Below are 57,126 nucleotides of genomic sequence, written 5' to 3'. Positions count from 1 at the left end.
GGTCGGGGTGATGGGGGCCTCGCTGGAGCGGATCCTCGGCGCGCTGCGCACGGTGAAGGCGTCGGGCGCCGAGCACCGGGAGGAACGGACGCTGCACGAGGCCGCCGAGGAGTCGTGGCGGCAGAGCGTGCGGGCCGCCAAGTGGTCGGCGGCGGCGGGCAACACGGCCGGACTCTCCATGCAGATCGCCTTCATCACGGTGCTCGCGGTGGGCGGGGCACGGGTGGCGACCGGGGCGATCGACGTCGGCACGCTGGTCGCCTTCCTGCTGTACGTCTTCTATCTGATGTCGCCGATCCAGCAGGTGGTCGGTGCGATCACGCAGTACCAGACGGGCTCGGCGGCGCTCGCCCGCATCCAGGAGGCGCTGCGGCTGCCCGCCGAACCGGCCGCCGCGCCCACGCCGTTGCCCACCGCCGGGGCGGAGCCGGCCGCGGTCGCGTTCGAGGACGTGCGCTTCCGGTACGCCGACGATCTGCCGTACGTCCACCACGGGGTGACGTTCGCCGTGCCGGCCCAGGGCATGACGGCCTTCGTCGGCCCGTCCGGGGCGGGCAAGACGACCGTGTTCTCCCTCATCGAGCGGTTCTACGACCCCGAGGGCGGGACCATCACGCTCGACGGGCGGGACCTCGCCGACTGGGAGCTGCCCCAACTGCGTTCCGCGATCGGCTATGTGGAGCAGGACGCCCCGGTGTTGTCCGGCTCGCTGCGGGACAACCTGCTGCTGGGCAACCCGGACGCGGACGACGACGCCCTCGCGCGCGTGCTGAAGACGACGCGCCTCGACGGCCTGGTCTCCCGGCTGCCCGCCGGTCTCGACACGCTCGTCGGTCACCGGGGCACCAAGCTCTCCGGCGGCGAACGCCAGCGCGTGGCCATCGCCCGCGCCCTGCTGCGCCGCCCCCGCCTGCTGCTCCTCGACGAGGCCACCTCGCAACTCGACGCGGTGAACGAGGCGGCGCTGCGCGACACCGTCGCCGACGTCGCCCGTACGACCACGGTTCTGGTCGTCGCGCACCGGCTGTCCACGGTGACGATGGCCGACCGGATCGTGGTGATGGACGCGGGCCGGGTGCGCGCGGTGGGTACCCACCGGGAACTCGTGGCGGCCGATCCGCTCTACGCGGAGCTCGCGGCGACGCAGTTCCTGGCGACGGCCGGCTGAGCCGCTTTCAGCCCTGCAGACCGCTTTCAGCCCTGCAGTCGGCGCAGCCGTTCCGCGTCGCAGGTGCGGGGGCAGGTGGCGCACGCCTCGTCGGGGCGGATCGTGTAGAACATGCAGCAGCCGGTACGGGTGCGCGTCGGGTGCCGGTGCCCGTCCTCGGTCGTCAGGTGGCGGAAGTCGGCGCCCGCCGGGTACGGGGCCAGGCTCTTCGGCAGCAGTTCGGTGGCCGCCCGTACGGCGTCGTCCTCGCGGCCGAGGGTCCGGCCGAGGTACCAGATGCCGGAGACCAGGTCGTCGGCGACCATGCCCCACAAGGCGCGTGAGCCACGTCGTGCGGTGGGGCCGATCGCGGTCAGGAGCGGCTCCATGTGCTCGGCGACCGCGCCCCTCAACTCGGCGCGCAACGCCTCTTCATGAGGAACCGTCACCACTCCCGGGAGCGCCCCGGCAGGGTCGTCGGCCAGGCAGGTCAGATCGACGCCGGGAACGAGCGTGAACTCGGCCGTGGCGAGGTCCAGCCACAGGTCCTCGGGCCGGATCCGGGGCACCCGGTGCTCCAGGTACCAGGCCCCGCTCATCAACAGCGAGACGGACCAGGCGTAGTCGTGCAGCGCGCGCGAGGCGGCGACGTGCCGGCGCGGCACCGTCCCGTGGCGCTCCTGGATACGGGCCGCCTCGGCCTCGACGAAGGCGTTCAGCAAGGACTGGTCCTTCGTCAGCTCCGCCGCGCTCACCCCCGCCGGGGCCCGCTCGGTGCCGGGCTCCGCGACGCGCACGGACAGGACTTCGCACATGTCCGCCAGGCGCCCGTAGACGTCACCGAGCGTGCGCGCGACGGCGCCGACCGGCGGGGTCTTCAGGGCCACGGGCATCGGCGCTCCTGTGAGAGGTTTCAACGGAAGCCAGCTAGGCAAGGCTTACCTTACATCCATGATCACATGAAAACTGCCAGGAAGGGCAAGGCGCAACGATCATCTATTGCGCATGTCACAGCGGACTCACAGTGGCTTGAAATCTAAAGGAAGGCTAACCTAATCTCACCGCTTGTGACTGCGACCCAACAGGGCGCACCCCCCACAGGTGTGTCCTTCCGTGCCCTGAGGCACATACCGCTCTTCCTCATCGGCATCGGAGCCCTGGCCCTCTGCACCGCCCTGAGTCTCGCCCTCGGCGCCCGTTCGGTGCCCCTGTCCACAGTGACGGACGCGCTGTTCGGCGACGCCCATGGACGCGACGCCCTCGTGGTGACCGGGCTGCGCCTGCCGCGCACCGTCATCGGGCTCGCCGTCGGAGCCGCTCTCGGGGTCGCCGGAGCCGTCGCCCAGGGCATCACCCGCAACCCGCTCGCCTCGCCGACCACGCTCGGCATCAACGCGGGCGCCGGCTTCGCAGTCGTCGTCGCCATCTTCGCGCTGAAGCTCAACAGCCCTGCCCAGTACGTGTGGTTCGCGTTCGCCGGAGCGGCCGGCGCCGCCCTGTTCGCACAGGCCCTCGCCCGCCGCGCCGGAGACATCGACCCCGTACGGCTGGCATTGGGCGGCACCGTGCTCCAACTCGTGCTGCTGTCCTGGACGTCGGCGGTGATGCTGATGAACCAGCGCACGCTGGACGAGGCACGCTTCTGGCTGGCCGGATCGCTGTCCGGCCGCACCCTCGACGTGCTCTGGCCGGTGCTGCCCACCCTGGTGCTCGGGCTGGTGGTGGCTCTGGCCGTCTCCCCCGCCCTCAACGCCCTTGCCCTGGGCGACGATTCGGCCCAGGCGCTCGGCGTTCCGGTGGCCCGGATCCGCCTGGCCGGCGGCATCGCGGTCGTCCTGCTCGCCGGGTCGGCGGTGGCGGTGGCCGGTCCCCTCGCCTTCATCGGACTCGCCGCGCCCCATCTCGTACGGCCGCTGCTCGGCGGCGACCACCGGGTGCTGGTGCCCGGCTGTCTGATCGCGGGGCCCCTGCTGCTGCTCGCGGCCGATGTGCTCGGCCGGATGGTGATCCGCCCCTCGGAGTTGGAGGTCGGCATCGTGACGGCGTTCCTGGGTGCGCCGCTGCTGGCGCTGCTGGCGCGGAGGGTGGCCCGATGAGCGCCGCGGTCGTGTCCGTGCGGACGAAGCCCGCCTCCCGTGCCCGGGTCCGGCGCCGCGTCCTGGCGTTCGCCACGACCGGCCTGGCCCTCCTGTTCGTGCTGCTCACCGTCTCCCTGACGACGGGTGAGATTCCGATGCCCGCCGGCACCGCGCTGCGTGCGCTGGTCGGGCTCGGGGATCCGGGGGACGTGCTGGTGGTGCAGCAGTTCCGGGCGCCCCGGTCGGTCGCGGCGATCGTCGCCGGTGCCGGGCTGGGCGCGGCGGGCCTGGTGCTGCAGCGCCTGTTCCGCAATCCGCTCGCGTCACCCGATGTCATGGGCGTGACCGGCGGCGCGTCGCTGGGCGCGGTCGCGCTGATCGCGGCCGGGGCCTCGCAGGCGCTGATCCCCGTCGGGGCACTGGGCGGTGGGCTGCTCGCCGCGCTGCTGCTCGGCGTGTTCGCCTGGCGTTCCGGGCTCGCGGTCACCCGGCTGGTGCTCACCGGGCTCGCCGTGCAGGCGGGTCTGGCCGCCGCGGTGAACCTGATGGTCGTGCGCTTCCCGGCCGAGCTCGCCGGCTCGGCGCTGCAGTGGATCACCGGCTCGGTGTACGGGCGGACCTGGACGGAGGTGTGGGAGGCAAGCGCCGCCATGGTGCTCGCGTTCGCCACCGCACTCGTGATGCATCGCAGGCTCGCTGTGCTCGACCTCGGCGACGACTCGGCGGGCGCGCTCGGCCTCCGTACGTCCTCGGCTCGGCTCCAACTGCTCTTCATTGCCGTCGCGTTGGCGTCGCTGGCCGCCGCGCTCGCCGGGCCCGTGACCTTCGTGGCGCTCGCCGTGCCGCACATCGTGCGGTTCGTCACCGGGCCGCCGACCGCCGCCTCGCTGGCGCTGGCCGGACTCACCGGGGCGGTGCTGCTGCTCGCCTCCGACCTGGTGGTACAGCACCTGCTGCCGATCGAGGGGCTGCCGGTCGGCGCGGTCACCGCCACGCTCGGCGCGCCCTGGCTGCTGGTGCTGATGCTGCGCCAGAGCTCGCCCGTCCACAGGAGTCACGGATGACCGGCGTACGCAACGAACTCCCCACCGGTCCGCAGGAGCCGCACATGACCACGTCCAACCAGCTCTCCACGCAGGGCCTCGATCTGCGCTACGGCGACCGGGTCGTGGTCGGCGGCCTCGACCTGACCCTGCCCGGAGGTGCGGTCACCGCGATCGTCGGCCCCAACGCCTGTGGGAAGTCGACCCTGTTGAGGGGCCTGAGCCGGCTGCTCGCCCCGGCCGCCGGCACCGTCACACTCGACGGTGCCGACATCCACGGCATGTCCGCGCGGACACTGGCCCGCCGGATGGGTCTGCTCCCGCAGCAGCCGGTGACGCCGGAGGCGATCACGGTGGAGGCGCTGGTCCGCCTGGGCCGTTATCCGCACCAGCGGCTGCTCAGCCCCTGGTCGGCCGCCGACCAGAAGGCCGTCGAGGAGGCCCTGGAGCGCACCGGCACCGCCGCCCTGCGCGACCACCCCGTGGACCAGCTCTCGGGCGGTCAGCGGCAACGCGCCTGGATCGCATTGGCGTTGGCGCAGGACACCGAGCTGCTCCTGCTCGACGAACCGACCACCTTCCTCGATCTGCGGCACCAGCTCGACGTCCTCGACCTGGTCGCCGCCCTGCACGCCGAGGCGGGCCGCACCGTGGTGATGGTGCTGCACGACCTCGGTCAGGCCGCCCGTTACGCGGACCACATGGTGGTCCTCAAGGACGGCCGTCTCGCCGCCGCCGGCGCACCGGCCGACGTCCTCGACGCGGAGCTGGTCAAGTCCGTGTTCGAGGTCGACTGCCGGGTGATTCCCGACCCGGAGACCGGCACCCCGCTGGTCATCCCCAAGAGCAGCGTGGTGCGGCATATCGCCGCGACCGCCTGATCAGTCCCCACTCACAGAAAGACCCCATTGTTCATGCGCTCTCCCCTGCGCGGAATCGGCCGGCTCATCGCCGTGCTGCTCTCCGTCCTGCTCGGCACGGCCGTTCTGGCCGCCTGTGGCAGCGAGGACTCCTCCGACAAGACCGACACGGCCAAGGCCGCGGGCGACAGTTCCGCGTTCCCGCGCACGCTCAAGACCGTGATGGGCGACGTGAAGATCCCGACCCAGCCGAAGCGGGTCGTCGTGCTCGACACCGGTGAGCTGGACGACGTCACCCTGCTCGGCATCGACCCGGTCGGCGCGGTCGCCCCGCACTTCAAGACCGAGGGCGGTTTCCCGACGTACCTGGACGGCGAGCTCAAGAACACCGTCGACGTCGGCCCGCTCCTGGAGCCGAACCTGGAGAAGATCGCCTCGCTGAAGCCCGAGCTGATCCTGTCGTCCAAGGTCCGGCACGAGAAGGTCTACGACAAGCTCAGCGCCATCGCCCCGACCGTCTTCACCGAGACCACCGGCGGTGTCTGGAAGGAGAACCTCAAGGTCCACGCCGAGGCGCTGGGTCTGGAGACTGAGGCCGCGGCCAAGCTGAAGGCGTACGAGACGCAGGCCAAGGCGCTCGGTGCGGCCATCAAGAAGAAGGACGGCGGCAAGATGCCGACCGTGTCCGTGGTCCGCTTCATCGCCGGTCCGACCCGCCTGTACCAGACCAACTCCTACAGCGGTGTCGTCCTGAACGACATCGGCTTCCAGCGGCCCAAGTCGCAGATCTCCAGCGACCCCGAGGTCACGATGAAGGACGTCAGCCCCGAGGAGATCGACCAGGCCGACGCCGACCTGATCTTCGTCACGGCCGCCGACGCCGAGGACAAGACGCAGAAGAAGCAGGTCGTCTCCAACCCGGTGTGGAAGGACCTCCCGGCCGTGAAGGACGGCAAGGTCTTCGAGGTGCCGGACGAGACGTGGATGTCCGGCATCGGCGTCCAGGCCGCCGAGGAGATGCTCAAGGACGTGGCGAAGGCCACCGGCGTGGAGCTCCCGGCGAAGTAACCGCCGCTGTTCACGGGGGCGGGCCGCTCGCCCGGACCGGACCGGCCCGCCCCCACCCCCCACCCGCTAGCGGAAGTTGTTCCTCTGCCATGCGCCTGTACCTGCTCGCGCTCAATCCGACCGACTCCGTCACCGAGGGCTTCCTGCCCGCCGCGGCCCGGCTCGGACTGGACGTCACCGTCCTCACCGACCAGCCCGAGGCCCACCGCCGCGTCTACCCGGACGTCGAGATCCTGCAGTGCGACGTCCGTGACTTCCGAGCCGTGATCACCCGGATCTCGACGCACCACCGGCCCGACGCCGTCCTCACCAACAGCGACCACCTGCAGACCCAGGCCGCCCTGGCCGCCGCCTACTTCGACCTCCCCGGCAAGGACTGGCGGGCCACCCTGCGCTGCAAGGACAAGGCCGAGATGCGCCGCCGGCTCGCCGCGGCCGGCGTGGACACCGTGTGGTCGGCCGAGCTGACCGAACCGGTCGCGCCCGACGGCGCGCCGTACCCCTGTGTGGTCAAGCCGCGTGAGGGCGTGGCCAGCGAGGACGTCGTCCTCGTCGACGGCCCCGAAGAACTGGTGACGCGCACCAAGGAGATCCTGGAGCGCCGCCCGGGTGCCGTCCTGGTCGTCGAGGAGTACCTCCCGGGCGACCTGTTCACCCTGGAGACCCTCGGCGACGGCAGCGTCCGCCATGTGCTGGGCGGCTTCCACACCGAGCTGTCGCCGCCGCCGTACTTCATCGAGGAACGGCTCACCTTCGTCCCCGCCCACCCGCAGCCGGTCGTCGAGCAGGTCCTGGCGCAACTCGACGCGCTGGGCGTCGGGTTCGGGGCCTGTCACACCGAGTTCGTGGTGCACGACGGGCGGGCGCGGATCATCGAGGTCAACTACCGTGCCATCGGCGACCAGTGCGATCTGCTGCTGGCCCGGCTGCTGGAGATCCCGCTCTTCGAGCACATCCTGCACACCCATCTGGGCGAGCGCCTCCCGGCCGACCTGGGCGCCCGCCGCGACGGCGCGGCTCGCCTGGAGTACCCGTGCGCCGACCGCGCCGGCACCCTGATCGGCGCCCCCGAGGCCACGGACCTCGACGTCGACGGCGTGCACCTGACATACCGTCCCCTGCGTGCGGTGGGCGACCGGCACGAGCTGTACGGGACCAACCGTGACTACCTCGGCGTCCTGCGGGCCACCGGCACCGACCAGCCGACCGTGGACCGGGTGGTGGCCGACTTCCTGGCCGAGCGGCACTGGGAGATCCAGCCGTGACGGCGCCGCCCCTGACGGACACCTGCGAGGCGGAGCTGCTGACGCGGGTGCTCAGCGCCCTGCTGCGCGAGGACGTGGTCGGGCTGCGCACGCAGGGCACGCTGACGCAGCGGCCGGACGGCCCCTGGATACGGCTGGCCGCCGGAAGCGACGACGCCCTGCTGCTGCCCGTCGCCGAGGACGGCTACCAGTGCGAGTACGTTGCCCGGCTGCCGCTCCTCCTGCGCGAGTCGGACGGTGCCGAGCTGACGTCGTACGACGCCGTGCTGAGCGCGCTGCGTGCGCTGGCCGAGCCGGAGGACCAGGGCGGCTTCGACGCGTTCGCCGAGGAGTGCCGGCAGACGCTGGAAACGATGCGGCTGCACGCCGCGACGCGGACGGAGGTCGTGGACAAGCTCGGGAACTGGACCGGCCTCGGCGGCACCCTGACGTACGAGACCCTCGCCGCCCGCATCGACCATCCTGTCTATCCGACCGCGCGCAGCCGCTCCGGGCTGACGGAGGAGCAACTGCGCGCGTACGCCCCGGAGTTCCATCCGCGTTTCGCGCTGCGGTGGCTCGCCGTGCCCCGGGAGTCGGTCACCCTGGCCGGTGCCCTCCCGCAGTCCTGGCCCACGCCCGCGACGCTCGGTCTGCCCGAGGTGCGGGACACCCATGTGGCCCTGCCCGTCCATCCGTTGACCGTCGAGGCCCTGACGGCTGCCGGTCTCCCGGACGGCGCGATGCTCGCCGACCGCGCCCACCTGGACGTCGTACCGACCCTGTCGATGCGTACCGTCGCCACCGTCGCGGATCCCTCCCTGCACCTCAAACTCCCCCTGGCGACCGCGACGTTGGGCCTGCGCAACAAGCGGACGATCAAGCCGGGCACGCTGGTCGACGGCGCCGCGGGGCAGCGGCTTGTGGAAGCGGTGATCGCCCGGGAGCCCCGCTTCCGGGACACGATCCTGCACGCCGACGAGACGACGTACGCGCACGCCGGTCACGAGCTGCTGGCGGTGCTGTGCCGCCGCTACCCGGCCGGGCTCGACGACTCGGTGGTCGTACCGCTGGCGGCCCTGCTCGCCGAGGCGCCCGACGGGCAGCCGGTCGTCGGCCACCTCGCCGACCGCTTCTACGGCGGCGACCCGCTCGCCCTGCTGGACGCCCTCCTGACGCTGCTGTTCGACTGGCAGACCACGCTGTTCGGGTACGGCATCGCGCTGGAGTCGCACCAGCAGAACGTCTCTGTGGTGCTGCGCCCGGGGGATCTGCGGCTGCTGTTCAAGGACAACGACGGCCCGCGCATCAACACCGAGCGACTCGACGCCGTGCTCCCCGGGCCCTGGGGCTTCGACGACGCGCGGACCTTCTGTACGGACGACGGGCCGGTCGCCGACGTGTTCGCCACCATCACCGTCCATCTGTGCGCGGGGTCCTACGCGTTCGGGCTCACCGAGCACCGCCTGGCCCTGCTCGACCTCATCCGTGACCGGCTGACGCAGGCGGTGGACCGGCTCGGCGACGACGCCGGGGCCGTCCTGCGCGCCCGTGTGCTGGACGCGGCGCGGCTGCCGGTGAAGGCGATGGTGACGGCCGGGACACTGCTGTCCAAGGAGCGTTCGGGCGCCGCCGACGTCAACAAGCACTACACGACCGGCCCCAACTACCTTCTGCCCGGCGGTGGTTCGGCATGACCGTGCAGACTCTGCGCATGCCGCGCACCGGGTTCGGACGCGGGCACGTGCAAGCGGTGGCCGGCTGCTACTTCGTGGCGTCGTTCGCAGCGCTCGGCCTGCCGCCGTATCTCACCGAGATCCTGCCGGAGCTGGGCGACCACGGCGCCCGCTGGGCGGGCGTGCTCTACATCGTGCCGACCGTGTTCGGTGCGCTCGGCGCCCCGCTGTGGGGACGGCTCGCGGACCGGTTCGGCCGCAAACGGCTGTTGCTGCGCGCCCAGTTGGGACTCGCCGTGTCCTTCCTGCTCGCGGGCTGGGCGGACTCGCTGGCCACGTTCACGGTGGCGCTGGTGCTCCAGGGCATCCTGGGCGGCACGTTCGCCGCGTCCAACGGCTATCTGGGCGCCGCTCTGGAGGGCCCGGCGCTGTCCAGGGCGCTCACGCTGATGCAGGGAAGCGCCCGGGCCGCGCTGGTGGTCGCGCCGATCGTGGTCGGCTCGCTGTCCGGCTGGCTCTCCCCGCACCGGCAGTACGCCCTGCTCGCCGTGCTGCCGCTCACGGCCGCCCTGTTGCTCGCGGCGCTGCCCGAACCCGAGCCCGTCGAGCAGCGTGAAACCAAGCGCGAGACAGCCGGCGACACGCCTCCGGTGGTCTCGCTCAGAACGCTGTACGCGCTGGAGTTCGCCTTCGTGTTCTCCACCGTCATCTCCTTCCCCTATCTGATCGCGCTCGTCGACGACCGGCTCCCGGGAACCTCCCCGGCGCTGTCCGGTGTGCTGTTCGCCCTGCCCCACCTGGTCTATCTGGTGGCGGCGCTGGCGGTGCACGCCGCGTTCCGCAGCCGCCCGCGGGCCGGGATCGCGCTCGGCTTCGCCTGTATCGCGCTCGGGCTCGCCGGGCACGGGGTCGCCGATTCCCTGACCACACTGATCGCCGTACGGCTGCTGCTCGGCGCGGGGCTCACCCTCGGTCTGGTGTGTCTGTCGGTGCTGGCCGCCGACTGCGCCAGGGGCCGTGCGCCGGGCGGGATGTTCGGCACGCTGGAGTTCTTCTCCAAGGCCGGCGCGGTCGCCGCCGGCGTGGCCGCGGCCGCGGGCAGCGCCCGCTTCGGACCGGCCGCACCCGTGCTGATCGGCGGCGCCGCTGCAGCCGTCACCGTCGTCGCGGCTGCCTTGCCCTCCCTGTTCCCCACACTGCACCACCGCACCCGCCGGAGCCGCTGATGCCCTCCCTGACCGACTCCCTCGGGAGCTCTCCCAAGCTCTCGACGCCCCTCGAACAGGGCGGTACTCCCGTCGCCCCCGCCGATTTGCCCACCGCGGACGAAGCGGTGGCCCACACCCTGCTCAACTGTCTGCTGCGCGAGGTGTCCGGCCCCGAACACCAGACGGTCGTCACGGACGGCAATCTGCTGTTGCGCCTGCCCCGCCGCGGGGCCCTCCTGCGTGTCGCCCTGCGCCGGTCCTCACTCCTCGGGGCGCACCGGTTCACCGGCCCGGTGAGCGAACAGCGCGACGGCGACTGGGCGGAGGTGGACTGGCGGCGTCTCGCCGCGTACACGCACGACGAGCTGTCGCTGCGTACGGGCGTGCGCAACGAGGAGTTCCTGGAGCAGATCGCCTCCAGCCACGAGGCCGTGGCGACTTCGCTGGCCGGCAGGCGAGCGGCTTCGCCCTCGGACGCCCGGCTCGCCCCTCTCGCGGCCTATCTCGCCTCCGAGCAGTCCCTCCTGTTCGGCCACCGCTTCCACCCCACGCCCAAGGCCCGCACCGGCGACCCGCGCGCCTGGTCCGCGTACGCCCCCGAGGTCGGGGCCGCCTTCCCGCTGCGCCACCTCGCCGTGCGCGCCGACCTGATCGCCGAGGAGTACGTCGAGCCCTCGGCCGTCGCTCCGCTGGACCGGCAGCGCACGGACGTCCCCGAGGGCTACCGTCTGCTGCCCGCCCACCCCTGGCAGTACGAGACGCTCCGCGAGCACCCGTTGCTGCGCGCGGCCCTCGACCGCGGCGACGTCCTCGACCTCGGCCCGGGCGGACAGCCCTTCGCCGCGACCGCATCGGTGCGCACCTTGTACGACGGCGAGACGTTCCTGAAGTTCAGCCTGAACGTGCGGATCACCAACTGCCTGCGCAAGAACAGCACTTACGAGCTGTCGGGCGCCGTCGCCCTCACCCGCGTCCTGGCCCCGGCGCTGGCCGACCTGGCCGAGCGCTTCCCCGGCAGCGCGGTGCTCCGCGAGCCCGCCTACCGTACGCTCGCCCTGGCCGGCCCGGACGGCACGCCGGACCGCGCACTGTTCGAGGGCTTCGGCGTCATCGTCCGCGAAGGCCTGCCGCAGCGCCTCGCACCGGGCACCACTCCCCTGCTGGCGGCGGCGGTGGCCGACGAGTACCCGACCGGCGCTGCGCACATCTCCCGCCTCCTTCAGGGCGCGGACGCCCGCACCGCCCTCGACTGGTGGTCGGCCTACCTCGACCTGCTCGTCCCGCCGGTCATGTCCGCCTACTTCGACCACGGCCTCGTCCTGGAACCGCACCTGCAGAACGTCCTGATCTGCGTCGACGGCGACGGCATGCCCGCCCAGGTCCTCTTCCGCGACCTGGAGGGCACCAAGCTCGTCCCCGACCACCACGAGGACACCCTCGCCGCGCTGCCGCCCGAGGTCGCGGCTCCGATGACATACGACGCACAGCGCGGCTGGGACCGGGTCGTCTACTGCCTGCTGGTCAACCACATCGCCGAGCTGCTCGCCGCGCTCGCCGACCTGCACCCGCAGGTGGAGGCGGCGCTGTGGGCGCGGGTGCGGGAAACTCTCCGCACATATGCCGACCGGGACGGCTGCCCGCCCCGGCTCGCCGCCCTGCTGGCCGGGGTGCCGCTGCCCGCCAAGGCCAACCTGCTCACCCGCTGGGAGCGCAAGGCCGACCGTGAGGCCGGTTACGTCCGGTTGCCGTCCCCCCTCGCCGAGGACATCCTGCGCGACACGAGCGGAAGTGCTGCCCGATGACCGAGCCCACACCCGCGGTCCGCGACCGCGTCCTGTCCCTGCCGTCCGGCGAACTTCCCGCCTACGTCTACGACTTGACGGCCCTGCGCACGCACGCCGCCGCCGTGCGGGAGGCCCTGCCCGAGCGGGTCGAGCTGTACTACGCCGCCAAGGCCAACCCGGAGCCGGAGATCCTCGCCGCGCTCGGTCCGTACGTCGACGGCTACGAGGTCTCCTCCGGCGGCGAACTCGCCCATGTCGCGGGGGCGGTGCCGGGCCGCCCGCTCGCCTTCGGCGGCCCCGGCAAGACGCCGGACGAGGTGACGGCCGCGCTGGAGACGGGAGTCGAGCGCTTCCACGTCGAGAGCGCGTACGAGCTGCGCATGCTGGCCGAGTTGGCCCGGACGTACGCTCCGGGTCGCCGGGTGGCGGTGCTGCTCCGGGTCAACCTGCCGGTGGCGGACGGGTCGTTGGCGGGCAGCTCGCTGGCCATGGGCGGGCGTCCGACACCGTTCGGTATGGACCCGGCCCAGGCCGTCGAGGCCGTACGTGCCCTCACCGACGGGACGTATCCGAACCTCGAACTGCGCGGCATCCACGCCCACTTGGCCAGCGGCCTGGAGGCGGCCGAGCAGGTCGCGGTCGCGGAGTCGATCGTGACCTGGGCGACCGGCTTGGGCGTGCCGCTCGCCGAGGTGAACGTCGGCGGCGGCATGCACGTCGACTACGCCGACCCGGAGCGCCGCTTCGACTGGGCCGCGTACGGCAAGGGGCTCGCCCGGCTGAGCGAGGAGCACCCGGAGCTGACGCTGCGCATCGAACCGGGCCGGGCGCTGACGGCGTACTGCGGCTGGTACGCCACCGAAGTACTGGACGTGAAGCGCAGTCACGGCGAGGAGTTCGGCGTCGTGCGGGGCGGCACGCATCATCTGCGGACCCCGGCGACCAAGGGACACGACCAGCCCGCTGCCGTACTGCCGGTGGACACCTGGCCGCATCCGTGGCCGCGCCCTGCCGCCGAGGGCGAGCGGGTCACCCTGGCCGGCCAGCTGTGCACACCGAAGGACGTGCTGGCCCGCCATGTGCCCGCGTCCGGGCTCAGGGCCGGGGACCGGGTGGCGTTCTCGCTGGCGGGGGCCTACGCCTGGAACATCTCCCACCACGACTTCCTGATGCACCCCAGGCCGGGCTTCCATTTCCTGAGCGCCGCAGGGTAGTCGGCACGTCACTCTCCGCACGCACGAAGGGCCGCCCGGCGAGATCCGGGCGGCCCTTGCTGTGGGACGGTGACCTGGGACGGTGACCTAGGGGAGCTGCTTCAGGCCGTTGAGGTGGTTGAGGTGGCCCAGGTGCTGAGAGAGCCGCGGGACCCGCTGCTTGTGCTCCTCGGGGATGCCGGTCGTGGCGAGCGAGTCGAGCGTGGCGACCGGGTTCAGCGAGCCGGCCTGGGGGGCGGTCGCCTTGGGGGCGTTCACGTCGGCCGCGTTCGCCATCGGCACGGTGAGTCCGGTGATTCCGGCGGCCAGACCAACGGCGGCGACGATACGTCGTGTTGAGATCATGCTTTCTGCAACGCGGCGACCCGGCGCCGGACACGGCCGCCCGGCGCCGCTCACTCGTCAGGCGCACCGCTTCGGCTGCGCTTGCCGAGTCCGCCGGGGCAGAGGAGCCTCGGAGGAGAGGCTTTCGCGGTCCGCACCTCGCCCTGCCGCGGGCCTCGGAGGAGGTCACCATGGGCACAGCCACAAGCCCCTCGTTCGACACCGAAACACTGCGCCGGGGCATAGAGGGACAGACCCCGGACACGCTGCTGTCGCTGTACACGGACGACGCGGAGCTACGCGTCGTGAACCGCAACACCCAGCCGAGCCACCCCAAGGTTCTGCACGGCCGAGGCGAGATCGCCGACATGCTGAGCGACGTCTACAGCCGCGACATGACGCACAAGCTGGAGGGATGCGTGATCCAGGGTGACCGCGCGGCCTACAGCGAGTCCTGTGAGTACGCGGACGGGGTCCGTGTCCTGTCCGAGTCGATGGTCACGCTGCGCGACGGCAAGATCTCCCAGCAGATCCTGATCGAGGCATGGGACGAGTAGGAGACGAGCAGGAAGGGACGTAAGGTCCAGGTCGGTTCGTGACCGACCCGGACCTTCTCGGCGTGCGGAGACAGTGGTGGTCCCGGGCAGGCCCAACTCCCGCCAGGTGTCCGGCGATTCGGTGTCGGGATCGACGTTGGTCGGCGTCCGGCTGTGTCGCGGCCTTCGTCCGCACCGCCAACGCGGTCTACGACATGCCCGAGGGACGCCCCGTGTGGAAGATCCTCCCGATCCGGCTCACGGTGACCGTCGCGCTGATCGTCGTGTTCACCGGCGCCCTGGCCCGCCAGGTCGGCTCCACGCTGGGCATCGGGGACACGGCCCTGACGGTCTGGGACATCGCCAAGCGGCCCGTCCTGGTGGCCACCATGATCGCGATCCTGTACTGGGCGACTCCCGACGTCAGGGTGCGCGGCTTCAGGTGGATCACTCCGGGCAGCTTCCTCGCCCTGCTGATCTGGATGATCGCCTCCGCGGGCTTCGCGTTCCACGTCGCCGACTTCGCCTCGTACAACTGCGGGTGCCGCGCGGCGGTATGTAGGGCTGACCCAGAGCCAGACCAGGAAGACGATCACGCACGCCATGGTGCCGTAAGTCTTGCTGTGCCGGGGGGCCGCCTCCGTTAGGGTTGGCCGTGGGCCGTGACTGGCGCTGAGGTGGAGCACCACCGGGGAGCGGCCCCTGACGAAGTCGACGCTGAGTCGATGCCGTGCGCCTGGGCGAACCGGACAACAAGCCCAGGAGTGGATCATGTCTCAGGCCCGGCTCATGGACGGCACCGCGCTCGCCCGGCGGATCGTCGACGAGGCCGCGAAGAAGGCGGCCGACCTCACCGAACGCACCGGCACCGCGCCCTGCCTCGCGACCGTGCTGGTCGGCGAGGACCCCGCGTCCGTGACGTACGTCCGCATGAAGCAGAACCGCTGCCGCAAGGCCGGCATCACCTCACGCCACGTGCCGCTGCCCGCCGACACCACCACGGAACAGCTCGTCGGCACCCTGCGCGACCTGTCGGCCGACCCCGCCGTGCACGGCATCCTGCTCCAGCACCCGATGGGCCCGCACATCGACGAGCGGGCGGCGTTCGAGGCGATCGCGCCGGAGAAGGACGTCGACGGTGTCACCTTCGCCTCGTTCGCGACGATGAGCTTCGGGCTGCCGGGGTTCGTGTCGTGCACGCCCGGCGGGATCATGCGGCTGCTCGACGAGTACGGCGTCGACCCGGCCGGCAGGCGTGCCGTGGTCGTCGGCCGCAGCGCGATCCTCGGCAAGCCGGCCGGCATGCTGCTCCTGGCCCGCGATGCGACGGTGACGTACTGCCACTCCCGTACGGCGGATCTGTCCGCGGCCGTCCGTGAGGCGGACATCGTGGTCGCCGCCGTGGGCCGGCCGCGGCTGATCCGCGGCCAGGACATCAAGCCCGGCGCTGTCGTGATCGACGCCGGCTACAACGCGGGGAACGTCGGCGACGTCGACTTCGACTCCGCCGTCGAGCGGGCCTCGCTCATCACTCCGGTGCCGGGCGGCGTCGGTCCGATGACCATCGCCACGCTGCTGGAGCAGACCGTGGACGCGGCCGCCCGGCAGCTCGGGGTGTGATGGCTCCGGATCAGCGCATCCAGGCGCGGTACGACATCACGTCGCCTGCCTTGACGCCGTACTCCGGTTCCGCCTTCGTGTAGGTGGTCTCCAGGCCGAGCACGGCACCGGTGGCCGGGTCCATGATCAGCATGCGGCGGGCGCCGGGCCCCTCGTACACGTACGCCTGTCCGCGCCGCCCGAGCCGGTCCGTCAGCTGACCGACGGGCTTGAGCCCCTCGGTGTCCGCGAGGAGCCGCGCGAGCGTCGCCGACTCGCGGGCGCCGAGGGTCCAGGTGTCGAGGAGCGAGGCGACGGCGTCAAGGAGCTCGCCGGTGTTCAGCGCGGTCCTGCTGTACGCGGCCTCCTGCAGGTAGGCACGCAGACGGGCGGTGCCGGTCGGAGGCGGCGACTGCGGCGGGGCGTCGCTCCAACTGGGCGGGTAGGTCTGCCTGCTGAGGACATGGCCGTCCTCGACGAGTTCCCCTTCGCCGCCGAGGACCGGCCGGCCCGGGTGCCGCGGGTCGGTCGCCACGACGAGTTCCGTGTGGCTGTCGTCGGCGTTCCAGCGCACGATGCGCTCCTCGGGAAGCGTGATCGGCGGCTTGTCGTCGCTCATGCCCATGCTCCACGACTGCACATGCGTGCCCTTGCGGAGCTTCGGCGCACCGTCGGCCGCGGTCTCCTGCGCCCGATCGGCCAGGGTTTTCAGGGATACGGGGGTGGAGTCGGCCTGCACGAGCAGCGGGCGGGGTGCGGCCACCGCGGGGGCGGTCGTCTGGCCGGTGAACAGCAGAGCCGACACGAGCGCGGCGACGACGGCCGCGGCTGCCAGGCCCCAGAGCAGCCGCGGGCGACGGGAGGGCCGCTCCCGCATCAGCCGGTCGAGCTGCCGCTCGGCGTGGTGGTCGAGGGGGCCGTCGCCGAAGTGGGGGGCGTCGACCGGTACCGGGTTGGCACGGCGCAGAAGTTCGAGTTCGTCAGCCATGGCTTCGTTCCTTGGACACGGTCGGCGGGCAGATACGGTCGATCTCGGCGCTCAGCCGGCGCCGGGCCCGGTGCAGCCGCATGGCCGCGGCCCGCCTGCCGCAGCCGAGGGCCACGGCGACCTCCTCGACGCCCAGTTCCTCCCACGCCGTCAGCCGCAGCACCTCCTGGTCGGCCGGGGACAGCCGGTTCAGCGCCTCGTGCACCCAGGCGCCCGGCGCCTCCGTGTCGGGGCTGGCCACGATGTGCCGGCCGTGCGCGGTCTCGTCGTTGCCGAGCCGGTCGACCAGGCGACGGCGTCGCCCGTAGCCGCGTACCGCGTTCGCCAGGCAGTTGCGTGCCACGCCGTACAGCCAGGGCAGCGGCGAGGCCGGGAGGTCGGCCCGGCGTCGCCAGGCGACGGTGAACACCTCCGCCACCACTTCCTCGACCTCAGTCATGCGCCCGTCCAGTCGCCGCGCGACATAGCGGCTGACCGCCCAGTAGTGCTCGCGATAGGCAGCGGCGAAGATCTCGTCGTTGCTCATGTTCCGTTCGTGTCCGGCACTCGCCGGATCGTCACACCCGTTTCCGTGATTCTCGTCGCGTCCCTCGAGTGTGACGTCCGGGCGGGGCGCGGACACAGGCGGGGCGTGAAGAGGATCAGAAACATCAAGAGCGTCAAAGCCGTCCAGTGGCTGACCACCACTGATCACAAAACGATCGGAACGCTCTATTTGGTCACGTCGTTCGCGTTCTTCTGCCTGGGTGGCGTGATGGCGCTGTTCATGCGCGCCGAGCTGGCCCGTCCGGGCCTGCAGATCATGTCGAACGAGCAGTTCAACCAGGCGTTCACGATGCACGGCACGATCATGCTGCTGATGTTCGCGACGCCGCTGTTCGATCATGCCGCTGCAGATCGGCGCGCCGGACGTGGCGTTCCCCCGGCTGAACATGTTCGCCTACTGGCTGTACCTGTTCGGCTCGCTCATCGCGGTCGGCGGCTTCCTCACGCCGGAGGGTGCGGCGGACTTCGGCTGGTTCGCCTACGCTCCGCTGTCCGATGCCGTCCGCAGCCCCGGTGTGGGCGCCGACATGTGGATCATGGGGCTGGCGCTCTCCGGCTTCGGCACGATCCTCGGCTCGGTCAATTTCATCACCACGATCATCTGCATGCGCGCCCCCGGCATGACCATGTTCCGCATGCCGATCTTCACCTGGAACGTGCTGCTGACCGGTGTGTTGGTCCTGCTGGCCTTCCCCGTGCTGGCCGCGGCGCTGTTCGCGCTGGAGGCGGACCGCAAGTTCGGTGCGCACGTCTTCGACGCGGCCAACGGCGGAGCCCTGCTGTGGCAGCACCTCTTCTGGTTCTTCGGTCATCCGGAGGTGTACATCATCGCGCTGCCGTTCTTCGGCATCATTTCCGAAGTGATCCCGGTCTTCTCCCGCAAGCCGATGTTCGGCTACATGGGTCTGATCGCGGCGACCATCGCGATCGCGGGTCTGTCCGTGACGGTGTGGGCGCATCACATGTACGTCACCGGCGGTGTACTGCTGCCGTTCTTCTCCTTCATGACGTTCCTCATCGCCATACCGACAGGCGTGAAGTTCTTCAACTGGATCGGAACGATGTGGAACGGCTCGTTGAGCTTCGAAACACCCATGCTGTGGGCCACGGGATTCCTGGTCACCTTCGTCTTCGGCGGTCTGACCGGCGTCATGCTCGCCTCACCGCCGCTGGACTTCCCCACGTCCGACACCTATTTCGTCGTGGCGCACTTCCACTACGTCATCTTCGGCACGGTGGTGTTCGCGATGTTCGCCGGCTTCCACTTCTGGTGGCCGAAGTTCACCGGCAGGATGCTCGACGAGCGCCTCGGCAAGATGACCTTCTGGACACTGTTCATCGGCTTCCACGGCACCTTCCTGGTCCAGCACTGGCTCGGCGTGAACGGAATGCAGCGCCGCATTCCCGACTATCTGGCGGTGGAAGGACTCACGACACTCAACACCCTGTCGACCGTCTTCTCGTTCGTGCTGGGGGCGTCCCTTCTGCCGTTCTTCTACAACATCTGGAAGACCGCGAAATACGGCGCGAAGGTCGAGGCCGACGACCCGTGGGGCTATGGCCGCTCGCTGGAATGGGCGACTTCATGCCCTCCGCCGCCCCACAACTTCCTGACGCTCCCCCGGATCCGTTCCGAATCCCCGGCGTTCGACCTGCGTCACGCTCCCACACCGGAGAAGGAGTTGACGACTCCGTGAGCATCACGGACAAGTTCCTGAACGACGTAATACCTCGCACTCGCCCACGCCTCCTGGCAGCACACGGCGGCGCGTGCCGGAAGGCTGCGGGACGAGTACGAGGCGAGATACCGCGATCTGCGGCGCCGTCTGCTGGCCGGCTGGCTGCTGACCTGCGCCTTGGCCTTCGGTCTCCTTGTCGTGTGCCTCGCTTAGGACTGCGCTAGCTCACCGTCCACTTCTGGTTGCTCTGGCCGTTGCAGGACCAGAGCACCAGCTTCGTGCCGTTGGCCGTGGCCGCGCCGTACGCGTCGAGGCAGAGCCCCGCGTTGACGTTGGTGACAGTGCCGTCGCTGTTGATGTTCCACTTCTGGTTGTTCTGGCCGTTGCAGTCCCAGATGACGACCCGGGTGCCGTTGGTGGTGCCGCGGTTGTAGGCGTCGAGGCACTTGTTGCCGTAGACCACGAGTTCCTTGCGGGTGCTGTGGTACTGCCAGACCTGGTTCTGGCCGCCGCTGCAGTCCCACAGCTGGGCGTCGGTGCCGTTGGCGATGGTGTTGTCGTTGATGTCGGCGCAACGGCCGGACTGGGCGCCGGTGACGAGGGTGCCGTTCTTGCCCGGCAGCGGCCGTACGACGATGCCGTCGAGGGTCGGGGCGCCGGAGAAGGAGATCGTGTTGGTGCTGCCCTTGACGAGGGAGACGTTGACGGAGATGTTGCCGGCGCTCGAACCGGTCGGCGGGAAGGAGACCTTGGTGGGGGTCTGGCCGTTGACGGTGAGGGTGGCGGTCCGGGCGGTGGAGGTGTTGTTGGTGTAGGAGACGTCGACCGTCTTCAGACCGGCGCTTCCGGCGACCACCGAGGAGAAGCTCGACGTGCCGTCGTACGTGCTCGCGGACTGCTCGGTGCCGCCGGTGACCGTGAGCATCACGGAGCCGTTCGCCGGCACGCTGGTGGTGTAGCTCGTGCCGGTCGTGGCGACGTTCTGGCGGGCCCACAGGTCACGGACGGTCGCTGAGGCGGTCGTGAGGCCCAGGTCGGACCAGCGGACGGTCATGTTCTGCGTGGTCGACGTGCGGTTGAGGAGCACGACGGCACGGTTGCCGGTGCCGGCGAGGACCTTGCCGTACACCTGGAGACCGGAGGCGTCCTCGGCGACCTTCACGCCCTGGAGGCCACGCGGGTCCTGGTCGACGGCGATGACCTCGGGGTTGGTGAGGATGCTCGTCGACTCGGTGGTGAGGGTGGTGAGGTCGAGGCCGGCGAGCAGCGGGGCGCCGGAGATCGCCCACAGGTTCATGTGGGAGCGGCTCTGGGCGGCACTCAGGCTGTTCATCCCGACGACCATCATGTCGGGGTCGTTGTAGTAGCCGGTGTGCTGGGCCGTGGGGTGGATGTTGCGGTCGAAGGCAGTCAGGACGTTGCTGTATGACGGTGTGCCGCCGTGGAAGAAGATGTCCGTGTTCGTCCGCCACATCGGGCCCATGCCCGGGGCCCAGTTCCAGGGGTTGGAGTAGCCCCAGTTGCACAGGGAGAGGGCGAGCGGGCGGCCGGTCGTCGCGGTCGCCTTCGTCACGGCGTCGCTGATCGCCTGGTAGGTCGTCTTCGGGTCGAGGCCCTCGGCGTCACCGCCGCACCAGTCGACCTTCACGAAGTCGAAGCCCCACCGGGAGAAGGCCAGCATGTCCTGCTCGTAGTGGCCCTCGCTGCCGGATCCGGGCGCGGCGGGGCGGCCGGTCGGGAAGTAGTAGCCGCAGCCGTCCTTGCCGGCATCGGTGTAGATGCCGGCCTTCAGGCCCTTGCTGTGGATGTAGTCGGCGATGGCCTTCATGCCGCCCGGCCACTCGGCCTCGTCGACGGTGATGTTGCCGGAGCTGTCGCGGGTGCCCTGCCACCAGCCCTCGTCGATGTTGATGTACTCGTAGCCGGCCTCGGGCAGACCCGCGGCCACGAACGCGTCGACCTGCCGCTTGATGACGTTGTAGTCGACCTTCGCGGCGAAGGCGTTCCAGGACGCCCAGCCCATGGGGGCGGCGGACACCGGTATCTGACGAGTCGTCGCCGCTTGGGCCGGGGCGACCCCGGCGAACAGGAGCGCGGCCGTCGCGGTGAGCGCCAGGACGAGGGCGCGCGCGACGGTGGATCTGCAGCGGCGGACGAGACGAGGTCGGGGCGGGGGGTACATGCGGCTCCTTAGTGCGGGAGGTCACCAGTGCGGGAGGTCACCCAGCTTGTTCGATATCCCAAACAACAGTCGGAAAATCGAACACGTGGCGCTGAAAGTAGAGCCACGCGAGGGCGAAGTCAACGGATGGGACGGAGCTGAAGTGCCCCTCCCTCACGGCCCGTTCGCACTGCGCAGGGGACGCCGCCATACTGACCGACGTGCGCGTAGCCATCATGACGGCGGGCTCCCGGGGCGATGTGGCCCCCTACACCGGACTCGGGCACGCCCTGTCCCGGGCCGGACACGAGGTCACCCTGGTCACGCACGGCTGCTTCGAGCGGCTGGTCGCCGGGTCGGGCGTGCGCTTCCATCCGATGCCGCTGGATCCCCGGGCGGAACTGGAGTCGGCGCGCGGACGGAGTCTGCACCGGAGTGCGACCGGCATCGGCAAGCTGGTGCGCGTGGTGGGGATGGCACGGACCCTGGCCGGTCGGATGACGGACGACATGCTGGCCGCCGCCCGGTCCAGTGACCTCCTGCTCCTGGCGGGCTCCACCGCACCACTGGGGCAGGCCATCGCCGAGGGCCTGTCGCTGCCGAGCATCGAGGTCCCGCTGCAACCCCTCGCCCCCACCCGGGAGTTCGGTCCGCCGATGCTCGGGGGCCGCTCCTGGGGAGCCGTCGGGAACCGGGTCGCCGGGCACGGCGTGAGCCTGGCCATCGAGCGGGTCTTCTCGGCAGCCGTACCGGACGTGCGGGCGCGTCTGGGGCTCTCTCGCAGCAGGGCACGCGGCACGCGCAGGGGCCGTGTACTGCACGGTTTCAGCCCTCTGGTGGTGTCCCGGCCGCGCGACTGGCGGCCGGACCTGGAGGTGGCGGGTTACTGGTGGCCGTACGACGGTGAGGGCCAACTCCCGCCCGAGCTGCGGGACTTCCTGGACAGCGGTCCGCCGCCGGTCTTCGTGGGCCTGGGCAGCGCGACCGTGCCGGATCCGGCGCGGCTGAGTGCCGAGGTCGTGGGCGCCCTGCGCCGGGCCGGGCTGCGCGGGGTGATCCAGCGGGGCTGGGGTGGCCTCGAGGCCGCCGGGGACGACGTACTGACCATCGGTGAGGTGCCGCACTCCGCGCTGTTCCCGCGGTTGGCCGCCGTGGTCCACCACTGCGGGGCGGGCACGACCGCCGCCGGGCTGCGCGCCGGGGTGCCGGCCGTACCGGTGCCGATCCAGTTCGACGAGGGCTTCTGGGCCGGCCGTCTGGTCACCCTCGGCGTGGCACCCCGCGCTGTGCCGCTGCGGAACTTCACGGCCGAGGCGCTGGCAGCCGCCCTACGACAGGCGACCGGCGATCCGTCCTACGGCCGTCGCGCCCGGGCCCTGGCCGAGGCACTGCGCGCCGAGGACGGTGTGGCTCCTGTCCTCGATGCGGTGAACCGGCTCCAGGGCTGAGTCGAAGCGGAGCTGAATCGCTGTTCAGCTTCGTTCAGCAGGCGTTCAGCGACGGCATCGCATCCTGGAACCGCAGGTCGGACCACCCGAGAGGGCGGTCACGGCACAGGGAGTGGACATGAAGCACAAGGGCAAGTGGATCGCCGCAGGCGTGATCTCTGCCGCACTCATCGGCGGCGGCACCGGGCTCGCCGTGGCCACCGCCGGCGGGGACGACTCCGAGAAGCCCATCACGGGAAGCGCGCTCGAGAGGGCGAGCGCCGCCGCGCTGGAGCACACCGGCGGCGGCAAGGTCACGGACACCGAGGTCGGCGACGAGGACGGGTACTACGAGGTCGAGGTCACTCTCGGCAACGGCAGGCAGACGGACATCCACCTCGACAAGGACTTCAAGGTCATCAGCAGCTCGGCGGACAGCGAGAGCGAGAAGAACGACCAGGACTGACCGCCGAGGTCCAGCACCACCGTCGATCCCCTGCGTCAGGGCCCGGCAAGCGGTGGGCCGGGCGGCTGGAGGATGCCGAGGAGGAGGCGGACGAGTTCGTCGACGACCTCGTCGAGGGTCGCGTCCACCCACCCCGCGCTCCAGTCGTGCAGCAGTCCGTTGACGCTGCCGATGAACGCGGTCGCGGCGAGGCGGTAGTCGCGGGGCACCGCCTCGCCGCGGGTGACGGCGGACGCCGCCTCGGCGCAGACGAGGTCGACCCAGCGGGCGCGCCGGGCGAGGCGCTGTTCCTCCAGGCGGGAGCTGACGCCGATGATCTCGACGAAGGTGATGCGGATACGGCGCGGGTCGGAGGTGACGTTCGCGGCGTACGCGCGGAAGATCTTGGTGGCGCGTTCCGCGAGCGGCAGGCTCTCCGCGCCGGCCACCGCCGTCAGGACGGCCTCCTCCGCCCATGCGTTGACCTGCAGATGGAGGGCGGCCAGGACGTCCTCCAGGGTGCGGAACTCCTCGTAGAACTGACGCGTCGACAGGCCCGCGGCCTCGCTCAGTGCCGCGACCGTCGTGCCCCGGTAACCGGGGCTGTCGCCGAACAGCTGGAGCGCGGCGTCGAGGAAGCGGCGGCGCCGCTCGGCCTGTCGCTCCTCGGCCGACTTGCCGCCGTAGCGGCCGGTGGGCGCCTTGAGCCTGCCCGTCACGCTGTCCTCCCACCGCCTCGCCGGACCCGACGGCCAATTTTGTCGTGTCCGCGGTCTTGTGGAGAAGGGCACCCCCTCCTTACTTTTCAGTAAGTTGATTCTGAAAGCACTGGTGTTCAGATTCGGCGCGCCTCAAGTTCGTTCTGTCTCAGATCCATTGGCCCGTTCCTGCCTGCCCCGCCCACACCCACCTCAGAGGAAGAGAGCAGTCATGGCTGCCATCAGACCCAGGCACCTGTGCTCCGTAGCCGCCGCCCTCGCCCTGACCGTGACCGCTCCCGCGACCGCCGCCACGGCCGCCGCCCCTTCCGCAGCCGCCCTGCGTGAGGTGCTGTTCGTCGGCAACAACTGGGACGGCACCGCCGATGTCATCAAATCGTCCGGCGACTTCGCGAAGATCGGCCGTATCGACGTCGTCCCCGACAAGGACGAGCGGATGGCGGAGATCAACGCCGATCCGATCAAGTGGATCTACTTCATGGCGATCCGCAACAGCGTCGGTGAGGGCCACGACCAGTTCGTCGACGACATGTACTCCACGCCGGACGGCACGTCGATGGTCGTCTCCCGGCCGAGCTTCGCCGATGTGGTCTCCCTCGACCTGGCCACCGGTGACATCAACTGGCGCTTCCCCGTGTCCGGTTACCGCGCCGACCACATGGCGGTCTCCCCCGACGGCAAACGGGTCGCGGTGTCCGCCTCGACCTCCAACACCGTGCATGTGCTGGACATCGACACGGGCAAGGAGCTGGGCAAGTTCGCCACCGGCGACAAGCCGCACGAGAACATCTTCACCCGGGACGGCAAGTACATCTACAACATGGCGATCGGCGACGTGAACACGCAGACCGACGCCCCGTGGCTGGACTGGACGAAGGGCGACCGGCGTATCACCGTCGTCGACGCGACGACGTTCCAGCAGGTCAAGGTCATCGACATGCGTCCGGCTCTGGACGCGATCGGTCTGACAGACCACTCCGACGCGGTCCGGCCCGCCGTGCTCTCGCCGGACGAGTCGAAGCTGTACTTCCAGGTGTCGTTCTTCAACGGCTTCTTCGAGTACGACCTGGCCACCGACAAGATCACCCGCACGAAGACCCTGCCGAAGAACCCGGCGACCGGCGACGACCGCACCACCTTCGTCAACGACTCGCGCCACCACGGCCTTTCGATGAGCCCCGACGGCAGCAAGCTGTGCGTCGCGGGCACGATGGACGACTACGCGACCGTCGTCAACCGCACCACGCTCCAGGAAGGCCCGCTCGTCACCGCCTCCAAGCCCTACTGGGCCACGGTCAGCGGTGACGGCAAGTCCTGCGTGGTCTCCGAGAGCGGCACCGACCAGGTCACGGCCATCGACTTCGCCACCGGCAAGAAGCAGGTGTCCGTCCCCGTCGGTGACCACCCGCAGCGGGTCCGGCTGGCCCATGTGCCGGCGAACTGGACCAGCCCGACGGCCGACTGATCAGCCCAGGGACCAAGGCCTCTGCGCTCAGCCCAGGGCCTTGAGCACCGCACCCACCCCGTCCTCGGTCGCCATGTGCCGCGCGGCGACCGAGGCGGCACGGGTGTACGTCTGCTGCCGTACGGCCCGACCGAGTGCGTCGGCCAGCCGTTCGGCGGTGAGGGACGCGAAGGGGATCGGGTCGGTGGCCGCACCGATCGTGGCCAGTCGCCCGGCCCAGAACGGCTGGTCCGCCGTCACCGGCACCGGGACGGCGGGGATCCCGGCGCGCAGCGCTGCCGCCGCGGTGCCCGCCCCGGCGTGATGGACCGCCGCGGCCACCCTCGGGAACAGCAGCTCGTGCGGTACGTCGCCGATCGTCAGGACGTCGTCGCCGGCGGCCCCGAGTCCGGCGCTGCCCGCCTGGAGGATCCCACGCAGCCCGGCGCGGCGCAGCGCCTCGACGGCGATCTCGCTCAACCGCTCGCCGTGACCGGCCGCCATGCTGCCGAAGCCGATGAACACCGGGCGCGCCCCGGCCGCGAGGAAGTCCTCCAGATCCGCGGGCAGTCGCCGTTCCGGGTCGACGTACGGCCACCATGTGCCGACGACGTCCAGTCCCGCGCGCCAGTCGGACGGGCGTGGCAGCAGCGCCGCACTGAAGCCGTGCAGGACGACGCCGTTCGCCCGCTCCTGTCGTCGGCGCATCTCGGAGGGACCGAGCGCTGGCAGGTCGAGGCGGCGGCGCAGCTCGGTGACGGCGTCACGGTAGATGCGGTCGGCCATGCGCAGGGCGAAGCGTCCGGCGGTGCGGTTGCCGAGGCGGCCGAGGGAGCGGGTTCCCATGACGGTGGGTGGGAAGTCGCCGGTCGGGGCGGTGGGTTGGAGGTAGGCGCCGACCGTCGGGGTGCCCGTGGCCTCGGCCAGGTGCCAACCGAGCGGTGCGGTGGTGGCTGACAGCAGGAGCAGGTCCGTGCCCGGCTCCACCGCGTCGGCGAATCCCCGGCCGAGCTCGGTGACGAACGCGGCGGCTGTGCGCATCAGTTCACGTCTGCTCTCGACCCCGCCCCGGTCCTGCGGGCGGGTGGGCAGACTCCTGAACTCCAGGCCCGCCTCCCGTAACAGGGGTGCGAAGGCGTCGGTCGTGGCGAGGGTGACGTCGTGCCCGGCCTCGCGCAGGCCTGCGCCGAGCCCCGCGTAGGGCGCGACGTCGCCGCGTGATCCGGCGGCGGCGATCAGGATCCTCATCTGTCCTCCTCACGGTCCGCCCGTCGGGCCCCGTTCGCGTGGACGGCCTTGCACAGATAGGCGGCGAGGCCGGGCCGCTGCTGCGACGGCGGGACGACGAGCGCGAAGGCGCGCGGGTCGGCGGCGAAGTCGTCCGCGATGCGCCGGTGCATGTCGGGCGGACAGGTGGTGAACCAGCGGGCGATGTGCAGCCGGTGCTCCTCGGCGAGATCCATGGCGCGCTCGCCGTCGACGGGCTCCCCGTCGTCGAAGGCGGCGAGCAGTTCGGCGCGCCAGGCCGCGGCCTCGCCCATGAGCTGCCGCCAGTCCTCCTTGGTGTGGGTGGCGGCCCGCGCCATCGACTCCTTCTGCCCCGGCGAGTCCCGCCACTTGAGCTGTGCCTCGGTGGCGTAGCTGAGGTCGAAGCCGATCTCGCCGAAGACCTCGAAGCGTTCTGCGGGGGTCAGTTCCACGCCCGTCTGCTGGACCTCGATGGCCTGCTCGGCCACCTCGGCCAGACGCTGAAGCCGACCGATCTCCTCGCTCAACTGCCGCAGGCGGCCCTGGAGATGCTCCAGGGCGTTCGCCTGCGGGTCCTTGAGAATCTCGGCGATCTCGTCGAGGGAGAAGCCGAGTTCGCGGTAGAAGAGGATCTGCTGGAGCCGGGCCAGGTCGGCTTCGCTGTACAGCCGGTAACCGGCGCCGCTGCGGCCACTGGGCGAGAGCAGTCCCGCCCGGTCGTAGTGGTGCAGCGTGCGCACGGTCACCCCGGCGAAGGCCGAGACCTGTCCCACGGAGTAGCTCATTCACCTGCCCTTTCGTCGGGGTACAGCGTGCAGCCTGACGTAAGGGGAGGGTCAAACGACGTTTCTTGTCCGGCTCTTATCCGATGGTCCGCGCGGCCCACGCGGAGAGCTCGGACCGTGCGGCGTTCAGCAGCGCGGTCGAGGGAGCGCTCGCCCCGTTCGTCACCAGCGCGTAGTGCAGGGCGCCGGAATCCGAGTCGGTGAGCAGCAGGCGTCGGCTTCCCGTGCCGCCGGGTTCCGCGGCCACGCCGATGGGGGTGGTCGAGGTGTACGACGGCGGCGCGTACGCCGTGCCCAGGTCGGAGACCACCGTGGTGGACCCGGTCGGGAAGGACGCCGGAAGGTGCAGCTCGGTCGGTGCCGTGCCGCTGCTGGAGCGCCACACCAGCAGCCCGTACTGTCCCGATCCCACCAGCTGCGCCACGTTCGGCAGCGAGCTCGGCACCGGGTTCCAGGTCAGGGTCGTGTCGCCGTCCCGTGAGCGGTCCTCGTAGGTGAAGGCGACCGTCGTCCCGGAGGTGGCGCTCGGGTAGATCCGGTCGAGCAGCCGGGCGTCCTGCCGCAGCACCGGCGTACCCGAGTCGCTGAGCCGTACGGCGGACAGGTCCTCGTCGTTCCAGGCGTCACCGGTGGTGAGGACCTTGTCGGGGTTGCCGTTCATCAGCTCGTGGTGGCGTCCGTTGTAGATGTCCCACTGCCACTGCGAACCGGAGAGCACCGGGCCGGAGCCGGCCGGCTTCGACCACCAACTCGCGCCCGGCACACGGGAGTCCAGGGCCTGGTACATCGCCTTGAGCACGGTCGGTGCCTTGTCGGAGACCGATCCGGCCAGCGGGTGGCCGAACTCGCTGATGATCGCGGGCGTCCGGGTGGCCGATGCGCGGTCGCGGACGGTTCCGAAGTCACCTGCGTACTGGCCGTCCGCTGCCTTGCCCCACATGAAGACGCCGGAGATGGCCTTCTGGTCGTAGAAGTGGGTGTTGAAGACGTACCGCGGCCCGAGCGTGCCCGCGTCCAGGAGTCCGCCCTCCTGCTTCTGGAAGTCGATGTTGGCGTTCCAGAAGAGGTTCGGCTCGGCGAAGAGCGGCTTGTCCTGCCAGCCGGCCGCGTCCATGCGGGACCGGAACTTCTCGTAGAACGGCCACAGGACGTCGCGTTCCCAGGTGCGGCTGGTCTGGCCGGAGTCGTAGGTGCCGGCGTGCGGTTCGTTGTAGGGGTCGAAGCCGACGACGCCCGCGAACTCGGCGGCGGAGACGTTCTGTTTGACGTACGCCATCGTCTTCTGGGCGGTGGCCAGGAAGGCGTCCTGGAGGCCGTACTCGTTGTGCCAGAAGTCGTGCGACGCCTGCTTCACGGCCTCGTTCTGGGTGATGTTCTGGCCCCAGAAGAGGCAGATCCCGCACGACTCGTCCGGGTAGTTCCCGGCGTCGACGGCCCACTTGGGGGCGCCGTCGCCCGTGTACCAGCTGTCGGGGTCGAACAGGTGGCGGGAGTAGAGGTCCTGGTGGAAGTCGGGGTAGACGCGGATGCCCGCGTCGAGGAAGGCGCGCATCTGGGCGGTGGCGGCGGCCAGATAGGTGGTGTCCACCTGGCCGCGTACGGGTTCCGCGTAGGCCCAGGACAGCAGGAAGCGGACCGAGTTGCCGCCGCCGAGGGCGCGCAGGGCGGTCGCGGACTTCTTCGCGTCGGCGACCGAGGCGAAGGGCAGGCCCTTGTTCTCGGCCAGCTTGGTCTCGCCGGAGACGTTGTAGCCGCGCAGCACGACCTCGCGGCCGTGTCCGTCGGTGAAGCGGCCGTTCTGGACGGTGAGGGGCGTTTCGTCGAACCAGAGGGAGTCGGGGAGGGTGGCGGCGGTGGCGGGAGTGGGGCCCGCCACCGTCAGGGATCCGAAGAGGACGACCAGGACAACGAGCAGACGCGTCCGGATGTTCGGCATGTCCACTACAGTCCGGTGATATCAGGACACAGTCAACACCCCTGACTCTGGAGTAAGTTCCGTCTCGGCCCTCACGCCGGTCTCATCCCTGCCCGGGCAGATCGAGTTCCTCACGAGCCGCCGCCACCCACCGCAGGACACCCTCCGCCCCGGCCTTCTCGGCCGACTCCACCGCTTCCCGGAGGAGTTCCGCGGCTTCCTCCCTCCGGTCCTGCTGGGCCGCGACGTAGGCGAGCCCGATCAGGTTGGCCGCCACCCCCGGCAGGAATCCGAGCTCACGGCGCAGCCGGGTGGACTCCTCGAATCGGTCTCGCGCCGCATCGAGCCGTCCGGCCATGTGGTCCGCGAAGCCGAGGTGCCGCAGGGCGTAGGACATGGTCAGCCGGTCGTCGGCCCGGGTGGCGAGGTCGAGGGCGCGGGTGAAGGCGGGCAGGGCCGCCTCGGTGTCGTCACGGACCACCTGGTGGAAGGTGCCGACCCAGAACAGCGCCTCTCCCTCGCCCCGCACGTCGCCGAGCTGTTCGTACAGCCGTACCGCGCGCTCGAAGAGCTTCAGCTCCCGTGCGTCCTCGACCCGCTCCTCGAGGAACCGGGCATGGACGACCTTGCCACGGGTCAGGGCGAGATCCGCCTCGACCGCGTCGAGCCCTCGCTCCGCCGGCGCCAGTGCGCTGCTGTCACCTCCGAACACCGCGCGCTCGTAGAGGACTTGGGCCTGCTCTATGCGTGTGTCCACAGTCATCCGGCGATCGTACGAAAGCCGTCCCGCACCCTCCCAACGACTTTTCAGCTGCCGATCCTGCGCGTCAGGTTCAACAGGTACTCCTTCCGCTTCAGCGGGTTGAAGTCGGTGCGCCGGCGCTCCGGCACCGCGCCGCGTGCGGCGGGGGCGTAGTGGTCGAAGGCGCTCTCCAACTCGCCCTCGCCGCGCGTCAGCCCTGGCAGCTGCTGCTCCAACTCGTGCACGTGGGCCGCGGGCACCGATCCCTCCAGCGAGCAGGAGGCCCCGCGGGTCTGTGTGGTCTGCGGCACCGCGCGCAGCCTGGTCAGCACCGGCAGCAGGGCGGCCAGGGTGTCGGTCGGGGTCTCGATGCGGAAGCGGTGCATCGGCTCGTGCACCCGGGTGCCGGCCCGGCGCAGGGCCTGGGTCAGGACCAGCGGGGTGAGGCCGCGGAAGTCGTAGCCCGTGCTGGACATGCTCTTGTCGAAGCCCTGGTGGGCGTGGCTCTGCCGGGGCGAGTAGCCGGAGTGGGTCATGGTGACGGTGCAGTCGGGGATCTGCCAGCCGTGCAGGCCCTGGCCGAGGGTCTCGCGGACGGTGTCCTCGACGGCCTTGAAGAAGGCGTACGGCATGGAACCCAGCTCCACTTCCAGCCGGAAGGCCACGCCGGATCCGACCGGGGCGGGGTCGACGCGCAGGCCGATCGTCGCAAGGAAGGGATTGCCGTCCTTCTTGTTGAACTCGACGGCCGCACCCGAGCCGACCGGCCGCTCGACGCACAGCGGCGTCGTCTCACGGAAGGTGACGTCGAGGCCGAACTCGTCGGCGAGCGTGGCCTGGATGACCTCCTTCTGTACTTCGCCGTAGAGGGAGACGAAGGTCTCCTGCCGCACCTCGTCGTGGCGCAGGTCGATCAGCGGGTCCTGTTCGGCGAGCCGGGTGAGCGCGCGATGCAGGGCCCGCCGGTCCGCTCCGTCGCCGGGGACGACGACGGTTTCGAGGGTGGGCGGGGCGAAGAAGTGCCCGTGCGTCTTGCGGGGTTCGCCGATGACGTCGCCGATTTTGATGTCGGCCAGGCCCCAGAGCTTGGCGATCCGGCCCGCCGCCACCAAGTCGTCCCGGACGTCCATGCCCTGGTCGAAGACGCTGATCGCGGTGATCCGGCCCTCGGTGCGCGGGGTGCCGAGGTCGCCGGCGTCGCTCGATCCGTCGGCCGCGCCGAAGCGGATCCGGTCACGGGTGCGCAGCGTTCCCGAGAAGATCCGCGCGTACGCGACCTTCTCCCCCGCCGGGCCCCGCTCCACCTTGAAGACGGTCCCCGAGACCGGCCCGTCGGGGTCGTCGCCGGCGGCGGGCAGCAACTGCCTGATGCCGTCGATCAGCGCGTCGACGCCCGCGCCGGTGACGGCGGAGCCGAAGTACACGGGATGGACGAGGGCCTGCCGGGTCCGGTCGACGAGGGCGGCGTGGAGGCGGTCGTAGGAGACCGTGTCCTCGACATAGGCGGTCAGCAGGTCGTCGTCGAGGTCGGCGAGGACGTCGAGCGCGGACGGGCCGAGGCCGGGCAGGAAGCGCGCGTCGCGCGTGCCCAGTGCAGCGGCCGTTCCCATGGGTACGACGGCTGCCGTCAGCCGTTGCGCGATGGCCCGCAGGACGGCGTCGTACCGTGCACCGCGTCGGTCGATCTTGTTGACGAAGACGAGGGTGGGAATGCGCAGCCGTTGCAGCGTGCGCATCAGCACGCGGGTCTGCGGCTGGACACCCTCGACGGCGGAGACGACCAGCACGGCGCCGTCGAGGACGCCGAGCACCCGCTCCACCTCGGCGATGAAGTCCGGGTGGCCGGGGGTGTCGATGAGGTTGACCGTCACGTCGTCCAGCGCGAAGGAGACGACGGCGGACTTGATGGTGATGCCACGCTGTCGCTCCAGCGCGAGGGAATCGGTCTGTGTGTTCCCGGCGTCGACGCTGCCGATCTCGTCGATCACGCCTGCCGTGTGCAGCAGGCGCTCGGTCAGGCTGGTCTTACCTGCGTCGACATGGGCGAGGATCCCGAGGTTGAGCAAGTGCACGAAGCGTCATGTCCTTCGATGAGGGGGTCGTTCCTTCCTGGGGGGACATGAACGCAGTGCGCATGGCTGCTCCTCTGTGCGTGACGACGGGACCCGTGCAGTCCAGCAGGACCGGCCCCGCACAGGCAATGGATTAACGCTCAACGACCCCTGTCGCAGCACTCGCCGCCTCACCGCGGCAGCCATAGAGTGACGTACATCACACCCGGCCAATGTTTCCGCCTCTCCCCGATCGGCCTCTGGAGGGCACATGACTCACATCTCGGTGAAGGTGGACGGCACGACGTACGAGGATGACGTGGAGCCCCGTCTCCTCCTGACCCACTACCTGCGCGACCGCCTCGGCCTGACCGGCACCCCCATCGGCTGTGACACCTCGAACTGCGGGGCCTGCACGGTCGAGCTGGACGGCACCGCCGTCAAGAGCTGCACCGTCCTCGCCGTCCAGGCGGACGGGTGCGAAGTGACCACCATCCAGGGGCTGGCCCATGACGGCGAGTGGACGGCCCTTCAGCGGGCGTTCCACGAGCGGCACGCGCTGCAGTGCGGCTACTGCACCCCGGGCATGATCATGGCGGCCCGTGATCTGCTGCGCGAGCATCCGCACCCCACGCCGGACGAGGTACGGCACGGCCTGGAGGGCAACCTCTGCCGCTGCACCGGCTACCAGAACATCGTGCGAGCGGTGCTGGACGTCTCCGAAGAGGAGGAGGTCACGGCATGAGCGAGACCGTCGCACGCGAGGTCGGCCGTGCCCGGCTCCGCAAGGAGGACGCCCACCTGATCACCGGGCAGACCAACTGGACCGACAACATCAGCGTCAACGGCCTGCTCCACCTGGCGATCCTGCGCAGCCCGATGGCCCACGCCCGCATCGACCGCGTCGATGTGTCGGCCGCCCTCGAACTCCCCGGCGTCATCGCCGCGTTCAGCGGACGCGACGTCGCGGAGTCGATGGGGTCGCTGCCGTGCGCCTGGCCCGTCGCCGAGGACACCGTGGTGCCGGACCACCCGCCGATCGCGGTCGACGAGGTGCGCTACGCCGGCGACCCGGTGGCGGTCGTGGTGGCCCGCGACCGGTACACGGCCGCCGACGCGCTGGAGGCGATCGAGGTCGACTACACCCCGCTGCCCGCCGTCCTGGACATCGAGGGGGCGCTGGCCGAGGGCACCGCACTGGTCCACTCCGACAAGGGCACCAACCGTTGCTACGACTACCACTCCGCGAGCGGCGACTACGAGGCCGCCAAGGCGCGGGCCGATGTCGTCGTGACCCGCCGCTACCACCAGCAGCGCCTCATCCCGACCGCGATGGAACCACGCGCCGTCGTGGTCACCCCGCTCGCCGCGTCCGGCGAGTTCACCCTCTACTCCTCCACCCAGATCCCGCACGTCCTGCGGGTCCTGCTCGCCGTCACCACCGGCATCCCGGAGCACAAGATCCGCGTCGTCGCCCCCGACGTGGGCGGCGGATTCGGCTCGAAACTCCAGGTGTACGGCGAGGAAGTGATCGCCCTCGTCCTGGCCAGGCGCCTGGGCCGGCCACTGAAGTGGACCGAGTCCCGCTCCGAGGCCAACGTCGCCACCCACCACGGCCGCAGCCAGGTCCAGGACATCGAGGTCGCCGCGCGCCGCGACGGCACCGTGCTCGGCCTGAAGGTCTCGCTGCTGGCCGACATGGGCGCCTACCTGATGCTGCTCTGCCCGGGCATCCCGATCCTCGGCGCCTCCATGTACCCGGCGATCTACAAGATGGGGGCCTACGAGTTCTCCTGCACCGGCGTCTTCACCAACCGCACCCCGATCGACGCCTACCGCGGAGCGGGCCGCCCGGAGGCGACGTACGCGATCGAACGGATCATGGACGACCTGGCCGCCGAACTCGGCATGGACCCGGTCGACCTGCGGCGCCACAACTGGATCCGGCACGAGGAGTTCCCGTACACGACGATCGCTGGGCTCACCTACGACAGCGGGAACTACGAGGCCGCCACCGACAAGGCTCTCTCCCTGTTCGACTACGACAAGCTGCGCGTCGAGCAGGCGGACCGCGTCGACCACGCGGACACCGTGCGCCTCGGCATCGGCGTCTCCACGTACACCGAGATGTGCGGCCTCGCGCCGAGCCGCTGGCTGAGCGAGATGCGCTACGCCGCGGGCGGCTGGGAGGCGGCGAGCATCCGGGTGCTGCCCACCGGCAAGGTCGAGGTCGTCACCGGGACCAGCCCGCACGGCCAGGGCCATGTGACGTCCTGGAGCCAGATCGCCGCCGACGCCCTGGGGGTGCCGTTCGAGGACGTCGAGGTGATGCACGGCGACACCAGGCTGGCGACCCACGGCATGGACACCTACGGCTCACGCTCGCTCGTCGTCGGGGGCGTCGCCGTCCACGAGGCGGCACGCAAGGTGGTGGACAAGGCCCGCAAGGTCGCCGCGCATCTGCTGGAGGCCAACGAGGCGGACCTCGACTTCGCGGACGGCGCCTTCACCGTCAAGGGCTCTCCCGAGGCGCGCAAGACCATCCAGGAGGTGGCCTTCGCGACCTTCGCCTCGCACGACCTGCCCGACGGCATGGAACCGTCGATCAACGCCGAGCACGTCCTCGACCCCGACACCTTCTCGTACCCGCACGGCACCCACCTGTGCGCGGCCGAGGTCGACACCGAGACAGGTGCCGTGCACATCCGGTCGTACGTGTGCGTCGACGACGTCGGCAAGGTGATCAACCCGATGATCGTCGAGGGCCAGCTGCACGGCGGGATCGCCCAGGGGATCGCCCAGGCGTTGTACGAGGAGGCCGTGTACGACGAGGAGGGCAACCTGCTCACCGGCACGCTGGCCGACTACCTGGTGCCGGGCGCCCCTGACCTGCCCGAGCTCGTCACCGACCGCACCGAGACACCGGCGACCTCCAACCCGCTGGGCGTCAAGGGGGTCGGCGAGGCGGGCACGATCGCCTCGACGCCCGCCGTGGTGAACGCGGTCGTAGACGCGCTGCGTCCCTTCGGCGTGCAGGACATCCGCATGCCCTGCACACCGGAACGGGTCTGGCAGGCCGTTCGCTCCGGTAAGTCCGGTAAGGAGGCGCCGGCATGATTCCCCCCACATTCGACTACGCCCGCCCCGGCAGCGTCGACGAGGCGGTGCGCACGCTCGCCGACGCCGGCGAGGACGCCAAGGTGCTGGCCGGCGGCCAGAGCCTGCTGCCGCTGATGAGGCTGCGGCTGGCCTTCCCCGACCTCGTCGTGGACGTCAACCGGATCCCCGAGCTGCGCGGCGTCCGGGAGGACGGCGACACGCTGGTCATCGGCGCGATGACCACGCACCACGACGTCATCGCGGATCCGCTGGTCCGGCGGCACGCGGGCCTGCTGGCGGCCGCCACCTCCACGGTCGCGGACCCGGCCGTACGGCATCGCGGCACCCTCGGCGGCTCGCTCGCGCACGCCGACCCCGCCGGGGACCTGCCCGCGGTGGTGCTGGTGATGGACGGTGAGCTGGTGGCCCAAGGACCGCGCGGGCGGCGCACCATCCCGGCTCGGGAGTTCTTCGTCGACTATCTGCAGTCCGCGCTGGCGGCCGACGAGCTGCTGGTCGAGATCCGGCTCCCGAAGGCGGACGGCTGGGGATTCCGCTACGAGAAGTTCCACCGGGTCGCCCAGGCCTGGCCCATCGTCGGCGTGGCCGCACTGGTGCGACGCGGCGACGGGCACATCGCCGAGGCACGGGTCGGGCTGACCAACATGGGCACCACGCCCTTGCGGGCCTCGGCCACCGAGGAAGCACTGTCCGGCGCCGGCGATCCGGACGCCGTGACGCAGGCCGCTCAGCAGGCGGCGCAGGGCACGCGGCCGACCCAGGACACCTCGGCCTCACCCGAGTACCGGGCCCATCTGGCGCGGGTACTCACCGAGCGGGCGGTGCTGGCGGCCGCCGGGATGGGGTGAGCGACAATCACCGGCGTGGGCGGCCCGATCACCGGCATGGACGGCCCGGAGCAGGTGCGGGCCCGCCTCGATGCGACGGGGTACCTCGTCGACGACGGCCTCGCCGTCGCCTGCTTCCTGGCCCTGCGCCTCGGCCGGCCGCTCTTCTGCGAGGGCGACGCGGGCGTCGGCAAGACCGCGCTCGCCTCCGCCCTCGCCGAGGCGCTCGACGCCCCGCTGATCCGGTTGCAGTGCCACGAGGGCATCAACGCCTCGCAGGCCCTGTACGACTGGGACTTCCCACGTCAGCTGCGTGGTGGTGCTGTCCGACGGCTGGGAGCGCGGCGACCCGGAGCTCCTCGCGGCGCAGATGCGACGCCTGCACCGGCTGGGACACCGCGTCATCTGGGCCAATCCCCGCAAGGCGCGCCCCGGTTACGGCACCCCTGGCGGCCGGGATGGCGGCAGTACTGCCCAGCGTGGACGCCTTCGTCGAGGGGCACAGCCTGGCCGCCCTGGAGCGGCTGGCGGCGGTGGTGCGAGGAGCGGACGATGCGTGGATGGGGCCTCTCCGGCGGCCTCCGCGGTCCGGCCACGGCAGTGCGGGCAGGGCCGTTCTTCGGCGAACGGCCCGGCGCGCGTAGCACCATGTGCGCCGCCTATTCGGGTGCTTGTGTGCATATCAGAGCTACTCCCATGGAGGCCGGCGGCATACCTCTGGCGAGCACCCACCAACCGAAGGAGACGCTTATGCGTGCACCTACCGTGCTGGCCGCCATCGCTCTCGCCGGGACTGTTCTGTTCGGAGGCGCGGGCCAGGCCCTTGCCGACGAGGACGACATGAGTAGCGCGGGAGCTGATTTCGGTAACAGCTCTCCGGCTATGCCCGATTTCGGCCAGGGTACGTCCGGTGCCGAACCGGGCGGGTCCGGTTTCGGCCAGAGCGCGCCTGGTTCCGACCAGGGCGCGTCCGGATCCGACCAGGACGAATCTGGTTTCGGGCAAGACGAATCTGGTTTCGACGAGGCCCTCGGCCTCTGACGGCTGGGCCACGCTTCCCACCCCACCCCCGCCCCGGGATGCTCTCGGTGCGGGGGTGGGCTTTTCCCTGTTGATCGCGACGTCGATCCGTGCCCGGGAGCCGCATCCGCATCGACCCCGAAACGTGATCCACCGCCTACTTACAGACATCCCAACCAGTCGGTATGGTGCGCCGCTGAACCAATTCTCCCCGTTCACCTCCACGGGTCCGAGCCGTAGTGGAAGGCCAGGCGATGACATACCCCGACGAGAACCGGTATCCGCCATCAGCGTCGCCGGGATGGCACCAGCCGCACACCGAGCCCCAGTGGTACGGGTACGAGGCCCCTCGGTACTACCCGTACGGGCAGGCCCCTTGGGACGAGCCGTACGCTCAGGAGACTCCCCGGCACGACGCCGACCTCGCCGCCCTCCGCTCGGCCTACCGCCTGCTCCGCCGGACCTCCACGCTCACCGCGCTCGGCTCCTTCGTGCTGTATGTCGTGCTGTCCTGCGGCGCCCCGGGCCTGATGGGGTCCAAGATCGCAGGAGAGCTGAGCCTGGGCATGGCCCTGGGGGTTCTCCAACTCGTCGTCACCTTCGGCGCGGTCTTCTGGTACGGGCGCAGCGCGCAACGCTCGGTGGATCCGTTGGCCCGCGTCGTCAGGGAACAGGCAGTCACCGCCGGCAGAAACGCCGGGGTGGCGAGATGAACGACTTCAGCTCCGGGACTCAGGCCACCGTCCTTCTCCTGTTCACCGTCCTGGTCACCCTCACGCTGCTCATGTGCGTGATGGCAGGGCCGGACCGCGACGACCTGACGAACTTCTACACCGGCTACCTCTCGCTCACCCCGTTCAAGAACGGCCTGGCCATCGCGGGCGACTACATCTCCGCGGCCACGGTGCTGAGCACCACCGGAATCGTCGCGCTCACCGGGTACGACGGCTATGTCCTCGCGGTCAGTACCGCCTTGTCCCTGGTGCTGCTGATGTTCCTGCTGGCCGAACCCCTGCGCAACGCCGGCCAGTTCACCATGGGTGACGTGCTGGCCCGGAACATGCCCGGGCGGGCCGTGCGTGTCGCCGCCTGTGTGGTGACGCTTTCGGCGACCGTGCCCTTTCTGATCGTCCAGCTCTCCGGGGCCGGGTCGTTGCTCACCTTCATCCTGGACCTCCCGCATGTGGCGGGCGCCAGGACGGGCAGCATCGTCATGGTCGGCAGCCTGATGATCATTTACGCGGCGCTGGGCGGTATGCGAGGCACCGCGCTCGTTCAGATGGTCAAGATCGTGTTCCTGCTCGCCACCAGCGCTGTCGTCGCCGTCCTGGTGCTGAACCACTTCGACTGGAGCTTCGGCGACGTGCTCAGGGCCGCCCAGCAGGGCAGCGGCGCGGGCCCGGCCTACCTCGAGCAGGGTCTTCAGCTGGGCACCTCGGCCGGTGAGCGGCTGGACTTCATCGGCTTCCAGATCACCGTGGTCCTCGGCGTGGCCTGCCTGCCCCACATCACGATGCGTCTGTTCTCGGCGCAGGACGCGCCGACCGTGCGTCGCTCCATGTCGTGGGCGGTCGGCACGGTCACCACGTTCTGCCTGCTCGTGATCATCATGGGTACGGGCGCGGCGGCCCTGGTCGGCTCGCGGTCCATCATCGCGGCCGACCCGCACGGCAGGACGTCGGTGCTCATGCTGTCGCAGGCACTCGGCGGGTCACCCGGCTCCACGGGCACGACGGTTCTCTACTCGGCCGTGGCGGGCATGGTGTTCATCACCCTGCTGTCGTCGGTCGCGGGGATGACCCTGGCCGCGGCCTCGTCGCTCGCCCACGACCTGTTCGCCCATGCGGCACGGCGGGGGCAGGCGGAGCCGCGTACGGAGATGACGGTGGCCGTGTGGACGAGCGTGGTCGTGGGAACCGTTGCCATCGGGCTCGCCACCCTCGTCCAGAACTGGAATGTAGGCGTGCTGACCACGCTGGCCATCTGCACCGGGGCATCGGCGGTGGCCCCCGCACTCACCTACTCCCTGTTCTGGCGGGGATTCACCCGCACCGGCCTGCTCGCCACCCTCTACGGCGGCGCGGCCTGCGCGCTGGTGCTGCTGGTCTTCTCCAAGGCCGTTTCGGGCACGCCGTCCGCCCTCTTCCCCGACGCCGACTTCGCCCTGTTCCCCATGCAGTCCACGGGACTGGTCTCCGTCCCGTTCGGCTACCTGGCGGGCTGGCTGGGCAGCCGTCTGGACCACCGGCGCCGCGCCGCCGACAGCCTCGAGAACCGGCGGCTGTACGAGGAGAGCGAGGCACGGCTGCTCGCCGCGGCCAAATGACCACGGCCGCGTGACCACGGCCATCCCGCAAGGCCCCTGACGGTCAGGTGAACATGCCGGCCAATGGCTGTTCGGTCCACACGGTCTTGCCCTCGCGGGTGTATCGGGTGCCCCAGCGCTCGGTCATCTGGGCCACCAGGAACAGGCCGCGCCCGCCCTCGTCGGTGGTACGGGCGTGGCGTAGGTGGGGTGAGGTGTGGCTGGTGTCGCTGACCTCGCACACCAGGCACCGTTCGCGGATCAGCCGCAGGGTCGCGGGGCCGCAGGCATAGCGGTAGACGTTGGTGACCAGTTCGCTGGCGATCAGCTCGGTGCTGAACGCCAGGTGCTCCAGCCCCCATTCGGTCAGCTTGGCGGAGGTCAGGGCCCGGGCCCGGGCGGCGCTGGCGGGCTCCAGCGGCAGCTGCCAGGAGGCGACACTGTCCGGTGGCAGCATGCGCGTGCGGGCGATCAGCAGAGCGACGTCGTCGCTGGGGCGCGAGGGTACGAGCGAGTCGACCACCGCTTGGCAGGTGCGTTCCAGTGCGTCGGCGGGGCGGGTGAGCGCCGCGCGCAGCTTGGCCAGGCCGACGTCGGCGTCGACGTGGCCTTCGCCGATGAGTCCGTTGGTGTACAGGCACAGCAGGCTTCCCTCGGCCAGTTCGACGTCCCGCGCCTCGAACGGCAGGCCGCCCAAGCCGAGGGGTGGGCCGGCGGGCAGGTCCAGCAGAGCCACCTGTCCGTCCGGAGCGGTCACCGCGGGCGGCGGGTGGCCGGCGCGGGCCATGGAGCACCGCCCGGAGACCGGGTCGTACACGGCGTACAGGCAGGTGGCGCCGATGACCTGCTCGCCCACGGGCCGTTCGCCGACTGCTTCCTGTTCGGCAGCCAGCAGGTTGACCAGGTCGTCCAGGCGGGAGAGGACCTCGTCCGGTTCCAGGTCGAGGCTGGCCAGTGTGTGTACGGCGGTCCGCAACCGGCCCATGGTGGCGGCGGCGTGGATGCCACGCCCCACCACGTCGCCGACGACGAGGGCGACCCGGGCCCCGGACAGAGGAATGACGTCGAACCAGTCGCCGCCCAGGCCCGGGGCCGCGCTGGCCGGCAGGTACCGCAGGGCCACCTCGACGGCCGACTGGTCCGGGACCGCGTGGAGCAGAAGGCTGCTCTGCAGGGTGAACGCGGTTTGCTGCTGCTGGGTGAAGCGCCGGGCGTTGTCGATGGCGACGGCGGCGCGCGAAGCGAGTTCCTGGGCGAGGGTGAGGTCGTCCGCCTCGAAGGGATCGGGGCGGCGCGAGCGCCACAGTGTCATCACTCCCAGCACCAGGCCACGGGCGGCCACAGGGACCACGATCAACGAGTGGACGCCCAGGTCCGGAGCGCGGGCTCCCTGGCGGCCCTCCGTCGAGAACCAGTCGGGCGGGAGAACCGGTTCCAGAACGGGCCGCCCTTCGGCCAGGCATCTGGCCTGGGGTGTGTCCGGCGCGAACTCCACCGGCTCGCCTTCGGGGTGGGGCGGACCGGCTTGCTGGGCACCGACGCCGCTGACCCCCACGCGTACCACCGGCCCTGCCAGGGGGCGCGCCAGTTCCTCACCGCGTGTCACGGGCTGAAACAGGTCGACCGACGCATGGTCGGCGAGGTGGGGCACCATCACCTCGGCGAGTTCCCGGGCCGTCTCCGCCACGTCGAGGGTGGTTCCGATACGGCCGCCGGCCTGGTCGAGGAGTGCGAGCCGACGCTGGGCGCGATGGCGTTCGGTGATGTCCTCGATCATCTCGGCCACACCCAGGATGCGGCCGGAGGGATCCTCCATCGGGAAGGACGAGACCATCGCGACCTGCTCGCGTGCCGGATCCTGCTCCAGGCGAACGAACTGCTCGGAGTAGACCGCCGGACTTCGGGTGTCCATCACCTGGCGCACCCGGTCCACGGCCCTGCGTGCATCGTCGGGGAGGAGGAAACAGCCGGTGGGCAGCCCACGAAAGTCCGCTGCCGGAATGCCGCTGAAGCGTTCAATGGCCCGGTTGACCCGGAGAAGCCGCAGGTCGGGGCCGTGGATGACCAGGCCGATCGGGCACCGACGGTACAACCCGTCGAGCACCGCGCGGTCCCGCTGCCACTCCAGGACGTCAGCCGCGAGTGCCCCGGTGAGGAACCACTCACGAGCACGGCCGTCGCGCGAGACCGCATGGGCCCTGAGCCCCATCTCCACGAGCCGCCCGTCGCGGTGCCGCACGTGGAGCACCCCGAACCAGCCACCGGCCCTCCTGCAGCTCGCCGTGGCCTCTCTGAAAGCCGGCAGATCACCAGGATCGACAAGGACGTCGTATGCCGGACGACCGATCACAGCCGTGTCCGGATGGCCGAGCAGTTCCTCGGCCCGCCGGTTCCATCCGACCACGGTGCCCCGGTCGTCGAGCACCGCCACGGCGGCGAGGTGCAGGGCGAACGGATCGTCGTGGCTTTCGCTGAGCTCCGTCATCCGCTTCTCCACCGCTGGACCTGGTTGTCCTGCTGATGCCATGTAAGCCCATGGAACTGGGCCTGGCATCCGCTGATCGTCGGTGACAGCGGTGACAGAGCGGTGGGGGCGGTCCCCAGGGGTCAGGGCATCGACCGGGACCGCCCCCACCGGCTCACTTGGCGACCGGGCCGAACTCCTTACGGGTGTCCACCGGCTTGCCGAACAGCTGCCACCGCTCGCCCTTGAACCGCATCAGCTGCATCGACTCGATCGGGAAGGCGTCGTCGGGCCCGGTGGCGAGGGTAACTCCGGGCAGCAGCATGTCCACCTTCACGTCCTTCAGGCTGCGCACCGCGTCCCGCAGCCCCTCCCTGGTCGGGCACTTCATCGCGTCCAGCGCCTTGTGCAGGCTGGAGGCGGCGGCCCAGCCGTAGGCGTTGAACTGGTTGGCCGGGTCCGAGTCGGGCGCGTACTTGTGCAGCGCTTCCGTGTACGTCTTCATCTCCGGGTCGTCGGCCCACTGCGGGTCGGCGGGGTCCTTGAAGTAGGTCGCCGAGACGACGCCCTGGACGTTCTTGAACCCGACGGGCTGGAGCACCGCGGCGGACGAGGACACGTTGTTCACGATGTGCAGCGGGTTCCACTTGGTGTTCTTGGCGTCGGCGGCGAGGGCCTGGCTGCCGAACTTGGGCGTGGTGATGTTGAGCAGTACGTCCGCCTTGGACCGGGCGAGGCTCGTCATCTGCGCCGAGACGGAGGGGTCGGTGACCTCGTAGCTCTCCTCGGCGACCACCTTGACGCCGCTGCCGGCGACGGCCTCCTTGAACCCGCCGAGCAGGTCCTTGCCGAAGTCGTCGTTCTGGAAGAGGACCGCGACCTCGGCCTTCGGCTTCTCGTCCTTGAGGTACTTGGCGTACACCCGTGCCTCGGACACGTAGTTGGGCTGCCAGCCGATGGTCCAGGGGTGCTTGTCGTCCGTGCCCCAGACGGAGGCGCCCGTGGCGACGAAGGGCTGCGGCACCTTCTGCTTGTCGAGGTAGTCCCAGACGGCTGCCGTGGACGGGGTGCCAAGGCTCTGGAACACGGCGAAGACCTTCTCCCGCTCGACCAGTCTGCGGGCCTCCTCGACCGCCTTGGGCGGCTGGTAGCCGTCGTCGCGGACGACGAACTCCACCTTGCGGCCGTCTATGCCGCCCTCGTCGTTGACGTGGTCGAAGTAGGCGGCCACGCCCTTGCTGATCGTGCCGTAGGCGGAGGCGGGTCCCGACAACGGGTAGATCCCGCCCAGCTTGATGCTCTTGTCGGTGATGCCGGTGGTCTGCTGGCCCTTGCAGGCACCGTCGGCGGCGGTGTCCTGGGCGTCCTGCCCTCGCTGGCTGCTGCAGGCGGTCGCGGTGAGCAGGGCGGCGGTGGCGGCCGCGGCCGCCCGCAGAGCGGTGGTCTTGCGCATGTGGTTCATTCCTTTTCCGTGCGGGGCGGTGCGCCCACGGGTTCGGCATCGGCAACTGCGAGGTCCGCGGGGGTGTCCGTCGCGGAGGGGTCGGAGGCGGCCGGGGACTTCGGCGACACATCGGGGGCGGATGCGGCCGCGGATTCCTCTGCATCAGGCGCGGACTCGGCCAGGGACTCCGGATCCCCGCCCGGCCCGGACTCGGCCAGGGATTCCGGCCCGGACTCGGCGTCGGGCTCCGGCTCCCCATCCGGTGCGGACTCGGCCTCGGGCGTCCGGGCGGAGGTGGGTGCGCGGCGGGGCAGGCGGCGGGCGACAGCTGCCCGGACTCGGCCCGGCAGACCCGCCAGTCCCGTCGGCGCCACGAACATCACCGTGATGATCAGCAGGCCGAAGACCACTCCCGGTGCCGCCTCGCTGACGTCCTGGGACACGCTCGGCACGTACATCACGAACGCCGCCCCCAGCAGCGGCCCATACAGCGAGGCGAGCCCCCCGACCACCAGGCCGGCGAGCAGCGTGATGGACAGCACGAAGCTGAAGGAGTCGGGCGAGACGAAGCCGATCACCCAGGTGTACAGGCACCCGGCGACACCCGCGAACATCGCGCTCCACGCGAAGGCGAGGGTCTTGTGCAGCGACAGCCGTACGCCCATGACCTCGGCGGCACTCTCGTTGTCCCGTACGGCGAGCAGGGCCCGGCCGACCCGGGAGCGCAGCAGGTTGCGGGCGAGCAGCAGGGCGACCGCGGTGACGGCGAGGACGACGAGGTACAGCCACTGGTCCTCCGCCAGGCCGCTCCACGCGGGCGGCTGCAGCTTGTCCACGGTCAGGCCCATGGAGCCGCCCGTCACCGGTTCGAGCCGCTTGAGCAGGGGCGGCAGGAACACCGCGAACGCCAGGGTGACCAGCGCCAGGTACAGGCCGCGCAGCCGCAGCGCGGGCACCCCGAACCCGAGGCCGAGCAGGAAGCATCCGGCGGCCGCGACCGGCAGCGTGGCCAGGTGGCCGGTGTCGTACCGGTCGAGCATGACCGCCGCCGTGTAGGCGCCCGCCGCGAAGAACGCGCCGTGCCCGAGCGAGATCTGCCCGCCGAAGCCGACCAGCAGATTCAGTCCCGCCAGCGCCACGGCGTACAGGAGCACCATGGTCAGCTGGAAGACCTGGAAGGGGGCGAAGTAGAACGGTGCGCCGACGGCGACTGCCGCCGCGAGCAGGACGGTGAGCGCCGCCCGCAGGCGTCGGGCGCGGCCCGTGCCGAGTGTGGCGATGATCGTGCTCATGCGCGTTCCACCGCCGCTCGTCCGAACAGGCCCTGGGGCCGCACCAGCAGCACCGCCAGGATGATCACCAGGGGGACGCCCACCTTCAGATCGGCGCCGACCACATCGACGTACGCCCCGGTGAGCGTCTCGGCGACCCCGACGAACAGGCCGCCCACGACCGCGCCGACCGGGCTGTCGAAGCCTCCGAGGGTGGCCGCGGCGAACGCGTAGATCAGCACTCCGCCCATCATGTTGGGCTCCAGGAACAGCAGCGGGGCGACGAGTACGCCCGACACGGCGCCGACCGTGGCGGCCAGCCCCCAGCCGAGCATCAGCACCCGGCCCACCCGGATGCCCGACAGCCGGGCGGAGGCCGGGTTGCAGGCGACCGCCCGCATCGTCAGGCCGATGGCGGTGTGCTGGAACAGCAGATACAGCAGGCCCATCACGACGGCCACCACGCCGATGATCCCGAGCGTCGACCAGTCCACGCGCACCCCGGCCAGGTCGAGCCCGCCGTCGGGGAACGGCTGCGGGAAGTCCTTCACGGTGAACGACCAGATCAGGCCGGCCAGCGCGTTGACGAAGATGAACAGGCCGACCGTGACGATGACGACCGTCAGCTCGGGTGCGCCCTGCACGGGGCGGATGACGATCCGCTCGACCAGCATGCCGCCGGCGAAGGACACCGCGAGGGTGACCGGCAGCGCCAGCCAGAACGGCATCCCGGACGCCACCAACTGCCAGGCGACGTAAGTGGAGAGCATGGCCAGCTCACCCTGTGCGAAGTTGACGATCCCCGTGAACCGGTAGATCAGTACGAGGGCCAGTGCCAGGCTGGCGTACACCGCGCCGGAGCCCAGGCCTTCCACCACTTGCTGGAGAAACTCGGTCACGGCGCTCACCCGGTCTTCCGGGCGCTGACGGAGACACCGAGGTAGACCTCGGCGACCTGCCCGTCCTCGCGGATCTGTGCGGCCGGTCCGGACAGCACCAGGCGGCCGGCCTCCAGTACGTGCGCCCGGTGCGCGATGTCCAGCGCGAGCTGGGCGTTCTGCTCGACGACGACCACGGTGGTGCGTTCCTCCTCGTTGACGGCACGGACGATCTCGAACAGTTCGCGGGTGACCAGCGGGGCGAGCCCCAGGGACGGCTCGTCCAGGAGAAGCAGGGAGGGCCGCAGCATGAGCGCCCTGCCGATGGCGAGCATCTGCTGCTCCCCGCCGCTGAGGCTGCCGGCGGCCTGACGCGAGCGCTGGCGCAGCTTGGGGAAGTAGCCGTAGATCCGCTCCAGGTCGGCCGCCACGGCCGCGCGCTCGGCACGGCGCCGCCGCCCGACACCGGTGCGCAGGTGGGCGCCGACGCGCAGGTTCTCCTCGACGCTCAGCTCGTTGAAGGTCCCCCGGCCCTCGGGGACGTGCGCCACACCGAGCCGGGCGGCCTGCTCGGGCGAGCGGCCCAGCAGCTGCGTACCGTTCAGGGTGATCGAGCCTCGGCCGCGGACCATGCCGCACAGTGCCCGCAGTGTCGTGGTCTTGCCCGCGCCGTTGGGCCCGAGGATCGCGCACACTTCGCCGCGTGCGACCCAGAAGTCGAGGCCCTGGAGCACGCGGGCCTGGCCGTATCCGGCGTGCAGGTCGGTGACCTGCAGGAAGTCCCGCTGCTCCGCGGACTCAGCGCGGTCGGTGGTGGGCTCGCTCATGCGGCCACCCCCAGGTACGCCTCGATGACCGACGCGTCGCGCTGGATCTCCTCGGGAGAGCCCTCGGCGATCTTGCGGCCGAAGTCGAGGCAGACCACCTTGTCGCAGAGGCCCATCACGAAGCCCATGTGGTGTTCGACCACCACGAGGGTGAGGTCGAAGTCCTGGCGGACCGATCGGACCAGATCTGCGAATTGGTCGACCTCGCCGTGGCTGAGTCCGTTGACGGGTTCGTCGAGCAGCAGCAGCCGTGGCCGTACCGCGAGCGCCCGGGCGAGTTCGACGCGTTTGAGCGTGCCGAACGGCAGCCCGGAGGCGGGGTGGTCTGCGACGTCCGCCAGGCCGAGTCGCCGTAGCAGATCGTCTGCCTGTTCACGCAGTTCCCTCTCCTCTCGCCGGACGCGGGGCAGCCGGAGCGCCGCGGCGAGGTGTCCGGTGCGCCCCCGGCTGTGGGCGCCGACCATGACGTTCTCCCGGACCGTGAGGCGCGGGAACAGGCCGAGGTTCTGGAAGGTGCGGGCGATACCGCGCCCGGCCACGGCGTGCGGCGGAAGGGCGAGCAGGTCCTCACCCTCGAACCGCACCGTCCCCGCATCGGGGGTGCAGCGCCTGGTGAGGCAGTTGAACAAGGTGGTCTTGCCGGCTCCGTTGGGCCCGATGAGCCCTACGGCGGTGCCCGGCTCGACGGTGAACCCGACACCGTCCAGTGCCGTGATCCCGCCGAAACGCACGCTGATACCGTCGACCGCGAGCATGAGTGACGCCCTTTCCGACGTGCTGGGGGGTGGGCGAGCGTCACAGTAGGTGGGGGTGTTCGGGGCGCACATTGGGTGCGAGCACCCAACTTCCGGGTCGCCGGACTGTGCGCCGCGCACAGGTCCCCGCGGATGTCTCACCCCGAGGCTGTTGACGGAGCACGAGGCGGGCGGCGACGATCGGCGCCATGGCTCGCGGTCCCGTTCTGGGCGCCCCCCGACTCTCCGAACCGCTCCGCCGGGAGCGGCGGCGGATCCTGCATGCCGTCCACGACCGGATCGAGGAGGTGGCGGAGACCGCCATCGAGGTGATGCGCACGGAGATCCCGTCGTACGCGCTGCAGGACGAGCGGTTCTTCGACGACGTACGGGAGCAGGTGCTCGAGCACTACCGGATGCAGTTGGCGGCGCTCGCCGGCGACCGGGACATCGCGCCCGAGGACCTGGTGTTCAGCCGCGCGGCAGCGATGCGCAGGGCGCGGGCGGGGTTCGCCCTGGAGGACTGGATCAGTGCCTTCCGGGTCGGCCGGCAGGTGCTGTGGGACGCGCTGCTGGACTGCGCGGGCACCTCCGCCGAGGCCCAGCAGGCCGCGCTGTGCCTGGTCACACCGCTGATGCGGTACGTCGACTACGCCAGCACCCATGCCGCGCAGGCCTACGTCGAGTACCAGCAGCACGTGGTGGCGGACGCGGACCGGGAGCGCCGGGATCTGTTGGACCAGCTGCTGGCCGGCGTGGCACCGACGCGCGGTCCGCTGTTCGCGGCGGCGCAGGCGTACGGCATCGGACCGCGCTCGCCGATGATGGCGGTCGTGGCCGTGTGCGTCGACAACGTCGGCACCGGGGACCTCACCTCGGCCGAGCACGGGTACGCCACCAGCGCGTCGATCAGCGTGGCCGGGCCCTGGGCCGGCCGAACCCTGGTCGTCGTGCGTCACGGTGAGGTGGTGACCGTGCCCGTGGTCCGGGCCGGCATGAACGCGGAGGACATCTGCGCCCACTTCGAGGCGGTGCAGCGGCGGCTCGCGCGGGCGGGAACCATGCTCTCCATGGGCATCAGCACCGTCGCCCGGGGCGCTGCCGAACTGTCGCGCGCCTACGCGGAGGCACGCGCCGCCCTCGACCTGGTGCCGAGCGGGGGCGGGGTGGCGGCGCTGCCGCGGCTGTCGCCCTTCGACTACCTGGCGCTGCGTGCCGACGACCTCGCCCGCCAGCTGGTCGATCCCCGTGTGCGGGCGCTGCTGGAGGAGGACCGCAGACGCGGCGACACGCTGGCCGCCACCATACGGGCCTTCGCGGAGGCGGATCTCAACCTGCGGCTGGCCGCCGACCGGCTGCGGATCCACCACAACACGGCGCACTACCGGTTGCGCCGCATCGAGGAACGCACCGGCCGCAATCCGCGCCGGATCGCCGACCTCCTGGAACTGCTGGTCGCCCTCGCCATCCGCGACGGGGCCGGGGAAGGTGAGGACGGCCAGTGAGCGGCATCGTGGAATCCGCCGGTACCGAGACGGCACGTCAACTGCCGGAGGAGCAAGGGAACATGGGCCCGTCTCAGGCCCCCGCCGGTGAGGACCGGACAGTCCGGCGTGCGCTGCTGGACGCCGCGCTGGAGGTGTTCACCGAGCGCGGTTACACCGACGCCGGCCTCAGCGAGATCGCGGCGCGCTCCGGCGTCCCGGTGGGCACTCTTTTCCAGCACTACGGCGGAAAGCGGGGGCTCTACCTCGCCCTCTGGGAGGAGTTCCGGGAGGAACAGGAACGCCGGACCGCGGCCACGCTGAACGCCGAGCGCGGCCGTGGCGTGGACGACCCCATCGCCCTCTTCGTGGCGGGAAGCAGGGCGTATCTGGCCGGCGCCTGGGACAACCGGCGGCTCGCCAAGCTCCTCGCGGAGGACGACGGCCCCGCGGGCTTCGACAGGATGCGCCGCCAATGGGACCGCGCGTGGGTACGGCGCAACGCCCGGCTCCTGAAGGTGGACGAGCGGCAACGCGCCGGCCGGGTCCGGGTGAGCGTACTGACCACCGTCATCGGAGGGGCGGCGCGCGAACTGGGCGACTGCGGGGACGAGACGGAGGCCCGGGAGATCGTGGACGAGGTGTGCGGCATCCTGGTCCATCTGTCGGCACCGCCCGGCTGACACACCTGGCGGGTGACTCGACGGGACGCCTCACGAGGGAGCGTCCGGCGATTCTGTACGCCGGATGCCCGGTCCCCCACCCTCAGATCCCGATGGCGGCTCCCTGCCGGAACGGGAGTGCGTCGCCGAGCAGTTGCCCGCCGTCGATCACCATCGTCTCGCCGGTGATCCAACTCGCGGCGTCGGAGACGAGGAAAGCCACCGCCGAGGCGATGTCGGCGGGCTCCCCTATGCGCCCGAGCGCCGTCGAGGCGGAGACGGCCTGCTCGTGCTCCTTCCACAAGGCCTCGGCCAGCTTGGTGCGCACCACACCCGGTGCCACCGCGTTGACGCGAACCTTCGGCGAGAGCTCCAGGGCCAGTTGCTTCGTGAGATGGATCAGTGCGGCCTTGGACGCGTTGTACAACCCGATGTTCGCCTCGATGGCCATGCCGCCGACCGACGCCGTGTTGACGACGGCGCCGCCGTGCTCGCCCATCCAGGCCCGGGTGGCCAGCCCCGTCCACAGGACGGGAGCCCACAGGTTGACGTCGAAGGTCTTGGCGAACCGGGCGTGGTCCTGGTCGATGACGGGCCCGAAGGCCGGGTTGGTCCCCGCGTTGTTGACGAGGATGTCCAGGCTTCCGAAACGCTCGAGGGTCAGAGCCACACAGCGCTGCGCCGCCTCTTCGTCGACCGCGTGCGCACCGACGCCGACGGCTGTGCCCCCGACCTGGGCAGCGGCGGCATCCGCCGCCTCCTGGGACCGGGAGGTGAGGACGACGTTTCCGCCGGCGGCCGCGATGGCCTGGGCGATCGCCAGCCCGATACCGCGCGAGGCGCCGGTGACGACGGCGGTGCGACCGGTGAGGTCGAGTCCTGCCATCTCAGTTCACCGCCGTCGTGGCCGCGTCGCGGTACTGGCGCAGTTCCTGCTTGGCGATGGCCCGCTTGTGGACCTCGTCGGGACCGTCCGCCAGCCGCAGCGTCCGCAGGTGCGCGTACATCATCGCCAACGGGAAGTCGTCGGTCACTCCCGCTCCCCCGTGCACCTGGATCGCGCGGTCGATGATCTTCAGCGCGATGTTCGGGGCGGCCACCTTGATGGCCGCGATCTCGGTGCGCGCTTCCTTGTTGCCGACCGTGTCCATCAGATACGCGGCCTTGAGCGTGAGCAGGCGGAGCATCTCGATGTCGATGCGCGCTTCCGCGATCCAGTCCTGGATGTTGGACCGTTCGGCGACCGGGCTGCCGAACGTCACTCGTGACTGCGCGCGCCGGCACATGAGCTCCAGCGCCCGCTCGGCCGCGCCGATGGCCCGCATGCAGTGGTGGATACGACCGGGGCCGAGCCGGGCCTGGCTGATCGCGAAGCCCTCACCCTCGCCCTTGAGGACGTCCTTGGCCGGCACCCGTACGTCGTGGAAGTCGATCTCGGCGTGCCCCTCACGGTCCTGGTAGCCGAACACCGGCAGATTGCGCATCACCGTGATCCCGGGGGCGTCGATCGGGACGACCATCATCGACTGCTGCCGGTGCGGGGCGGCGGTCGGGTCCGTCTTCCCCATGACGATGAGCACCTTGCAGTTGCGGTGCAGGGCGTTGGACGCGAACCACTTGCGGCCGTTGAGGACGTACTCGTCGCCGTCGCGCTGCATCCGCAGTTCGATGTTGGTGGCGTCGGAGCTGGCGACCCGCGGCTCGGTCATCGCGAACGCCGAGGCCATCGTCCCGTCGAGCAGCGGCTTGAGGTACTTCTCCTTGTGCTCGTCGGTGCCGAAGAGCGTGAGCACCTCCATGTTGCCGGTGTCGGGAGCGTTGCAGTTGCACGCCTCGGAGGCGATGTGGCTGCGCCCCATGATCTCGGCCAGCGGCGCGTACTCGAGGTTCGTCAGCCCGGGGCCCCAGTCGGGGTGCGGGTGGAAGAGGTTCCACAGTCCGCGCTTGCGCGCCTCCGCCTTGAGTTCCTCGATGATCGGCGGCTGGAAGTGCGGGTCACCCGACGCGCGCATCTGCTCGTGGTACACGGCCTCGGCGGGGTAAACGTGCTCATCCATGAACTCGAGCAGATCCGCCTGGTACTTCTTGGCGCGGTCCGAGGTCTCAAACAGGGACATGCGAACTCCTGACGGGGAGGGAGGGACATTGGGGGCGGGCGGCGAGGCAGAGCTCGCCCGGCGTACCGGTCATGGCTGTTCCAGCAGGGAGCTCTGGTAGCGGCGCATCCCGCGCAGCCACCGGTCGTAGTCCGAGCCCTTCTGCCGGTACATCTCAAGAACGTCTTCGTGGGGCAGGATCAGGAAGCGCTCGTCCTCGATCGCGGCCAGGACGGAGTCGGCGACGTCGGCCGGCTCCAGGACGTCACCCGCGGACGTGACGGCTCGCGTCGCCGCTCTTCCCAGCGCGTCCCCGGAATCCTCTCCGGCGGTCAGCATCCTGGTGTTCACACCCATCGGGCACAGACAGCTGACCCGGACCCCGCGATCGCCGTAGGTGACGCTCAGCCATTCGGCGAAGGCGACGGCCGCGTGCTTGGTGACGGCGTACGTGGCGGAGCCGATCTGAGTGAGCAGCCCAGCCGCCGAGGCGGTGCTGACGAAGTAGCCCTCCTCGCGCCCCAGCCATCGCGGTACCAGAAGCCTCGCCGCACGGATGTGGGCTCGCAGGTTCACGTCGATCGAGAGATCCCACTCCTGCTCACTCGCGTCGAGGCGGGGCGCCCCGGCGATGCCGGCGTTCGCGAAGTAGAGGTCGACCGGACCGAACGTGCTCTCGGCCAGGGCGATCAGGTCCTGGATCTGGGCGGTCTCCGACACGTCCCCGCCGGCGCTGATGGTGCTTCCCGGATGGTCGGCGTTGACTCTCTCCGACACCGCCCGGGCGGCCTCCGCGTCGAGGTCTGCGACGACGACCCGGGCACCCTCGCGAGCGAGCCGCGCGACCAGCGCGCTGCCGATGCCGGCACCACCACCTGTGACGATGGCGACTCTTTGTGCAACGTTCACAGCGGACCTCTCCACGCCGGGACACTCTTTCCTCGCCCTGTATAATTGAATCTGGCGTCAACTTCAATAGTGCGCCACGGGGCAGCCGTGGTCGTCACATCTGCAGAGCAGGCGAGAAAAGAAAAGACACCCGGCGGTACCGGGTGTCATGGAGGCAGGCGGATCAGCGGTGGCCGGGGAACCGCAGGGCGTTCGCCCAGAGCCGGGTGACCGTGGCCACGAGCTCCTCGAAGTCCACCGGCGCACCTTCTTCTTCCTGCCCTTCAGAGAGCACGAAGGCGTTGTACGCCATGACGCTGACCATGCCCGACAGCGCACGGGAGGCCATCATCGGATCGACCTCACGGTCGGCGACACCCCGCGCCTGCAGGTCGGCGATGCCGCGGGCATTGCGGCGGATGAACGCGTCCCCGCGCCGCCTGCGGAACTCACGGAACTCCGGCTCCACTTGGGCGACCTGCTCCAGCAGCGCCATCAGCTTCGCGTTCCGCCTGTACGCCGCGAGATACGCGCGATTGCTCGCCTCGAGCACCGCATAGGGGTCGTCGGCGCCCTGCACCCGGCCCATGCCGGGATGCATCATGTCCTCCTGCGCCTCCAGGAGGACGGCGGCAAGCACCTCTTCCTTGTTGGTGAAGTAGGTGTAGAAGGACCCCGCCGCGCATCGAGCCTCTTTGGTGATGTCGGTGAGGCGGGTGTCGAGGTAGCCGTCCCGTTCGAACACCTTCCGAGCGGCCTTCACCAATGCGGCCCGGGTCCGCGCTCCGCGCTGCGTCGTGGGCGGCTCGCGAAGTTGCGTGAAGGGCGCCACGGGCGGCGCCTTCTCGCTGTCGATCTCCTCGGGCGCAGTGCTGTCCATCCCCAGGACTTTACTTGAATCCGACGCCATAGTCACAAACCCCAAAGGGGTGGGCGGGCCGGTTGGTGTCCTGGTCTCCGGGGGTCAGTGGCGGCGGGCCGCAACGTCACCGAGCCCGGTGTCGCGGGTCAGCGCGGTACGGTCGATGGACCGCTTGAGGATCTTCCCCGACGGTCCCTTGGGCAGCGCGTCGACGAACCGGACGATGCGCGGGATCTTGTAGGCGGACAGCCGCTCGCGCGCCCAACTGGACACCTCGGCGGCCCCGAGTTCCGATCCGGGCCGGGCCGCGATGAGCGCGGCGACCTCCTCGCCGTAGTGGTCGTCGGGAACGCCGATGACGGCCGCCTCGACGATGTCGGGGTGCTCGTAGAGAACTTCCTCGACCTCACCGGGGTAGACGTTGTAGCCGCCGCGGATGATCAGGTCCTTGATGCGGTCGACGATGCGCAGGTCGCCGTCCGTGTCAGTTTCGCCGAGGTCGCCGGTCCGCAACCAGCCGTCGGTCGAGATGGCCGCGGCGGTGTCCGTGGGGCGGTTCCAGTAGCCGCGCATCACCGTGGGCCCCTTGATGTGGACCTCGCCGACAGTGCCCGGCGCGCACTCGTTGCCGTCGTCGTCCCGCACCTGGACCTGCAGCCCCGGGACCGCCCTGCCGGTGTACCCGGTCTTGCCGCCGCGGTCGATGTCGCTGAAGGTGCCGAACGCGGTCGTCTCGGTGAGTCCGTACCCCTCGAGGATGGTGCAGCCGAACCGGGCCTCGAAGGCCCGGGCGATCTCGCCGGGCAGCGAGGCACCGCCGGAGACCGCGACACGGAGCTGGGCGAAGTCCGCCGGGTTCGCATCACCGGCCGCGTGCAGCATCGCGTTCCACATGGTCGGCACGCCGGCCATGATGGTGAGCCGGTCGCGGCGCAACATCTCCAGCATCGACGCCGGGTCGAACCGGGCCAGCAACGACATCGAGCCGCCCGCGGTCAGGGCCGCCATCAGGACCGATGCCTGGCCGAACACATGGAACAGCGGGAGTCCGGTGCCGATACGGTCGGCGCTCGACGCGCGGCTGCACCCGGCGCCGATCTCCCCGGCGGAGAGCAGGTTGCCGACCGTGAGTTGAGCTCCCTTCGGCCGCCCTGTCGTGCCCGAGGTGTACAGGATGGCCGCGGTCTCGTCGCGGTCCCGGTCGACGACGTCGGCGGGGGTCGAACCGGTGACCGGCGCTCCCGGGGACAGCGTCCAGGAGGGCACGTCGAGCGCCGCGGCCGCCTCGGTGACGGCGGGGCCGAGGGCGTGCCAGCCGATCGCCAGTGAGCATCCGGCGTCGCCGAGGACGTACTCGATCTCGGCCCGGGTGGACATGGTGTTGACCGGCACCACGACACAGCCCGCGGCCTGAATGCCGAGGTAGGCCACGACGAACTCGGGCACCGACGGCGCCGCGAGCAGCACCCGGTCGCCGGGAGACAGCCCTGCGGCGGCCAACGCCCCCGCGTACCGTGCGCTCGCGTCGCGCAGTTGACGGTAGGTCCACTGGTCCGTGGCGCCGCGCAGGGCGATGTTGTCGGGGGTGGCGGCCGCGTGACGGCACACCAGATCGAAGACGCTGGTCATGAGCGGTGCCTTCCGGGGATGTGAGCCGATCCGTGGTTCGGTCAGGCGGAGATACGGAAGCGTTCGGCGAGTTGGCGGCGGGTGTCGGCGGCACTGGTGTGCAGCACGCCCCCGATACCGATCCGCGCCGCTCCGTCCAGGTTCTGCTGCAGATCGTCGATCATGACGGCCTCCTCGGGGTCGACGCCGAGGCGTTCGCATGCGATCGCGTAGATCCGCCGGGAAGGCTTGCGGATCCCGACCTCTGAGGAGATGACGACCACATCGGCGACAGCGGCGAGGTCGACACCGTCGTACGTCCCGGTACCGAACGAATTGGACACCAGCGCAACGGGACAGCCGGCGGCTCGAAGATCATCGAGCAGCGCGAGCATGTCCTGGTCGATCGACATGCCCGCTTGCATCCGGGCCGTGAGCCCCTCGGCCGGCACGTCGGCGCCGTGGACGCGGAGACGCTCGGCGAATCCCCGCTCGAAGGCTTCGGAGTCGATACGGCCGCACTCGTGGTCGGCAAGGAGGGTGCGTGAGGGCTGGTCCCGGGCGAGGAGCTCCAGCGGCAGGCGCGGGTCGCCGCCGAGCGAGGCGCCGAAGTCGGTGAAAGCCCGCAGCACACTGGAGGTGATGACCCCACCGAAGTCCACCAGGACCGCGGTTCGATCCTTCCCCTTCTCCGTCCCCGTCTCCATCAGACGACCTCGAACAGTCCGGCCGCGCCCATTCCGCCGCCGACACACATCGAGATCACGGCATACCGGACGCCTCGGCGCTTGCCCTCGATGAGGGCATGCCCCACCAGGCGGGCGCCGGTCATTCCGTACGGATGGCCGACGGAGATCGCGCCGCCGTTGACGTTGAACCGCTCGGGGTCGGTGTGCAGTTCATCGCGGCAGTACAGCGCTTGGGAGGCGAACGCCTCGTTGAGTTCCCACAGGCCGATGTCGTCGATGGTGAGGTTGTGCTGCTTCAGCAGCTTCGGAATGGCGAACACCGGGCCGATGCCCATCTCGTCCGGCGCGCACCCGGCAACGGTCATACCCCGGTAGACGCCCAGCGGTTCCAGTCCGCGACGCTCGGCCTCCTTCGCCTCCATCAGCACCGACGCCGAAGCCCCGTCCGACAGCTGCGAGGAGTTGCCCGCCGTCACGCTGGAACGCGTGGTCACCTGACCGTCGGGCAGCACCGGCGCCAGCCCGGTCAGGCCTTCGAGCGTCGTCGACGCGCGGTTGCCCTCGTCCCGGGTCAGGGTGACCTCCTCGTCGCGCACTTGCCCGGACTGCTTGTCGAGCACCTTCTTGACGGTGCTGAGCGGAACGATCTCCCGGTCGAAGCGGCCGGCCTCCTGCGCCGCCGCGGTGCGCTGCTGTGAGAGCAGGGCGAACTCGTCCTGGCGTTCCCGGCTCACGCCGTAGCGTTCGGCGACGATCTCCGCCGTCTGCAGCATCGGCATGTAGATGCTCGGCTTGTGCTCGACCAGCCAGGGATCCGTCATGCGGTGGGTGTTCATGTGGTCGTTCTGCACCAGGGAGATCGACTCGACGCCGGCGCCGACGGCGACCTGCATGCCGTCCGCGACGATCTGCTTGGCGGCCGTCGCGATGGCCATCAGGCCCGACGAGCACTGCCGGTCGATCGCCATCCCGGACACGGTGTCCGGGAGCCCGGCACGGAGGGAGGCCTGGCGCGCGACATTGAACCCGGAAGACCCCTGCTGCACGGCGCAGCCGAAGACGACGTCTTCGACCTCACCGCCGTCGAGTCCGGCACGCTGCACCGCGTGCGCAAGGGCATGGGCGGCGAGTTCCTGCGCCTGGGTGTCGTTGAACGCGCCCCGGTAAGCCTTTCCGATCGGGGTCCGTGCCGTCGAAACGATGACTGCTTCCCTCATGTCGCCTCACTGCTTCCTGTTGATCCGATTGGCCCGGGAGCCTCGGAGCCGGGATGACGAGCTCCGGGAGCTGACCCCGGCTCGTTATAGTTGAATACGGCGTCATGTTCAACCAAGGCATTCCGCGCTCACGGCCTTGACAGCCCACTCCCCTACCTGGAGGCTACCGACCAGTCGGTATGAATGGGGGGGGCCGTGACCGAGCTGAACATCTCCACTGGTGCGGGCGTGTTCGACGCGATCGTGGCGGGTCCGCCCGAGGGCCGCCCGGTGCTGCTGCTGCACGGTTTCCCGCAGACGGGGCTGGCGTGGCAACGGCAGATCGCGGCGTTGGCCGCGCACGGCTACCGGGTGGTGGCACCCGACCAGCGTGGTTACTCCCCCGGCGCCCGCCCCGAGCGGCCCGAGGACTATCGCATCGGCCTTCTCGTCGACGACGTTGTCGCGATCACCGAGGAACTGGGCTGGGCGGCGTTCGACCTGGTCGGGCATGACTGGGGAGGCGCGGTGGCGTGGTGGACCGCGCACGCCCACCCCGGCCGCGTACGCACCCTGACGGTTGTCTCGACCCCGCACCCCGGCGCTCTGGCCACCACCCTGCGCACCGACGAGGACCAACGTGAACGCTCGCGCTACATGATCGACTGGCGCGAGACACCCGCGACCGAAGAGCGCATGCTCGCCCACGAAGCCCGGGAGCTACGCGCCTTCTACACCGGGAAGGTCCCGCAGGACGGTGCCGAGGCCTACGTGCGGCACCTGTCCCGGCCCGGCGCTCTCACCGCGGCGCTGAACTGGT

General features: G+C 70.6%; 48 protein-coding genes, 2 pseudogenes and 1 riboswitch (2 of these 51 cut by a window edge). Of the genes and pseudogenes, 26 read left to right on the top strand and 24 right to left on the bottom strand.

From position 1 onward, the window contains the following. Window positions 1-1,168: the 3' portion of an ABC transporter ATP-binding protein gene (locus ADL12_RS45950; RefSeq protein ID WP_062714757.1), read on the top strand. The gene continues 587 nt to the left of window position 1, outside the view; 1,168 of the gene's 1,755 nt are visible here — the last part of the coding sequence; its start codon lies beyond the left edge, outside the window; the stop codon is at window positions 1,166-1,168. Window positions 1,169-1,194: 26 nt separating this feature from the next. Here the strand turns inward: ADL12_RS45950 and ADL12_RS45945 are convergent, their stop codons facing one another. Continuing rightward, window positions 1,195-2,040 carry a (2Fe-2S)-binding protein gene (locus ADL12_RS45945; protein ID WP_062714756.1) on the bottom strand — a complete coding sequence of 282 codons (846 nt, stop codon included), beginning with the start codon at window positions 2,038-2,040 and terminating at the stop codon, window positions 1,195-1,197. Between the two features lie 210 nt (window positions 2,041-2,250). Here ADL12_RS45945 and ADL12_RS45940 point away from each other — a divergent pair, with 210 nt between their 5' ends. From ADL12_RS45940 to ADL12_RS45900, 9 genes are all read left to right on the top strand, one after another. Further along, a complete protein-coding gene (locus tag ADL12_RS45940) occupies window positions 2,251-3,243 on the top strand; it encodes a FecCD family ABC transporter permease (protein WP_062714754.1) in 993 nt (330 codons plus the stop codon). Continuing rightward, complete coding sequence (locus ADL12_RS45935; RefSeq protein WP_062714753.1) at window positions 3,240-4,289, top strand: FecCD family ABC transporter permease; 1,050 nt, start codon at window positions 3,240-3,242, stop codon at window positions 4,287-4,289. Before ADL12_RS45940 ends, ADL12_RS45935 begins: the two co-directional genes overlap by 4 nt. A 44-nt stretch (window positions 4,290-4,333) precedes the next feature. Then, complete coding sequence (locus ADL12_RS45930; protein ID WP_062714946.1) at window positions 4,334-5,149, top strand: ABC transporter ATP-binding protein; 816 nt, start codon at window positions 4,334-4,336, stop codon at window positions 5,147-5,149. Window positions 5,150-5,182: 33 nt separating this feature from the next. Then, a complete protein-coding gene (locus ADL12_RS45925) occupies window positions 5,183-6,196 on the top strand; it encodes an ABC transporter substrate-binding protein (RefSeq protein ID WP_062714944.1) in 1,014 nt (337 codons plus the stop codon). Between the two features lie 89 nt (window positions 6,197-6,285). Continuing rightward, on the top strand, window positions 6,286-7,461 hold the full coding sequence (locus ADL12_RS45920) for an ATP-grasp domain-containing protein (RefSeq protein WP_062714751.1): 1,176 nt from the start codon (window positions 6,286-6,288) through the stop codon (window positions 7,459-7,461). Further along, window positions 7,458-9,137 (top strand): IucA/IucC family protein, encoded by a 1,680-nt coding sequence (locus ADL12_RS45915; RefSeq protein ID WP_062714749.1) that lies wholly within the window; start codon window positions 7,458-7,460, stop codon window positions 9,135-9,137. Before ADL12_RS45920 ends, ADL12_RS45915 begins: the two co-directional genes overlap by 4 nt. Further along, entirely contained in the window at window positions 9,134-10,342 is a 1,209-nt protein-coding gene (locus tag ADL12_RS45910; protein ID WP_062714747.1) for an MFS transporter, read from the top strand. Before ADL12_RS45915 ends, ADL12_RS45910 begins: the two co-directional genes overlap by 4 nt. Further along, window positions 10,342-12,126 (top strand): IucA/IucC family protein, encoded by a 1,785-nt coding sequence (locus tag ADL12_RS45905; protein ID WP_079052644.1) that lies wholly within the window; start codon window positions 10,342-10,344, stop codon window positions 12,124-12,126. Before ADL12_RS45910 ends, ADL12_RS45905 begins: the two co-directional genes overlap by 1 nt. Next, window positions 12,123-13,322, top strand: a complete 1,200-nt coding sequence (locus ADL12_RS45900) for a type III PLP-dependent enzyme (protein ID WP_062714745.1) — start codon at window positions 12,123-12,125, stop codon at window positions 13,320-13,322. Before ADL12_RS45905 ends, ADL12_RS45900 begins: the two co-directional genes overlap by 4 nt. Before the next feature lie 87 nt (window positions 13,323-13,409). Here ADL12_RS45900 and ADL12_RS45895 read toward each other — a convergent pair whose 3' ends face one another. Next, window positions 13,410-13,667: a hypothetical protein gene (locus tag ADL12_RS45895; RefSeq protein ID WP_062714743.1), complete on the bottom strand. Its 258-nt coding sequence runs from the start codon at window positions 13,665-13,667 to the stop codon at window positions 13,410-13,412. A gap of 170 nt (window positions 13,668-13,837) precedes the next feature. On the opposite strand from ADL12_RS45895, the gene ADL12_RS45890 reads away from it, so the two are divergent. The 3 genes and pseudogenes from ADL12_RS45890 to ADL12_RS45880 all read left to right on the top strand — a co-directional run bounded on the left by ADL12_RS45890 (window position 13,838) and on the right by ADL12_RS45880 (window position 15,802). Next, entirely contained in the window at window positions 13,838-14,203 is a 366-nt protein-coding gene (locus ADL12_RS45890) for a nuclear transport factor 2 family protein (RefSeq protein WP_062714742.1), read from the top strand. A gap of 137 nt (window positions 14,204-14,340) precedes the next feature. Beyond that, window positions 14,341-14,718 (top strand): annotated as a pseudogene (locus ADL12_RS45885) (YihY/virulence factor BrkB family protein); the annotation flags it as partial. Window positions 14,719-14,834: 116 nt separating this feature from the next. Next, window positions 14,835-14,931, top strand: a riboswitch (ZMP/ZTP riboswitch). A gap of 22 nt (window positions 14,932-14,953) precedes the next feature. Next, window positions 14,954-15,802, top strand: coding sequence for a bifunctional 5,10-methylenetetrahydrofolate dehydrogenase/5,10-methenyltetrahydrofolate cyclohydrolase (locus ADL12_RS45880; protein WP_062714740.1), 849 nt, complete (start codon window positions 14,954-14,956; stop codon window positions 15,800-15,802). 10 nt (window positions 15,803-15,812) lie between these two features. Here the strand turns inward: ADL12_RS45880 and ADL12_RS45875 are convergent, their stop codons facing one another. Both ADL12_RS45875 and ADL12_RS45870 read right to left on the bottom strand, forming a co-directional pair. After that, complete coding sequence (locus ADL12_RS45875; protein WP_062714738.1) at window positions 15,813-16,769, bottom strand: CU044_5270 family protein; 957 nt, start codon at window positions 16,767-16,769, stop codon at window positions 15,813-15,815. Then, a complete protein-coding gene (locus tag ADL12_RS45870) occupies window positions 16,762-17,295 on the bottom strand; it encodes an RNA polymerase sigma factor (protein WP_062714939.1) in 534 nt (177 codons plus the stop codon). Before ADL12_RS45870 ends, ADL12_RS45875 begins: the two co-directional genes overlap by 8 nt. A 114-nt stretch (window positions 17,296-17,409) precedes the next feature. Between ADL12_RS45870 and ctaD the strand changes: the two are divergent. Then, window positions 17,410-19,012, top strand: a pseudogene (ctaD, locus tag ADL12_RS45865) (aa3-type cytochrome oxidase subunit I). Window positions 19,013-19,214: 202 nt separating this feature from the next. Here the strand turns inward: ctaD and ADL12_RS45860 are convergent. Beyond that, on the bottom strand, window positions 19,215-21,176 hold the full coding sequence (locus ADL12_RS45860; RefSeq protein WP_079052643.1) for a ricin-type beta-trefoil lectin domain protein: 1,962 nt from the start codon (window positions 21,174-21,176) through the stop codon (window positions 19,215-19,217). Between the two features lie 215 nt (window positions 21,177-21,391). Here ADL12_RS45860 and ADL12_RS45850 point away from each other — a divergent pair, with 215 nt between their 5' ends. Together ADL12_RS45850 and ADL12_RS45845 are read left to right on the top strand one after the other, a co-directional pair. Next, complete coding sequence (locus ADL12_RS45850; protein ID WP_062714735.1) at window positions 21,392-22,603, top strand: glycosyltransferase; 1,212 nt, start codon at window positions 21,392-21,394, stop codon at window positions 22,601-22,603. A 118-nt stretch (window positions 22,604-22,721) separates the two neighbouring features. Then, complete coding sequence (locus ADL12_RS45845) at window positions 22,722-23,048, top strand: PepSY domain-containing protein (protein ID WP_062714733.1); 327 nt, start codon at window positions 22,722-22,724, stop codon at window positions 23,046-23,048. Between the two features lie 35 nt (window positions 23,049-23,083). Here ADL12_RS45845 and ADL12_RS45840 read toward each other — a convergent pair whose 3' ends face one another. Then, window positions 23,084-23,746, bottom strand: coding sequence for a TetR/AcrR family transcriptional regulator (locus ADL12_RS45840; protein WP_062714731.1), 663 nt, complete (start codon window positions 23,744-23,746; stop codon window positions 23,084-23,086). Window positions 23,747-23,957: 211 nt separating this feature from the next. On the opposite strand from ADL12_RS45840, the gene ADL12_RS45835 reads away from it, so the two are divergent. Continuing rightward, window positions 23,958-25,211 carry a YncE family protein gene (locus tag ADL12_RS45835; RefSeq protein ID WP_062714729.1) on the top strand — a complete coding sequence of 418 codons (1,254 nt, stop codon included), beginning with the start codon at window positions 23,958-23,960 and terminating at the stop codon, window positions 25,209-25,211. 27 nt (window positions 25,212-25,238) lie between these two features. Here the strand turns inward: ADL12_RS45835 and ADL12_RS45830 are convergent, their stop codons facing one another. The 5 genes from ADL12_RS45830 to ADL12_RS45810 form a co-directional block, all read right to left on the bottom strand. Further along, window positions 25,239-26,438 (bottom strand): glycosyltransferase, encoded by a 1,200-nt coding sequence (locus ADL12_RS45830; RefSeq protein WP_062714727.1) that lies wholly within the window; start codon window positions 26,436-26,438, stop codon window positions 25,239-25,241. Continuing rightward, entirely contained in the window at window positions 26,435-27,223 is a 789-nt protein-coding gene (locus tag ADL12_RS45825; protein WP_062714725.1) for a MerR family transcriptional regulator, read from the bottom strand. The genes ADL12_RS45830 and ADL12_RS45825 overlap by 4 nt, the downstream gene beginning before the upstream one ends. A 76-nt stretch (window positions 27,224-27,299) precedes the next feature. Next, entirely contained in the window at window positions 27,300-29,159 is a 1,860-nt protein-coding gene (locus tag ADL12_RS45820; protein ID WP_062714723.1) for a cellulase family glycosylhydrolase, read from the bottom strand. 82 nt (window positions 29,160-29,241) lie between these two features. After that, window positions 29,242-29,901 carry a tetratricopeptide repeat protein gene (locus ADL12_RS45815; protein ID WP_062714721.1) on the bottom strand — a complete coding sequence of 220 codons (660 nt, stop codon included), beginning with the start codon at window positions 29,899-29,901 and terminating at the stop codon, window positions 29,242-29,244. A 44-nt stretch (window positions 29,902-29,945) separates the two neighbouring features. After that, window positions 29,946-31,952 carry an elongation factor G gene (locus ADL12_RS45810; RefSeq protein WP_062714720.1) on the bottom strand — a complete coding sequence of 669 codons (2,007 nt, stop codon included), beginning with the start codon at window positions 31,950-31,952 and terminating at the stop codon, window positions 29,946-29,948. A gap of 250 nt (window positions 31,953-32,202) precedes the next feature. Here ADL12_RS45810 and ADL12_RS45805 point away from each other — a divergent pair, with 250 nt between their 5' ends. The 6 genes from ADL12_RS45805 (at window position 32,203) to ADL12_RS45775 (ending at window position 39,224) form a co-directional block, all read left to right on the top strand. Further along, window positions 32,203-32,676, top strand: a complete 474-nt coding sequence (locus ADL12_RS45805) for a (2Fe-2S)-binding protein (protein ID WP_062714719.1) — start codon at window positions 32,203-32,205, stop codon at window positions 32,674-32,676. Further along, window positions 32,673-35,048: a xanthine dehydrogenase family protein molybdopterin-binding subunit gene (locus ADL12_RS45800; protein ID WP_062714718.1), complete on the top strand. Its 2,376-nt coding sequence runs from the start codon at window positions 32,673-32,675 to the stop codon at window positions 35,046-35,048. Before ADL12_RS45805 ends, ADL12_RS45800 begins: the two co-directional genes overlap by 4 nt. After that, entirely contained in the window at window positions 35,045-35,899 is an 855-nt protein-coding gene (locus ADL12_RS45795) for an FAD binding domain-containing protein (RefSeq protein ID WP_062714717.1), read from the top strand. The genes ADL12_RS45800 and ADL12_RS45795 overlap by 4 nt, the downstream gene beginning before the upstream one ends. Window positions 35,900-36,191: 292 nt before the next feature. Then, complete coding sequence (locus tag ADL12_RS57510; protein ID WP_341846412.1) at window positions 36,192-36,722, top strand: VWA domain-containing protein; 531 nt, start codon at window positions 36,192-36,194, stop codon at window positions 36,720-36,722. Between the two features lie 430 nt (window positions 36,723-37,152). Continuing rightward, window positions 37,153-37,611: a DUF485 domain-containing protein gene (locus tag ADL12_RS45780; protein ID WP_062714713.1), complete on the top strand. Its 459-nt coding sequence runs from the start codon at window positions 37,153-37,155 to the stop codon at window positions 37,609-37,611. Further along, window positions 37,608-39,224 carry a sodium/solute symporter gene (locus ADL12_RS45775; protein ID WP_062714711.1) on the top strand — a complete coding sequence of 539 codons (1,617 nt, stop codon included), beginning with the start codon at window positions 37,608-37,610 and terminating at the stop codon, window positions 39,222-39,224. The genes ADL12_RS45780 and ADL12_RS45775 overlap by 4 nt, the downstream gene beginning before the upstream one ends. A 43-nt stretch (window positions 39,225-39,267) precedes the next feature. On the opposite strand, the gene ADL12_RS45770 is transcribed toward ADL12_RS45775, so the two are convergent. The 6 genes from ADL12_RS45770 to ADL12_RS45745 form a co-directional block, all read right to left on the bottom strand. Continuing rightward, window positions 39,268-41,688 (bottom strand): SpoIIE family protein phosphatase, encoded by a 2,421-nt coding sequence (locus tag ADL12_RS45770; RefSeq protein ID WP_062714709.1) that lies wholly within the window; start codon window positions 41,686-41,688, stop codon window positions 39,268-39,270. Window positions 41,689-41,842: 154 nt separating this feature from the next. Continuing rightward, entirely contained in the window at window positions 41,843-43,120 is a 1,278-nt protein-coding gene (locus ADL12_RS45765; RefSeq protein ID WP_063806824.1) for an ABC transporter substrate-binding protein, read from the bottom strand. A gap of 5 nt (window positions 43,121-43,125) precedes the next feature. Continuing rightward, window positions 43,126-44,403 carry a branched-chain amino acid ABC transporter permease gene (locus ADL12_RS45760; RefSeq protein ID WP_244188288.1) on the bottom strand — a complete coding sequence of 426 codons (1,278 nt, stop codon included), beginning with the start codon at window positions 44,401-44,403 and terminating at the stop codon, window positions 43,126-43,128. After that, entirely contained in the window at window positions 44,400-45,281 is an 882-nt protein-coding gene (locus ADL12_RS45755; RefSeq protein ID WP_062714936.1) for a branched-chain amino acid ABC transporter permease, read from the bottom strand. The genes ADL12_RS45760 and ADL12_RS45755 overlap by 4 nt, the downstream gene beginning before the upstream one ends. Before the next feature lie 5 nt (window positions 45,282-45,286). After that, on the bottom strand, window positions 45,287-46,087 hold the full coding sequence (locus tag ADL12_RS45750) for an ABC transporter ATP-binding protein (RefSeq protein ID WP_062714705.1): 801 nt from the start codon (window positions 46,085-46,087) through the stop codon (window positions 45,287-45,289). Next, window positions 46,084-46,842: an ABC transporter ATP-binding protein gene (locus tag ADL12_RS45745; RefSeq protein WP_062714704.1), complete on the bottom strand. Its 759-nt coding sequence runs from the start codon at window positions 46,840-46,842 to the stop codon at window positions 46,084-46,086. Before ADL12_RS45745 ends, ADL12_RS45750 begins: the two co-directional genes overlap by 4 nt. 188 nt (window positions 46,843-47,030) lie before the next feature. Here ADL12_RS45745 and ADL12_RS45740 point away from each other — a divergent pair, with 188 nt between their 5' ends. Both ADL12_RS45740 and ADL12_RS45735 read left to right on the top strand, forming a co-directional pair. Beyond that, on the top strand, window positions 47,031-48,326 hold the full coding sequence (locus ADL12_RS45740; RefSeq protein ID WP_062714701.1) for a PucR family transcriptional regulator: 1,296 nt from the start codon (window positions 47,031-47,033) through the stop codon (window positions 48,324-48,326). Further along, window positions 48,323-48,988 (top strand): TetR/AcrR family transcriptional regulator, encoded by a 666-nt coding sequence (locus ADL12_RS45735; RefSeq protein ID WP_208614761.1) that lies wholly within the window; start codon window positions 48,323-48,325, stop codon window positions 48,986-48,988. Before ADL12_RS45740 ends, ADL12_RS45735 begins: the two co-directional genes overlap by 4 nt. Before the next feature lie 82 nt (window positions 48,989-49,070). Here the strand turns inward: ADL12_RS45735 and ADL12_RS45730 are convergent, their stop codons facing one another. From ADL12_RS45730 to ADL12_RS45700, 7 genes are all read right to left on the bottom strand, one after another. Beyond that, window positions 49,071-49,853, bottom strand: coding sequence for an SDR family oxidoreductase (locus ADL12_RS45730; protein WP_062714700.1), 783 nt, complete (start codon window positions 49,851-49,853; stop codon window positions 49,071-49,073). A 1-nt stretch (window position 49,854) separates the two neighbouring features. Further along, complete coding sequence (locus tag ADL12_RS45725) at window positions 49,855-51,084, bottom strand: acyl-CoA dehydrogenase family protein (protein ID WP_062714698.1); 1,230 nt, start codon at window positions 51,082-51,084, stop codon at window positions 49,855-49,857. 69 nt (window positions 51,085-51,153) lie between these two features. Next, window positions 51,154-51,972 carry an SDR family oxidoreductase gene (locus ADL12_RS45720; protein ID WP_062714696.1) on the bottom strand — a complete coding sequence of 273 codons (819 nt, stop codon included), beginning with the start codon at window positions 51,970-51,972 and terminating at the stop codon, window positions 51,154-51,156. A gap of 163 nt (window positions 51,973-52,135) precedes the next feature. After that, a complete protein-coding gene (locus tag ADL12_RS45715) occupies window positions 52,136-52,831 on the bottom strand; it encodes a TetR/AcrR family transcriptional regulator (protein WP_062714695.1) in 696 nt (231 codons plus the stop codon). An 84-nt stretch (window positions 52,832-52,915) separates the two neighbouring features. Next, window positions 52,916-54,442: a class I adenylate-forming enzyme family protein gene (locus tag ADL12_RS45710; protein WP_062714693.1), complete on the bottom strand. Its 1,527-nt coding sequence runs from the start codon at window positions 54,440-54,442 to the stop codon at window positions 52,916-52,918. 41 nt (window positions 54,443-54,483) lie between these two features. Next, complete coding sequence (locus ADL12_RS45705) at window positions 54,484-55,128, bottom strand: HAD family hydrolase (protein ID WP_062714691.1); 645 nt, start codon at window positions 55,126-55,128, stop codon at window positions 54,484-54,486. Further along, complete coding sequence (locus ADL12_RS45700) at window positions 55,128-56,327, bottom strand: acetyl-CoA C-acyltransferase (RefSeq protein ID WP_062714689.1); 1,200 nt, start codon at window positions 56,325-56,327, stop codon at window positions 55,128-55,130. The genes ADL12_RS45705 and ADL12_RS45700 overlap by 1 nt, the downstream gene beginning before the upstream one ends. Before the next feature lie 195 nt (window positions 56,328-56,522). On the opposite strand from ADL12_RS45700, the gene ADL12_RS45695 reads away from it, so the two are divergent. Next, window positions 56,523-57,126, top strand: partial view of an alpha/beta fold hydrolase gene (locus ADL12_RS45695; RefSeq protein ID WP_341846409.1) — the 5' portion only. It continues 236 nt past the right edge of the window; 604 of the gene's 840 nt are visible here — the first part of the coding sequence; the start codon lies at window positions 56,523-56,525; the stop codon falls past the right edge of the window.

Origin of the sequence: Streptomyces regalis, from assembly GCF_001509475.1 — a bacterium.
In the GTDB taxonomy this organism is placed as follows: domain Bacteria; phylum Actinomycetota; class Actinomycetes; order Streptomycetales; family Streptomycetaceae; genus Streptomyces; species Streptomyces regalis.
Note: the sequence above shows the minus strand (reverse complement) of the source record. Positions and strands in the feature narration are given on the sequence as shown.

Bases quoted from the DNA above. Each gene is read 5' to 3' on its own strand.
- ADL12_RS45730 (WP_062714700.1), bottom strand. From the start codon at position 49,853: ATGGCAGGACTCGACCTCACCGGTCGCACCGCCGTCGTCACCGGCGCC.
- ADL12_RS45880 (WP_062714740.1), top strand. From the start codon at position 14,954: ATGTCTCAGGCCCGGCTCATGGACGGCACCGCGCTCGCCCGGCGGATC.
- ADL12_RS45700 (WP_062714689.1), bottom strand. From the start codon at position 56,327: ATGAGGGAAGCAGTCATCGTTTCGACGGCACGGACCCCGATCGGAAAG.
- ADL12_RS45715 (WP_062714695.1), bottom strand. From the start codon at position 52,831: ATGGACAGCACTGCGCCCGAGGAGATCGACAGCGAGAAGGCGCCGCCC.
- ADL12_RS45925 (WP_062714944.1), top strand. From the start codon at position 5,183: ATGCGCTCTCCCCTGCGCGGAATCGGCCGGCTCATCGCCGTGCTGCTC.
- ADL12_RS45765 (WP_063806824.1), bottom strand. From the start codon at position 43,120: ATGCGCAAGACCACCGCTCTGCGGGCGGCCGCGGCCGCCACCGCCGCC.
- ADL12_RS45845 (WP_062714733.1), top strand. From the start codon at position 22,722: ATGAAGCACAAGGGCAAGTGGATCGCCGCAGGCGTGATCTCTGCCGCA.
- ADL12_RS45870 (WP_062714939.1), bottom strand. From the start codon at position 17,295: ATGAGCAACGACGAGATCTTCGCCGCTGCCTATCGCGAGCACTACTGG.
- ADL12_RS45920 (WP_062714751.1), top strand. From the start codon at position 6,286: ATGCGCCTGTACCTGCTCGCGCTCAATCCGACCGACTCCGTCACCGAG.
- ADL12_RS45725 (WP_062714698.1), bottom strand. From the start codon at position 51,084: ATGTCCCTGTTTGAGACCTCGGACCGCGCCAAGAAGTACCAGGCGGAT.
- ADL12_RS45745 (WP_062714704.1), bottom strand. From the start codon at position 46,842: ATGCTCGCGGTCGACGGTATCAGCGTGCGTTTCGGCGGGATCACGGCA.
- ADL12_RS45815 (WP_062714721.1), bottom strand. From the start codon at position 29,901: ATGACTGTGGACACACGCATAGAGCAGGCCCAAGTCCTCTACGAGCGC.
- ADL12_RS45835 (WP_062714729.1), top strand. From the start codon at position 23,958: ATGGCTGCCATCAGACCCAGGCACCTGTGCTCCGTAGCCGCCGCCCTC.
- ADL12_RS45890 (WP_062714742.1), top strand. From the start codon at position 13,838: ATGGGCACAGCCACAAGCCCCTCGTTCGACACCGAAACACTGCGCCGG.
- ADL12_RS45820 (WP_062714723.1), bottom strand. From the start codon at position 29,159: ATGCCGAACATCCGGACGCGTCTGCTCGTTGTCCTGGTCGTCCTCTTC.
- ADL12_RS45740 (WP_062714701.1), top strand. From the start codon at position 47,031: ATGGCTCGCGGTCCCGTTCTGGGCGCCCCCCGACTCTCCGAACCGCTC.
- ADL12_RS45830 (WP_062714727.1), bottom strand. From the start codon at position 26,438: ATGAGGATCCTGATCGCCGCCGCCGGATCACGCGGCGACGTCGCGCCC.
- ADL12_RS45905 (WP_079052644.1), top strand. From the start codon at position 10,342: ATGCCCTCCCTGACCGACTCCCTCGGGAGCTCTCCCAAGCTCTCGACG.
- ADL12_RS45850 (WP_062714735.1), top strand. From the start codon at position 21,392: ATGACGGCGGGCTCCCGGGGCGATGTGGCCCCCTACACCGGACTCGGG.
- ADL12_RS45930 (WP_062714946.1), top strand. From the start codon at position 4,334: ATGACCACGTCCAACCAGCTCTCCACGCAGGGCCTCGATCTGCGCTAC.
- ADL12_RS45805 (WP_062714719.1), top strand. From the start codon at position 32,203: ATGACTCACATCTCGGTGAAGGTGGACGGCACGACGTACGAGGATGAC.
- ADL12_RS45795 (WP_062714717.1), top strand. From the start codon at position 35,045: ATGATTCCCCCCACATTCGACTACGCCCGCCCCGGCAGCGTCGACGAG.
- ADL12_RS45910 (WP_062714747.1), top strand. From the start codon at position 9,134: ATGACCGTGCAGACTCTGCGCATGCCGCGCACCGGGTTCGGACGCGGG.
- ADL12_RS45775 (WP_062714711.1), top strand. From the start codon at position 37,608: ATGAACGACTTCAGCTCCGGGACTCAGGCCACCGTCCTTCTCCTGTTC.
- ADL12_RS45800 (WP_062714718.1), top strand. From the start codon at position 32,673: ATGAGCGAGACCGTCGCACGCGAGGTCGGCCGTGCCCGGCTCCGCAAG.
- ADL12_RS45875 (WP_062714738.1), bottom strand. From the start codon at position 16,769: ATGGCTGACGAACTCGAACTTCTGCGCCGTGCCAACCCGGTACCGGTC.
- ADL12_RS45705 (WP_062714691.1), bottom strand. From the start codon at position 55,128: ATGGAGACGGGGACGGAGAAGGGGAAGGATCGAACCGCGGTCCTGGTG.
- ADL12_RS45945 (WP_062714756.1), bottom strand. From the start codon at position 2,040: ATGCCCGTGGCCCTGAAGACCCCGCCGGTCGGCGCCGTCGCGCGCACG.
- ADL12_RS45770 (WP_062714709.1), bottom strand. From the start codon at position 41,688: ATGACGGAGCTCAGCGAAAGCCACGACGATCCGTTCGCCCTGCACCTC.
- ADL12_RS45860 (WP_079052643.1), bottom strand. From the start codon at position 21,176: ATGTACCCCCCGCCCCGACCTCGTCTCGTCCGCCGCTGCAGATCCACC.
- ADL12_RS45780 (WP_062714713.1), top strand. From the start codon at position 37,153: ATGACATACCCCGACGAGAACCGGTATCCGCCATCAGCGTCGCCGGGA.
- ADL12_RS45825 (WP_062714725.1), bottom strand. From the start codon at position 27,223: ATGAGCTACTCCGTGGGACAGGTCTCGGCCTTCGCCGGGGTGACCGTG.
- ADL12_RS45895 (WP_062714743.1), bottom strand. From the start codon at position 13,667: ATGATCTCAACACGACGTATCGTCGCCGCCGTTGGTCTGGCCGCCGGA.
- ADL12_RS45750 (WP_062714705.1), bottom strand. From the start codon at position 46,087: ATGAGCGAGCCCACCACCGACCGCGCTGAGTCCGCGGAGCAGCGGGAC.
- ADL12_RS45900 (WP_062714745.1), top strand. From the start codon at position 12,123: ATGACCGAGCCCACACCCGCGGTCCGCGACCGCGTCCTGTCCCTGCCG.
- ADL12_RS45760 (WP_244188288.1), bottom strand. From the start codon at position 44,403: ATGAGCACGATCATCGCCACACTCGGCACGGGCCGCGCCCGACGCCTG.
- ADL12_RS45935 (WP_062714753.1), top strand. From the start codon at position 3,240: ATGAGCGCCGCGGTCGTGTCCGTGCGGACGAAGCCCGCCTCCCGTGCC.
- ADL12_RS45710 (WP_062714693.1), bottom strand. From the start codon at position 54,442: ATGACCAGCGTCTTCGATCTGGTGTGCCGTCACGCGGCCGCCACCCCC.